The organism is Pseudarthrobacter siccitolerans (assembly GCF_001046895.1).
Lineage (GTDB): Bacteria > Actinomycetota > Actinomycetes > Actinomycetales > Micrococcaceae > Arthrobacter > Arthrobacter siccitolerans.
On sequence record NZ_CAQI01000036.1, the window covers coordinates 57,672 to 111,799 of the forward strand.

Below are 54,128 nucleotides of genomic sequence, written 5' to 3' on the forward strand. Positions count from 1 at the left end.
TGGAGACCGGTTCCACGGACGAGGTCTTCGAATCGCCCCGGCAGGATTACACGAAGGCACTGCTCAACGCCATCCCGGGCGCCAAGCTTATGCTTCCGCCGGAAGTGGCCTAGCAGTCCTCGTCCCGCTCAACGATTGAAGCCGGAGCCTGTTGGCTCCGGCTTCAATCGTTTCCATAACTGTCAATCCTGGAAGGAATCGCTGCCGCCGCCCGTGGCAAGGGCGGGTGGCTGGTCCGACGTCGGCTTCCGCTGCAGCCCCAGGTCAATGAGGCGGCGTTCCAGTAAAGCTCCCAGGGCGCGGCGGCCCTGCGGATTCATATGTACTGCGTCCGCCAGATCCTTGGCCAGGCCATGCCGGGTAAGCCAGTCGCCCACGGAAACGAAGGGCAGGTTCTGCGCGGCTGCCACCCTGCCCAGCAGGGCGTCCACCTCGGTGCGCCGGCCGCCATGGCCTTCGCCCCGGGCCAGGGTGCCGATCATGGCCAGCCGGGTTCCCGGGTAGCGGGCCTTGAGTTCGGCGATCAGGCGCTCCGCGTTGCCGGTGATCCGGGTGTCCGATGCTCCGGTTGCGGCGTCATTGCCGCCACCCTGGATAACGATAAGGGCCGGGGTTCCGGAGGGCAGGAGCCAGTCACCCCGGAGGAGGGCATCAATATAGTTGCCGGTCTTTCCGTTGGTGGACACGAAGCCGGTACCGCCCCTCCCGCAGTAGTACACCTTGTACCCGGCAGCCTCGAGGCCCTGGCGGGGCCAGCCGTCAGACGGTTCTGACTGCGAATCACCAATCAGGAGGACGGTTCTGCTGATATCTGGAACCACTGCCTCAAGCCGGCCATTGGCTGGATTGAGGACGCGCGCACCGGCAGCGGCAGGATTCGCGCCGGCAGCGCCCGGTTGTCCCGCAGCGGCCGCAGCCTGCACCTGGGGAACGGCGGAAGACTGGGGCGGCACCCCGCAGCCTGACAGGGCAAGGAGACTGGACACCGCAACGACGGCGGCGGCTCCGGACGCGGCAACGCGGGTCCGGGCCAGGGCTTTTCGCATGTGGTGTCTTTCGGGCTTGCATGGAGTGTCAGAGCAATCATGTGGCATCAATGCAGGATTAGCCAGTGATTTTGCTCACTAATTCTAGCCCGCGCCATGGCCGCATCACGGCGGGCTGCCCATCGGTCCGCTGGAAAATTTAGGCCTATTAATGCCACTGCCGCTAGAATGGAGGAAGCAGCCCTGTGCAAAGGGCCTGATCCGTCGTGCGTTCCAGTTGGAAATGTCGCGATACAACAGCTGACTTTCACCACTGAATCGAGCCATTACGCATGTCTGAAACCACCACCAACACCGCGGTAGCCACTGCATCACGCAGTGACCTCCGCAACGTCGCGATTGTGGCCCACGTTGACCACGGCAAGACCACCCTGGTCGACGCCATGCTCAAGCAGACCAACTCCTTTGCCGAGCACAACCACCTCGAAGACCGCGTGATGGACTCCGGTGACCTTGAGCGCGAAAAGGGCATCACCATCCTCGCCAAGAACACCACGGTGGCCTACAACGGTCCGTCGTCCAACGGCGAGACCATCACCATCAACGTCATTGACACCCCGGGCCACGCCGACTTCGGCGGCGAGGTGGAGCGCGGCCTGTCCATGGTTGACGGCGTCGTTCTGCTGGTGGACTCGTCTGAGGGTCCGCTGCCCCAGACCCGTTTCGTACTCCGCAAGGCCCTTGCCGCGCACCTGCCGGTCATTCTGCTGGTCAACAAGACCGACCGCCCGGACGCCCGCATTGACGAAGTGGTGCACGAGTCCATGGACCTGCTCCTGGGCCTTGCTTCCGACCTCGCGGACGAGGTTCCGGACCTGGACCTGGACAAGGTCCTCGAAGTGCCTGTCGTTTACGCGGCAGCAAAGGTTGGCCGCGCCTCCCTGGAACAGCCGGCCAACGGCTCTGCTCCTGACAATGAGGACCTTGAGCCGCTGTTCAAGACCATCATCGAGCACATCCCGGCCCCCACGTACAACCCCGAGGGTGTCCTGCAGGCGCACGTCACCAACCTGGACGCCTCACCGTTCCTGGGCCGCCTTGCACTGCTCCGCATCTACAACGGCACCCTGCGCAAGGGCCAGCAGGTTGCCTGGGCCCGTGCCAATGGTGAACTCAAGACCGTAAAGATCACTGAGCTCCTTGCCACCAAGGCCCTCGATCGCGTTCCGGCCGAGTCCGCCGGCCCGGGCGAGATTGTCGCCGTCGCAGGTATCGAGGACATCACCATTGGTGAAACCCTCACCGACGTTGAGAACCCGCAGCCGCTGCCGCTGATCACGGTGGACGATCCCGCGATCTCCATGACCATCGGTATCAACACCTCCCCGTTGGCCGGCAAGGTCAAGGGTGCCAAGGTCACCGCCCGCCAGGTCAAGGACCGCCTGGACAAGGAACTGATCGGTAACGTCTCCATCAAGGTGCTCCCCACCGAGCGTCCTGATGCCTGGGAAGTCCAGGGCCGTGGCGAGCTCGCCCTGGCCATCCTCGTGGAGCAGATGCGCCGCGAAGGCTTCGAACTGACCGTGGGCAAGCCGCAGGTTGTCACCAAGACCATCGACGGCAAGATCCACGAGCCGATGGAGCACATGACCATCGACGTTCCCGAGGAATACCTCGGTGCCGTGACGCAGCTGATGGCAGCCCGCAAGGGCCGTATGACCAACATGGCCAACCACGGAACCGGCTGGTGCCGGATGGAATTCATCGTTCCGGCCCGTGGCCTGATCGGCTTCCGCACCAAGTTCCTCACGGACACCCGTGGCGCCGGCATCGCCGCCTCCATTTCCGAGGGCTACGAGCCGTGGGCCGGACCCATCGAGTACCGCACCAACGGCTCCATGGTTGCTGACCGCGCCGGCGTTGTGACCCCGTTCGCCATGATCAACCTGCAGGAACGTGGATCCTTCTTCGTCAAGCCCACCTCCGAGGTTTATGAGGGCATGATCGTTGGCGAGAACTCCCGCGCCGACGACATGGACGTCAACATCACGAAGGAAAAGAAGCTCACCAACATGCGTGCTGCTTCCTCGGACACCTTCGAGAACCTGACGCCGCCGCGCGACCTTACCCTCGAAGAGTCCCTCGAATTCGCCCGCGAGGACGAGTGCGTCGAGGTGACCCCGGAGTCCATCCGCATCCGCAAGGTCATCCTGGACACCAACGAGCGTGCCAAGGCCAACCGCGCCCGCGCCAAGGCCTAACAAACACCCTGGTTCCGAAGAAAGCCACCGGCACACGCTGGTGGCTTTCTTCGTACCGCCGTGCGCAGTGAAACCCGCGTTCGCCCCGCAGGGGCAGTCCCTGCGTATTGGGCTGCTCGTTTCCTCCGCGCTGCCGTTTTCCACATAGCTGCTCTTCCCTGCTGCGCCGGCTTTGACGGGAAGCCACCATGCATCCATGCGAACTGTCACTCACGCACTGGCCGCTATGGGCGGAGTTGCCGGCGCCAGCTCCTTAACGCAGGCCGGTGTCTCCCGCCGGGCCATTGAAGCAGCCGTATGTGAAGGCAGCATCCGCAGGGTGGCGCGAGGCGTGTATGCACTGCCCGACGCCGACCCCTTACTCATCCACGCCGGGCGCCATCACGCGGTGCCCGGCTGTGTCACGGCGGCCTTGGCAGCGGGGTTGTGGGTGGTTAATAATCCGGAGGAGCCGCACCTGGCCGCACGCCATGGCCGGCCTGTCAGCGGTTGCGTGGTTCATCGAAGCCAGGTTCCGTTGACCGCCGTGGACATGGTGTGCCAGGCGCTCCGCTGTTTGCCACCGCTCGAGGGGCTGACCATCGCGGAATCTGCGGTTAAAACGGGCCTGGTTCAGCTTCCGGAACTGCGGGAGCGGTTTCCCTCCGCGCGGGAGAAGAGCGTGCGTGAACTTGTGGCACGAATCCGGCCCCAATCCGGATCCATCATCGAGACGATGGCCCGGTACCTGCTCGAAGATGCCGGGCTGACAGTGGAACTGCAGGTCAACATTCCCGGGATGGGCCATCTGGACCTCCTCGTTGACGGCCTGCTGGGCGTTGAGGCGGACGGCTACGCGCATCACAGCAACCGGGCAGCGTACCGGGAGGACAGGCGGCGGTGGAATGTTACCGTTGTCCGGGGCGTACCAACCCTCCGCGTGACCTTCGAAATGCTGCTCGGCGAGCCTCAGGAATTCGTAAAAATGGTGCACCTTGCCCTCGCCACGTACCGCCGTGCGCAATGAAACCCGCGTTCGGCCCGCAGGGGCAGTCCCTGCGCAGTAAGACCAGGCTTTACCGTGCGGGTCTGCGCCGCTCGGGCGCCGGGGGGACCTCCTTGGCTGCCACAACGCGCTGGAGCGGTATAACGACGTCGGCCTGCCGCGTGCGGACGGTGCACGCACCGGCGGCGCACCCCACCAGGTGTCCCAGCGCATCAGTGAGGCCGCTCTCGATGCGGTACCGCACCACCACCCGGGTTCCGGGGGCGGCGGCTGTAAGGAACCCGGCGGGCGTGGAAGGCTGACTCACCAGTTCATACTAGGGGCCCGGCTAGGTTCGCGGTAACGGGCTGGGAGATAATAGGCTCAGATGTCAAGAGTCCGGCCACTGCTGCCGGATTGCAAGAACCGGCGGGACGCCGGACCCAACGTGGAGAGGCCAGGGACGTGACGTACGTAATCGCGCAGCCGTGTGTAGATGTCAAGGACAAGGCATGTATCGAAGAATGCCCGGTCGACTGCATCTATGAGGGTGAGCGTTCGCTGTACATCCATCCGGACGAATGCGTCGACTGCGGAGCCTGCGAGCCGGTGTGCCCGGTGGAGGCCATTTACTACGAGGACGACACCCCGGACGAGTGGGCCGACTACTACAAGGCCAACGTGGAGTTCTTCGATGACCTCGGGTCACCGGGCGGCGCCGCCAAGATCGGCAACACCGGCAAGGACCACCCGATGATCGCCGCGCTGCCCCCGCAGAACCAAGACCACTGACGCAGGCAGGAACGGTGACCGCAGCAGTGAATACGTTCGGCCTTGACCTGCCCGACTACCCGTGGGAGGCCATGGCGCCGTATCTCGCGAAGGCGTCGGAGCATCCCGGGGGAGCCGTCAACCTGTCCATTGGTACTCCGGTGGATCCCACCCCGGCTTTGATCCAGGACGCCCTGAAGGCTGCCGCGGATGCCCCCGGATACCCCACGGTCCACGGCACGCCCGCCCTTCGGGAAGCGATCGCGGGCTGGTTCGAACGGCGCCGCGGGGTGGCCGGGCTGGACCCCCGGAACATTATGCCAACGGTCGGCTCGAAGGAACTCGTGGCCTGGCTGCCGCTGCTGCTCGGTCTGAAGCAAGGTGACGTCGTCGTACGCCCCCGGGTCGCCTACCCCACGTACGATATCGGCGCGACCCTCGCGGGTGTCACCTCCGTGGCAACGGACAACCTGGACGAGCTCGACGACGCCACCCGCTCCCGCGTCCGCCTCATCTGGGTCAATTCCCCCGGAAATCCCACGGGCAGTGTCCGCAGCGTTGAATCCCTGAAAGCACTTGCGGGGCAGGCCCGGGAGCTGGGGGCTGTGGTGGCATCCGACGAATGCTACGCAGAGCTGGGCTGGGGTGACTGGGACGTCCAGCGCGGCGGCCAGCCTGTCCCCAGCATCCTGGACCCGCGGGTGGCCGGAGGATCCCACCAGGGGCTCCTGGCCGTGTACTCGCTGAGCAAGCAGTCCAACGTGGCCGGCTACCGGGCAGCATTTGTAGCCGGCGACCCGGACCTGATGCCCAACCTCGTCAACAGCCGCAAACACGCGGGCATGATCGTTCCCTACCCCGTGCAGGAAGCCATGCGTGTGGCGCTGGGCGATGATGCGCATGTGGAGGCCCAGAAAGACCTGTACCGCGGCCGCCGGGAAAGGCTGGTTCCGGCGCTGCTGGACTTCGGTCTCGAGATCAAGGAATCCGACGCCGGCCTCTACCTTTGGTCGACGGCGGGGGAGAGCACCTGGGACACCGTGGCCCGGCTCGCGGAGCGGGGCATCGTGGTTGGTCCCGGCGTCTTCTACGGCGAGGCCGGCAACGGCTACGTCCGGGTTGCCCTTACGGGAAGCGACGAAAGGATCGACGCTGCCGTCGCCCGGCTGGCTTCGGCACTCTGATTGCCCGGATGCCGCACCCGGCGCAACGCCGTAACAATGGTGTGACTCCGGACACATCCGCTGCATTTTAGGGCATTTTGGAACGTCGCGGATTAGTGGCACCCGCCAAGGAGCGGTACTTTTTAAGTGACTATCAATGGTGGCTTTCTACAAGAAGGCAGCCCGGGTGTTGGAACCTGTCTCTTCAGGCTTCGTGCGCGGCTCACCTGATGTTGGATCAAGCTTTCGACAGAGGCCCAGACGCCTCATGAAGGGGACTCCATGACTGAGACCAACAATGCTGCGACTCTGCTCCACTCAGGAGGCGAGCTCAAGCTGCCGCGCATCCAGGTTGTTGAAGGGAACGAAGGCTACGACGTTTCCAAACTGCTGAAGCAGACGGGCGCAGTCACCTTTGACCCCGGCTTCATGAACACAGCAGCCACAACTTCGGCTATCACCTACATCGACGGCGATGCTGGCATCCTGCGCTACCGCGGGTACCCCATCGAACAGCTGGCACAGCACTCCAGCTTCCTTGAGGTGTCCTACCTGCTGATCTACGGCAACCTGCCCACTCCAACGGAGCTGGAAGAATTCGACCAGAAGATCCGCCGGCACACCCTGCTGCACGAGGAGCTCAAGGGCTTCTTCGGCGGCTTCCCGCGGGACGCGCACCCCATGCCAGTCTTGTCCTCGGCCGTTTCGGCGCTGTCCACGTTCTACCAGGACTCGCTGGACCCGTTCAACGCCGAGCAGGTGGAAGTTTCCACCATCCGCCTCATGGCCAAGCTTCCGGTTATCGCGGCCTACGCTCACAAAAAGTCCATCGGCCAGCCCATGCTGTACCCGGACAACTCGAACAACCTCGTCGAGAACTTCCTTCGCCTCAGCTTCGGGCTTCCGGCTGAGCAGTACGAGGTGGACCCGATCGTGGCCAAGGCACTGGACCTGCTCCTGATCCTGCATGCGGACCACGAGCAGAACTGCTCCACCTCCACCGTGCGCCTCGTGGGCTCCTCTAACGCCAACCTCTTCGCCTCCGTCTCCGCAGGCATCAACGCCCTCTTCGGCCCGGCCCACGGCGGTGCCAACGAGGCTGTGCTGAAGATGCTCCGCCAGATCCAGGCCGAGGGCACCAAGCCCGAGGACTACATGGAGAAGGTCAAGAACAAGGAAGACGGCGTCCGCCTCATGGGCTTCGGCCACCGCGTCTACAAGAACTACGATCCGCGGGCCAAGATCGTCAAGGCTACCGCCCACGAGATCCTCAGCAAGCTCGGTGGCAACGACGAACTGATGGACATCGCCCTGCGCCTGGAAGAGAAGGCGCTCAACGATGATTACTTCATCCAGCGCAAGCTCTACCCGAACGTGGACTTCTACACCGGCCTCATCTACAAGGCCATGGGCTTCCCCGAGAAGATGTTCACCGTCCTCTTTGCCATCGGCCGCCTCCCGGGCTGGATTGCCCAGTGGCGCGAGATGATCAGCGACCCGAACACCAAGATCGGCCGCCCGCGCCAGCTCTACATCGGCGAGCCGGAGCGCGAATACCCCGCCCGCTGATCCCCACCGGTTCCCAAACCTCGCGGGGCCAGGCTCCCTCGCCGGTGTGGGCCGAGGCCATTACGACGACGGCCGCCCACCTCATTGAGGTGGGCGGCCGTTTCGTTGTTAATGGCCAGGCTGGGAGTTGTAGCCGTTCGGGTTGTTTTTTTGCCAGCGCCAGTGGTCTTCGCACATCTGGTCGATGGTTTTGGTGGTGGACCAACTCAGGTCGGCGAGGGCTGAGGTGGCGTCCGCCCAGAATGCGGGCAGGTCGCCGGCGCGGCGCGCGGTGATCTCGAAGGGGATGGGCTTGCCGACGGCCTTCTCGAAGCTGCGCAACACTTCCAGGACCGACGAACCGGTGCCGGAGCCGAGGTTCCAGCGGAACACCCCGGTGCGGTCCGTGATGTGGTTCAAGGCAGCGAGGTGGCCTTCGGCCAGGTCCACCACGTGGATGTAGTCGCGCAGGCAGGTTCCGTCCGGGGTGTCGTAGTCGCCACCGAAGACCATGAGCTTTTCGCGCCGGCCCACGGCGACCTGGGCGATGAAGGGGACGAGGTTGTTGGGGATACCCTGGGGGTCTTCGCCGATCCGGCCGGAGGGGTGGGCGCCGACAGGGTTGAAGTAGCGCAGCAGGGCGATGTGCCAGCGGGGATCGGCGGCGCCGAGGTCGGAGAGGATGTCCTCGATCTGTTCCTTGGTGCGGCCGTAGGGGTTGTTGGCGCCGATTTCCATCTTCTCGACGTACGGGATGGGATTGTGTTCGCCGTAGACCGTGGCGGAGGAGCTGAACACGATGGAGCGGACGTTATGCCGGTCCATGACGCGGATCAGGTTCAGGGTGCCCACGAGGTTGTTGTAGTAGTAGTTCAATGGTTCACGGACGGACTCGCCCACGGCCTTGAGCCCGGCGAAGTGGATCACGGCGTCAACGTCGTTCTCGGCGAAGACCTTCTCGACGGCGGCCTCGTCCACGAGGTCCACGTGGTGGAACTGCGCTGTTTTGCCGGTGAGCTCTGCGACCCGGCGGAGGGACTCCTCGCTGGAGTTGACCAGGTTGTCGATGACCAGCACGTCATGGCCGGCTTCCTGCAGGGACAAAACAGTGTGGGAACCGATGTAACCGGTGCCCCCTGTAACCAGAATTTTCATGCTCCCAACGCTATCCCAACTGTTGCCGGTCCCGCCGGTACATGCCACAGTGCGGCCAGGATGACGGTGCTTTACGGGCCAACCGGCGCGCACGGCTGCGTTTGGGCACAGGCGTGCTAAATAGGAGGAGTGCCTAAAATCGTCCATGCCGCAGCCCGGCGACAGGAAGTAGTTGAAGCAGTATGGCGCATCATCGCCGTCGACGGGTTGGAAAGGGCATCGCTGCGGGAAGTGGCAGACGAAGCCGGGCTCGCCGTCGGCTCGGTGAGGCACTACTTTGCAGGGAGCGAGGAACTGCTGGCCTTCTCCTTCGCCACCGTCATTGACAGCATCGTGGGCAGGCTGGAGAAAGCGCTGCCAGGGTTGCAGGACCACCCGCCCGCAAGTGCCGGGGGACGCACCGCCGTTTTAACACTGCTGGGCGAACTCCTGCCGCTGGACGAACAACGGGCGGTTGAGGCCTGCGTCTGGATGGCCTTCCGCAATGCTGCCAGGATCAGGCCGGTCCTTGCCGCCGAGGCCGACCGCAGCCACCGCGAAGTGGCCGCGGTCATGGGTCAGGTGATCACCGCTTTGGTTCCCGGCCACGAATCGGAGGATGCGCTGGTGGTGGAGGCGGAGAGGCTTCTGGCCACCCTGGACGGGCTGTGCATGCACGCCCTGTTGCAGCCGGGATGGATGACCGCCCGGATGTGCACGGATGTCCTGGAGCGGCACCTCGACGGGTTGGCACGCTGAATTTCATTAACGTCGGCAACGCGGGGGAATAGACTGATAGCCGGGGGCGCAACACCGGATCACCAGACCCGGCAGGAGCGCGCCAGGGAAGGACCTCGGATGCAGCAAAAGACCGGTTCCGGGTGGCAGATCACCACCGACACGTCCGGACCGATGATGATCGCCCTGTATATCCGCGACGCCGCCGGACTGGACGGGGCGGGGCACCCCGCACTGTCCCACGCAGCTCCCAAGATCCGTCACGCCGACCATTCCCACCTGACCGCCGATGTTGGCGGCCTGGGCGTGCTCAAGACCGAATGGGAGGCGTGGTGGGAACAGCTGCTGAAGGCACACCCGCAGACATCGCCGGAACTTTCCCCGCCCGAGTTCGAGGCCTTTGGCAATTCGCCCGCACTGCAGCGGGTGCTTCAGGCCCACTTTGGCTCGGCTCTCACCTGGGCCCGGGAACGCAGGAGCGAGTACGCCGAGCTCGAAGCTGAACGGGCCGCCAACGGTGCGGACCAGCTCCTGGAAGACATGGTGGATGACCGGCTGATGGAGGTGGGCCGCAACGCCCGCGACTTCAAGCTGACCATCATCGAACTGCCGTTGAATGAGCAGCGGGCCTGGTACCTCGAGCCGGACAAGATCATTATGAGCCACCAGCTGATGGGCCAGCCGGAGCTGTTCCGCAGCTACGTCCAGCCTGTCGTGGAAATCCTGGTCTAGGAGGAAAGGGCCTCAGGCCCCGGTGCCGGCCGCTGATACCGTGATCCGCACCTGGCCGTCCGGGGCCGCCGATTCGTGCCAGCCGTCCCGGTCGTCGCGGTTCCAGGTCCGCCCGGCCACTTCCACCCGTGTGACATCGAGGATCTTGGCGTTGGCTACAGCCCATTGCGCCACGGACCAGGCCTGGCTCCCGTCGGTTTCCACCACCAGTGTCTGCCCTTCCACGGCAGAAACCGGGAGGCCATAAGCCTGGGCAAGCTGGTCCGAAACAGCGGCGGGGTCGCCGGCGTCACCTGCCGAGCGGAGGGTGCACTGAATGGCTTCGGGCGTCTCGCCGGTCAGCCCGGAAGCAAAAAAGCGTCCCATCTGCTCGTGCTGGGCGTAGGCGGTGGGAAATGCTGAACGCTGGACCCGCTGCGCAGCGTCGGTGATCTCCATCGACTCGTAGCCGGGGATCTTGACCAGCGCGTCGTAAAAGGCGTTGGTGGCGTAGAAGGGGTCCATGATCTGCTCTTCGGTTCCCCAGCCCTGGGAGGGGCGCTGCTGGAACAGTCCCCTCGAGTCCGGCCCGGCCTGGTCCCCGTGGTCGATGTTGCGGAGCTTGGACTCCTGCATGGCGGTGGCCAAGGCTATGGTCGCGGCCCTGGGCGGGAGCCCGCGCTGGACCGCCACGGCGGTGATCAGGGAAGCGTAGACGGCCTGGTCCGGAGCCAGTTCAGCCGTCCTGCCATTAACGACGGCGGTGCAGCGCTCGGAAACGAGGGTTTCCGAGCGCTGCACAAAAAACACCGCCGCATAGACGCCGCCGGCCACGAGTGCGAGCGTGAGCAGCAGCACCAGTAGGCGGCGCAGGCCGCGTCGTCGTGCCATGCAGGATCAGTTGGCGTGCAGGGCGTCGTTCAGTTCCACGGTCTGGCCGGCGCGGGGGAGTACCTCCACGGCGCCTGTGGTGGAGTTCCTGCGGAACAGCAGGTTGGGGACACCCGAGAGTTCGGCGGCCTTGACGATCTTGGTGGTGTCCTCGCCCACCTCGTCGTTGGGGCCCGGTACGCGCACACGGGTTCCCGCCGTGACGTAGAGGCCTGCCTCCACCACGGAATCGTCGCCGATGCTGATGCCCACGCCGGAGTTGGCGCCGAGCAGGACCCGCTCGCCGATGGTGATCTTTTCCTTGCCTCCGCCGGAGAGGGTGCCCATGATCGAGGCGCCGCCGCCCACGTCGCTGCCGTCACCGGTCACCACACCGGCGGAAATCCGGCCTTCAACCATGGAGGTGCCCAGGGTTCCGGCGTTGAAGTTCACGAAGCCCTCATGCATCACGGTGGTGCCTTCGGCAAGGTGCGCACCCAGGCGGACCCGGTCGGCGTCGGCAATCCTCACACCGGTGGGCACAACGTAGTCCACCATGCGCGGGAACTTGTCGATGCCGTAGACAGTCACGGCGCCGCGGCGGCGCAGCCGGGCGCGGGTCAGTTCGAAGCCTTCTACGGCGGCGGGGCCGAAGTTGGTCCAGACGACGTTGGGCAGCTTGCCGAAAATACCGTCCAGGTTGATGGTGTTCGGGCGGACCAGGCGGTGCGAGAGCAGGTGCAGGCGCAGGTAGGCGTCAGCCGTATCGGCGGGGGCCTCATCGAGGTTGATCTGGACAAAGACCACCTTCTGCTCGGTGCCGCGGTCCTCGTCCGTGCCGGCTTCGGCGATCCGGGTGAGTGTCTCGTCCGCGTTTTCCACTGCCCGCAGGTGTTCGGCAGCGATGCCCAGTGAGGGTGCGGGGAACCAGACGTCGAGCACGGCGGCATCACCATTGGCGACGGCAATGGTGGCCACGCCAAAGCCATAGGCGGAACGTTCTTCAGTGGGGGCAGTCCGGGTTTCGGGCACAGCGGAGGAAGCAGTCTCAGTCATTGCCCCAGTCTATCGACGGGCGGGGACCTGCTCCGAACTAGACTGGCTTCGTGACTGCCGAAACCGCTCCGGAATCTTCCACCCTTCCCCTTGACCTCCGCCAGGACGTCGCGCTCCTGACCGCCGCGATCATGGACATCAACAGTGTGTCCGGCAACGAAACGGAACTGGCCGACGCCGTCGAAGCGGCCCTGCGCACCATCCCGGAACTGAACATCGTGCGGGATGGCGACGCCATCATTGCCCGCACCGAGCTCGGCAATCCCGAGCGCGTCATCCTTGCGGGACACCTGGACACGGTCCCGCTGCCCCTGGCCGAGGGATCCCTGGGTACTGTTCCGTCCAGCTGGGAGTCCGGTGTTCCCGGGGAGGGCGTCCTGTACGGCCGCGGCGCCACCGACATGAAGGGCGGCGTCGCCGTGCAGCTCGCACTGGCAGGCACCATGTTCGACGGCGGGACCGCGCCAAAGCGCGACGTCACCTTTGTGTTCTATGACCATGAGGAGGTGGAAGCCGTCAAGAGCGGCCTGGGCCGGCTGGTCCGGAACCACGGCGGCCTGCTCGACGGCGACTTCGCCATCCTCCTCGAACCCACAGACGGCACGGTGGAGGGCGGGTGCAACGGCACCAGCAGGTTCGAAGCGACAACAGTGGGGGAGGCCGCCCACTCCGCCCGCGCCTGGATGGGCAGCAACGCCATTCACGCCGCGGCGCCGATCCTGGCCCGGCTGGCTGCGTACCAACCGCTGACCGTCAATGTGGACGGCCTCGATTACCGTGAGAGCCTGAACGCGGTCCGGATCAACGGCGGCACCGCCGGCAACGTTATTCCGGACCGCTGCGTGGTGGAGATCAACTACCGGTTTGCTCCGGACAAAACGCCGGACCAGGCCGAAGCGGTGGTGCGGGAACTCCTTGACGGTTTTGACGTTGTCCGCACTGATGCCGCGGCGGGCGCCCGTCCCGGGCTCCAGCACCCGGCCGCCGCCTCCTTTGTTGCCGCCGTGGGAGCCGAGCCCAAGCCCAAATACGGCTGGACCGACGTCGCGCGTTTCAGTGAGCTGGGAATCCCGGCGGTGAACTTCGGGCCGGGCGACGCTCTGCTGGCGCACAAAGACAACGAGCACGTGCACGCCGATGCCATCCGGAAGTGCCTGCAGGCCCTGCAGGACTGGCTGGCAGGCTGACTTCCGAGGCCTCCGAACGTCGGGAAGCCCACCGCCTTAAATAGCAATGGCCCGGACCGCTGCACCCCAAGGGGGCGCGGTCCGGGCCATTGCTGTTTGACCGGTCAGGGCACCGGGGCTTCGGCTTTCTCGGGTTCGGCCTTGGCCACCCCGCCGGCTGCCTTCTTTGAACCCCTGCGCTCGATCCAGACCGCGATCCTGGAGACGATGATGTTGATCGCGATGTAGATCGCCGCGGCCACGAAGAAGATGGGGAACAGGAACTGGGTTCCCAGGAAGTCCGCCATCACCTGCACCGCGCGCAGGAGCTCGCCGTACGCCACGATGTAGCCCAGGGAGGTGTCCTTGAGGAGCACCACCATCTGCGCCACCAGCGAGGGCATCATGCGCCGGATGGCCTGCGGCAGTTCGATCAGCATCCGGGACTTGAAACTGGTCAGGCCGATGGCCAGGCCCGCTTCGCGCTGCCCCTTGGGCAGCGACTGGATGCCGGCCCGGATGATCTCCGCGAACACTGCCGAGTTGTAGAGCACCAGGCCGGTCACGACGGCGATGAACGGCGAGGTGCCGAAGCCCAGCAGGACGAACAGCATCATCAGGACCACGGGCATGCCGCGGAGGAATTCCAGCACCACCCGCGTGGGGATGCGGATGAACGCCACATCCGAGATGCGCAGCAGGCAGAGCGCCAGTCCCAGCGGGAAGGCGATGACCGCGGCCAGCGCGGCGGCGCTGAGCGTGGCGCCCAGGCCGTTGCCCAGCAGCGTCCAGACGTCGCCGCGGGTGAAGATCTGCCACCGGCGGCCCTCAAAAATTCCCTGTTGGGCGAAGGTCATGATGATCCAGGCGAGCAGGCCCAGGATCAGCAGCGAACCGACAATTGAACCAATAAGGGAGATCCGGCGGGCCTTGGGGCCGGGAACGTCATAAAGTACCGAGCTCATCGGGCAATCGCCACCTTTCGTTCCACCGTACTGGCCAGGATGCCCAGGGGAACGGTGAGGAGCAGATAGAAGAAGGCAACGCCGAGCAGGACGGGGATGACGGCGTCACCGTTGGCGTTGGCCAGCTGCCGGCCGTAGCCGAACAGTTCAAGGACAAAGAAGGCGCCGGCCACGGAGGAGTTCTTCACCAGGGCGATGAGGATATTGATCAGCGGCGGGATCACCGTCCGCAGTGCCTGCGGAAGGATAATGAGGTTCAGGACCTGCCCGAAGTTCATGCCTATACTCCGGGCAGCCTCGGCCTGGCCAACGGGGACGCTGTTGACACCTGAGCGGACAGCTTCGGCGATGAACGCTGCGGTGTAAGTGCTGAGGGCGATGATGGCGGCTATTTCGAACTGCTCGAATTTCACTCCCAGCCGGGGGAGGACAATGGCTGCGAAGAAGAAGGCGATGGTCAGCGGAGTGTTGCGGAGAACTTCCACATAAACGGTGCTGAAGCCGCGGAGCGCTGCTACCGGGGAAACCCTGGCTGCCGCGAGCAGGGTGCCGAGCACCAGTGCGATGACGCCGGAGACTGCGGAGAGGAAAAGCGTGCGGAGAAAACCGTTCCAGTACAAGGGCAGGTTTTCAAGAATGACGTCCATTGGATCCTTTGGCTGTGGGCGTGGACGGGTTGGAAGGCCGTCGTTGCCGGGGCGTCGAAGCCGCCCCGGCAACCACTGGCGTTACTTAGTAACGGTCGATCTCGGGCAGCTCAGGGGCAGTCTTGATGACTGAACCTGCAGTTGCTTCCCAGGCCTTCTTGTAGGAACCGTCCTCCTCGAACGCCTCCAGCTGGTCGTTGATCCAGTTGCGGAACTCGGTGTCGTCCTTCTTCAGGCCGATGCCGTAGGGCTCCTTGGTGAAGGTTTCGTCCGAGGCGAGCTTGAAGGCGTCCGGTTCCTTGTCCACGAAGCCGGCGAGGATCACGTTGTCCGTGGTGACAGCTTCAACCTGCTTGTTGCGCAGCGGTTCCAGGCAGGCGGAGTACGTGGCGGCAGGCACGAGCTCCGCGCCGTACTTGTCCACGATGGTTGCAGCCGGGGTGGAACCGGTGACGGAGCAGACCTTCTTGCCCTTGACGTCCTCGGGCTTCTTGATGGCGTCGTTGTCCTTGTTCACCATCAGCGCCTGGCCGGCCTCGTAGTACGGTCCGGCGAAGCTGACCACCTGCTTGCGCTTGTCGTTGATGGTGTACGTGGCGATCACCAGGTCAACCTTGCCCTGCTCAATGAACGGTTCGCGGTTGGCGGAAACAGTCTCGGACCATTCGATCTTGTCAGCGGAGATGCCCAGCTTGGCGGCGATCAGCTTGCCGATTTCAACGTCGAAACCGACAGGCTTGCCGTCCAGGCCAACCTGGCCGAAGAGCGGCTGGTCGTACTTGGTGCCGATCTTGATAGTGCCAGCGGAAGCGAGCTTTTCCATGGTGGTGCCGGCCGCGAACGTGGGCTTTTCAGCAACGGTGGGATCGCTGGTGGTACCGGTGCCGCCGCCGCCGCAGGCGCTCAGGGACAATGCGAGGGCAGCGGTAGCCGCCACGAAGAATGACTTCCGCCGGGTCAAAAATGCCTTCATGACATTCCTTTCATTGGTGGCCGTGGGTCACGGCCTGGGTGCGAACTGGGAGTGTTTGTTCGGAGGTGCTTCAGTGGGTGAGGAGCTTGGAGAGGAAATCCTTGGCACGGTCGCTCTTGGGGTTGGTGAAGAACTCTTCGGGCGTGGCGTCCTCCACGATCTGGCCGTCCGCCATAAAGACCACGCGGTCCGCAGCCTTCCGGGCGAAGCCCATCTCGTGGGTGACCACGATCATGGTCATGCCCTCCTTGGCTAGCTGGACCATCACGTCCAGGACCTCGTTGATCATTTCGGGGTCCAGCGCCGAGGTGGGTTCGTCGAACAGCATGACCTTAGGCTTCATCGCCAAGGCGCGGGCAATGGCGACGCGCTGCTGCTGGCCGCCGGAGAGCTGGGCGGGCAGCTTCGGAGCCTGGTGCCCGACGCCCACGCGTTCGAGCAGCGCCATGGCGTCCTTGTCCGCGGTTGCCTTCGCGACACCCTTGACCTTGATGGGGCCCAGGGTGACGTTTTCGAGGATGGTTTTGTGCGCGAAGAGATTGAACGACTGGAAGACCATTCCGACGTCGGCACGGAGCTGCGCGAGTTCCTTGCCTTCCTCGGGAAGAACCTTTCCGTCGATGCTGATAGTGCCGCCTTCAATGGTTTCAAGACGGTTGATGGCGCGGCACAGGGTGGACTTACCGGAACCCGAAGGCCCGATGACCACAACAACCTCGCCCTTTCGGACCTGCAGATTGATGTCCTTCAAAACGTGCAGCTGGCCGTAATGCTTATTTACGGCGTTCAGGGAGACGAGGGCATCGCCGGGCACATGAGTAGTCATAGGAAGAATCTAGCGAACAACGGCAGGTTATGACGGGAATCACCCCAGGTTCCTGCGGATCGTGATTCAAGAGATACCTCGCACCGGCAGGTTAGCCTAGGGGAATGAGCATCAGTGCAGATCCGGCCAAAAACACCCAGCCGCGCCGAAAGGGGCCCCTTGAGCTTCGCCGTAAACAGGCGGCCGTGGAAATGTCTGACCAGCATCTGCTTGATACGAAAGGCCCCGGCCAGTTTGTCCACACGGATCCGTGGCGGGTCATGAGGATCCAAAGCGAGTTCGTGGAGGGTTTCGGGGCGCTTGCGGACCTGGGCCCGGCCGTGAGTGTTTTCGGTTCCGCACGGACAAAGCCGGGCAGCCACTATTACGAGATGGGTGTGGAGGTGGGCCGGAAGCTGGCCGAAGCGGGGGTTGCCGTCATCACCGGAGGCGGACCCGGTTCCATGGAAGCGGCTAACCGCGGCACCGTGGAAGGCAACGGCGTGTCCGTAGGGCTGGGCATCGAGCTGCCGTTTGAGCAGGGCCTGAACCAGTGGGTGGACCTGGGCATCAACTTCAGGTATTTCTTCGCACGCAAGACCATGTTCGTAAAGTACGCCCAGGGATTCATCGTCCTGCCGGGCGGCCTCGGCACGCTGGACGAGCTTTTTGAAGCCATGGTCCTGGTGCAGACCCGCAAAGTGACCTCGTTCCCCATTGTGCTGCTCGGAGTGGACTTCTGGGGTCCCATGATCGATTGGATCAAGGGGACGCTGGTGGCCGAGGGCATGGTTTCCGCCAAGGACCTGGACCTGATCCAGGTGGTGGATGACCCGGCTGAAGCAGTGAACCGGGTGCTGGGCGTGGGCATCACCCCTTCCCTGAACGGCGAGCAGCGCCCGGAGTAGCCACAGGCGCCGGGTCTGGCACGATGGGATGGTGAGTTTTTTCTTCGTCTTCCTTGCCGTGCTGCTGATCGGCGCCGTCCTGTGGGCAAGCGTTGGGGCCCGCCCCGGTAAAGGGGCCGGCCGTCCTTTGCCCGCCCTGCTGGATGCCGGCGTGGAGGAGCCCCCGGCGAACCTGCCGCCGGTCCTGCTGCCCGCCAACGCTGCACCGCAGGACGTGGACAGCGTCCGCTTTGCGCTGGGCCTGCGGGGTTACCGGATGGACCAGGTGGACCAGGTACTTGATGAGCTGCGGGACCAGCTGGCGGAGAGCCGGCAAGAGGTGGAGACGCTGAAGGCCCGGCTGGCAGTGCTCGAACAGCACGCCCGCGAGCCCGGAACAGCTGAGAACAGTACGGATGAGCCCGGAACAGCTGAGAACAGTACGGATGAGCAGCGCGCGGAGAAACCGGTCACGGTGGAGGGGCAGGCTTGAGTACTGCCACCCGCCGGGGAACAGGATTCGCGGCCTCGATCCATGCATCGGCGCTGCGCTACAGCACGGCTGTCCGGGCCTGGCCCTGGTGGCTGCAGGTCTCTGCCATCTATGTGATCGCGAGGCTGGTCAGCGCCGGCATCTTTATGGCCGCGGCCCTGCACCAGGGACCCAACCCGTGGTTTCCCCCAAAGCCTGACTACTGGAACTTCATCAACATCTGGGATGCGCGGTGGTACGCGAGGGTGATCCAGGGCGGCTATCCCACTACCCTTCCGGTGGATGCCGCCGGCAACGTGCAGGAGAATACCTGGGCGTTTTATCCCTTGTTTCCGTCCCTGGCAGGCGGACTGAGCAGCCTCACCGGGTGGCCTCCCGCCGCGTCGTTGACCATCATCGCAATGTTGTCCGGCCTGGCCGCCGCCCTGGTGGTGTACGCGTTGTTCCGGGAGAAGGCTGCCCACGGAACCGCGCTGTGGGGGGTGGCGTTCTTCGCCACGTTCCCCGTGTCCGCGGTGCTCCAGGTGCCTTATGGCGAGCCGCTGTCATTGCTGCTGCTCGCGGCGGCGCTGCTGCTTGTGATCCGCCGGCAGTACTTGTGGGCCATGCCGGTGGTGGTGCTGCTGTGCCTTTCGCGGCCGGTGGGCGTTCCCTTCGCCGCCACGCTCGGTTTCCTGCTGATTTTCCGCCTGGTGCAGCGCCTGCGCCGGAGTGGGCTGGAATCACATTCGACGCCGGACCTCGTGGCACTCACCGCGCTGACGGCAGTGGCTGGCGCGTCCGCGCTGGCTTGGCCTGCCGCCGCTTGGGCGGCCACGGGGGATATCGAGGCCTACACCAAGACCGAAACCGTCTGGCGGGGCGAGGATTTGGTGCCCTTCAAGCCCTGGTTCGATACGGGCGCGGACCTCTTCGGCCCGGTGCTGGGCATGCTGGCGCCGTTCGTTTTTGTGGCACTGTTCGCGGCGATGCTGTACCTGCCGGCGGTGGTCCGTCTCGGCGTCGAACTTCGCCTGTGGTGCGCCTGCTACATGGGGTACCTGGTTATGTTCCTCCACCCGCAGACCAGTACCTTCCGGATGCTGCTGCCGCTTTTCCCGCTGGCGCTCGGGGCCGCGCTGCTGTCCCGGTCCAAGGCTTACCGGGGCACGGTGGTGGTGATGTTCCTGCTCCTGCAGATCGTCTGGATCGTCTGGCTGTGGGCGTGGGCGCAGCTTCCCGGCGGGGGCGATTATCCGCCGTAGGAATTTGGACTTTCCTGCAGGTCAGGGTGCAAATTGCGCCCCGCCGAAAATGTCCATCGATTAGCTACGCGCGGGTAATTCCGGGATAATGATAGGTAAGCAAGGACAATAAGCATTCAGAATACGCGCGGCCCTGGCGGTGTCCATCCACTCCGTCATGGCAGCTTGATCTACATGCGGACACAGCCCGCCCGGGCTGATCAGTCCTGGGACTAAATGGAGGGGAATTCCTCATGGCGGCTATGAAACCACGCACCGGCGACGGCCCAATGGAAGTCACCAAGGAGGGCCGCAGCCTGATCATGCGCGTCCCGCTCGAAGGCGGCGGGCGTCTGGTGGTCGAACTGAATGCTGCCGAAGCGGCCAACCTTCGGGAATGCCTGGTCGGCGTCACTGAATAATCGTGCGGGACAGGGTCCGCAGCTCGAAAAGGCTGCGGATCCTGTCTTATTTTTTGACCGCCACCAGCAGGCCGTCGCCGGTGGGAAGCATGGCTGAAGCCAGCCGCTCGTCGTCGCGGATGCTCTTGCCCACCTGGCGCAGGACCACCGTGGTGGCCTCGCGGCCGGCGGGATTGGCTACCTTGTCCTTGTCCAGGGCGTCGTTGATGACCAGCAGCCCTGCGGGCTTCAGGAGCCGGACGGCCTGCTCCACGTAGCCGGGAAGTCCGGGCTTGTCCGCATCAATAAAAACAAGGTCGTAGGCGCCGTCTGTGAGCCGCGGCAGGACGTCGCCGGCGCGGCCGGAGATGGTGCGGGTCCGGTTGGCCGGGCTGCCTGCCTCGGAGAAAGCTTCGCGGGCGGCTTTAAGGTGTTCAACGTCCACATCGATGGTGGTGAGGACCGCCTGCGGACCGAGGCCCCGCAGCAGGCAGACGCCCGACACCCCGGCTCCGGTTCCGATCTCGACGGCGGTCTGGGCCTTGGAGGCCGCTGCCAGTACGGTGAGGACGGCTCCCACACCTGGCCCGATGGGGGTTACGCCGAGTTCGAAGGAGCGCTCCCGGGCCCGAAGCATGACCTCATCCTCAGCGGGCAGATCTTCTGCATAGGACCAGCTGATGGACTTGTCGGCGCTCATGGATATTCGCTTTCTGGGCGGCAGGGGGGAGTATCCTCTACAGCCTACTGTGTCCGGTGCCGGCAACCGGGAAGGCGGGCTGTTGCGCCTACGGCTGAAGTTTTCCGACAGTCAGGAAATTCCCAGCGAAGTTTGAAATGATTATTATCCGCTCATCCATAGGGTGGTCGGCGCCGAATCAGAGATGTCAACAGTATCCGGGCGTTAGCATTCCACGAGGGGAGTGGACGATGTCATCATCAGTTGTGGCACCTGTCCCTGCAGTACATCATGCCGAGGCCGAGTGGGTCCGTCCCACTTGGGAAGAAGTGGTGACCAACCACTCCGCGAAGGTGTACCGGCTGGCCTACCGCCTGACCGGCAACAAGTTCGACGCCGAAGACCTCACCCAGGAGGTGTTCGTCCGCGTCTTCCGGTCGCTGGAAAACTTCAAGCCCGGAACGCTGGACGGCTGGCTGCACCGCATCACCACCAACCTCTTCCTGGACCAGGCGCGCCGGAAAACCCGTATCCGCTTTGACGCCCTTGCCGAGGATGCCGAGTCGAGGATCCCCGGGCGCGAACCCGGCCCGGAACAGAGCTTTGAACTGAACAACCTCGACCTTGACGTCCAAGCGGCGCTTGAGGAACTGCCGCCGGACTTCCGTGCCGCCGTGGTTCTGTGCGACCTTGAAGGATTGTCCTACGACGAAGTGGCCGAGGCGCTGGGCGTCAAACTCGGTACGGTCCGCTCGCGGATCCACCGCGGCCGGACCATGCTCCGCGAGAAACTGGCCCACCGCGACCCGCGCCCGCAGCAGTCCCGGCCCAAGCTGTCGCTGCCGCGCATCGCCGGGATCCTCTGAACGGCGCATGAGGGCCCAGTTTCCGCTCGGCCGCGGGCATCAGCGCACGGCCAGCCATCTTGCATCATGCCGCGACTGCGCCACCGCCCTGCGCCGGGAGCGCCAGTACCTGGAGCGGCTGCGGGAGGCCCCCATCCCGCCGGCCAGCGATGACCTGACCGCCCGCCTCCTGGCCAGGACCCAGGAGCTTGCGGCCCGTCCACCGCTCCCCGCTCCCCACCGGCAGGCCCCCCGGGCAGCGGTCCGCATCCTGGCGATGTCCGCCGGCGGCACCGTTGCAGCGGCAAGTGTCCTCGCCGCCGGTGCGTTCGCCGTAGCCGGCGACCCAGCCCAGGCGGACGCCTCTGCACCGGCTGCCAGCCTTGCCCAGGTTTCCGCGCAGACACCGGCCGACGGCAGGACACTGAGCGCCGAGCGGCTGTCCGCGCTGCGGACCGATGGCTGGGTATGCCCGGAACTTGAAGCAATGGGGTTCCACGTGGAGTCTGCCAAGGCCATACTGCTCGACGGCGGGCCCGCCGTCGAGCTGAAGCTGTCCGACGGGACGTATTACGCCACCATCACAGAACGCCATACTGCCGGGCCGGAAGCGGACCTCGAAGTTGATCGGGGCGGAGAGCGGCTGCAGGTCCTCGCGGCCTCGCCCTGGTCGGCCACCTACCGCGCGCCGGGCCGGACTTTCACCTACGAGTCCAACCTGCCCGCAGACCGGGCGGACGATGCCATGCCCATTCTCGAGCGCCTCAGCGAGCACGCTGCGGAAGGGGTTTCCGCCGAAGCCGTGGAGGAGCCGCCGGCGCAGGGCGGGGAGCCGGTGGGTACCCGGCTGCAGCGCGGACTGAACAAGATCGTGGCCCTTTTTTTCCCGTAATGCAGGCAGTTTCCGCCGCCAACGGACGGGAATCGTCACTGGCAGCCCGGAGAGGGTAATCTTCCTAAAGTGTTTGGAATCAACGGCCCGGAGTTCTTTCTTCTGCTGATCATTGGCGTCCTCGTGATCGGTCCCCAGCGGCTGCCCGAATACACGCAGAAACTGGCTAACCTGGTCAAGGAAGTCCGCCGGATGGCCTCCGGTGCGCGCGAACAGATCAAGGAAGAAGTGGGGATCGACATCGACGATGTCGACTGGAAGAAGTACGATCCCCGCCAGTACGATCCCCGGCGCATCATCAAGGAAGCGCTGCTCGACGACGACACCAAGCCCGTCAGCGCCGGTGCGCCTGCAGCCGTGGCTGCTGTCGCCGGCGCGGCTGCCGTCGCCGCCACGGATACTGCTGCTCCGCAGCGGCCCGCGCGGGTGGTGCAGTCGCTCCCGCCGGGCGAGGCCGCGCCATACGACACGGAAGCCACGTAGGCCTCGAGTCCACAAACTGGAAGGCAGGGTCAGCGCGGCTGCAGCCCCAGCTTCATTCCCGCCAAACCCCGCGGCCTGCTGGCGAGCCGGCCGGCAATCCCTGAAAGCGCCTCGGCAGCGGGCGTGCCTGCCTGGCCCAGGACGATCGGCATTCCGGTATCGCCGCCCTCCCGCAGCTTGATATCGAGCGGAATCTGCCCGAGCAGCGGAACGTCTTCGCCCACTGTCGCCGTAAGCCTCTCCGCAAGCACCGTCCCGCCGCCGCTTCCGAACAAATCCATCCGGCCGCCGTCGGGCATGTCCAGGTACGACATGTTCTCGATGACACCGGCAACTTTCTGACCCGTCTGCGTGGCGATGGCTCCGGCCCGTTCGGCGACGTCCGCCGCGGCTGCCTGCGGCGTGGTGACCACCAGGATCTCGGCCTTGGGCAGCAGCTGGGCGACGGAGATGGCGATGTCGCCGGTGCCGGGCGGCAGGTCCAGGAACAGGGCGTCCAGGTCGCCGAAGTACACGTCGGTCAGGAACTGCTCCAGGGCGCGGTGCAGCATGGGCCCGCGCCAGGCCACCGGCTGGTTGCCGCTGACGAACATCCCGATGGAGATGACCTTCACCCCGTAGGCGACGGGCGGAAGGATCATGTCGTCCACCCGGGTGGGGGCCTGGGTGATCCCCATCAGCGCCGGAACCGAGAAACCATACACGTCTGCGTCAACGATGCCTACCCGCAGCCCCTGCGCCGCCAGGGCGCAGGCCAGGTTGACGGTCACGGAGGACTTTCCTACGCCGCCCTTGCCGCTGGCCACGGCGTAGACCTTAGTCAGCGAGTCCGGCTGGTTGAACGGAATGCCGCGCTGGCCTCCGGCGCCGCGGAGCAGCTCCTTGAGGGCGTCGCGCTGATCCTGGCTCATCACCTTCAGGGCAACGTCGACGGCGGTCACTCCGGGGACTGCCAGCAGCGCCTTGGTGGCGTCCGCGGTGATGGTGTCCCGCAGGGGGCAGCCGGCGATGGTGAGCAGGACCGCGAGGGTGACCCGGCCGTCGTCGGACATCTCCACGGACTCCACCATGCCCAGTTCAGTGATGGGGCGGCGCAGTTCAGGATCGATGACGGTAGCCAGGGCGGCGTTGACCGCCTCACGGGAGGGGCTGGCGGGAGATGCGCTCAATTAACGTTCCTGGGTTGAATGGCCGGGCTTGACCCGGGGAATCTGCTGGGTGCGCGGGTTCCTCTGCCGGTCGCGCTGCTCCTTGAGTTTTTCCCTGACCTTGTCCCGCGGTGACTCGTGCTGCGCCTGGCCGGTTGAATCATGGGTGCGGAGCTCTTCCTGGGCTTCCAGCATGTCTTCCAGGAGGGAACGCAGTTCCGCGCGGACGTAGTCCCGGGTTGCCACCTCGCGCAGGGCAATGCGCAGCGACGCCAGCTCCCGCGTCAGGTACTCGGTATCGGACAGGTTGCGTTCAGCGCGCTGGCGGTCCTGCTGCAGCGAGACACGGTCGCGGTCGTCCTGGCGGTTTTGCGCGAGCAGCAGCAACGGCGCCGCGTAGGACGCCTGCAGGGACAGCATCAGGGTCAGCAGGGTGAAGCCGAGGTCGCGTGAGTCGAACTGCCATTCCAGCGGAGCCCAGGTGTTCCAGGCAAGCCAGATCACAACAAACACCGTCATATAGACCAGAAACTGCGGCGTACCCATAAACCGGGCAAAGCCTTCAGTGGCGTGGCCAAACGCGTCCGGGTCCGGGGAGAACTTGGGCAGGATCCGCTGGCGGCCGCTCAACGGCGTATCGAGGCTGCCCATGGACGCCGCCTTGGAGGAGGGACGCTGGGCCGGGTTCTTGGGAGCGCCGTTGTCAGCCAATACGGCCACCGAGCCTTCTTATCGGGGCTTCGCCGTCATGGGCGCGCCAGTCATCAGGCAACAGATGATCCAGAACGTCATCGACAGTCACCGCCCCCACAAGCCGGCCGGCGTCGTTGACCACCGGAAGGGAGTTCAGGTTGTAGGTGGCCAGGGTCCGGGCCACTTCGCTGATGTGGGCCTGGTCGGACAGCGGCTCCAGGTTCTTGTCCACCAGGTTGCCCAGCGACTCGAACGGCGGGAAGCGGAGGAGCTGCTGGATGTGGACCACACCCAGGAACCGGCCGGTGGGCGTCTCCAGCGGCGGCCGGGCGATAAAGATCGAGGAGGCCAGGGCGGGGGAGAGTTCCTCGCGCCGTACGTGCGCCAGGGCCTCGGCAACCGTGGCTTCGGGCGGCAGGATTACCGGCACGGGCGTCATCAGGCCGCCGGCGGTGTCCTCGTCATATTCCAGGAGGCGGCGGACGTCCTCTGCGCCCTCGGGCTCCATCAGCTGGAGCAGCTCTTCGGCCTGGGCCGAGGGGAGCTCGCCAAGGAGGTCGGCGGCGTCGTCGGGGTCCATCTCCTCCAGCACGTCCGCGGCACGCTGGACGTCCAGGGCGGAGAGGATCTCCACCTGGTCATCTTCGGGAAGTTCCTGCAGGACGTCGGCCAGCCGTTCGTCCTGGAGCTCGCTGGCCACCTCGAAACGCCGTTTGTCGCTCATCTCCTGGAGCGCTTCGGCGAAGTCGGCGGGCTTGAGGTCCTCGTGGTTGGCCACGAACTGCGTGGCGGCCTGCGGCTCGGTGCGGGGGCCCTGGAGGGCGTCCGACCAGTCGATGATCAGGGTTTCGTTGCGGCGCAGCCGGCTCAGCGGCGAGAGGGAATGGCCCCGCCGGACAAAAAGCTTGCTGACGAACCAGTCGTGGGAACGGGTCTGGTCCATCGCGATGTCCTCGATGGTGGCGTCGCCGCTGCCGTCCCGGAGCGTGACGCGGCGGTCGAACATTTCGGCCACCACCAGCGTTTCGGCGCCGCGCTGTTCGAAGCGGCGCAGGTTGACCAGGCCGGTGCAGATGATCTGCGTCTGGTCGATGGAGGTAATCCGGGTCATGGGCACGAAGACGCGTTTCTTCCCCGGCACTTCCACCACGATGCCCACCACGTGCGGGGCTCCCTGGGTGCCGCGGGAGAGCACAACAACATCGCGCAGCCGGCCCAGCCGGTCGCCCAGGGGGTCGAAGACGTCGAGTCCCAGCAGGCGCGCCACGAAGACGCGGGTAGGTGTTGTGCTCACTCCTACAGGCTACCGAGTCTGCTCTCTTTTAGCTGAATTTACAGGCAGCACACATGCTGATGGGCAAGAATGGGACTATGGCAAACATTTTTGGTGCTCCGAAGGCCGGCGGGCCCAACGGCATGGACGAAGCCAGGGCCGTTCCCACCGGCGACACCGTCGGCTCCTACACCTCGTACCTCGACGCCCAGAAGGCGGTGGACTACCTCGCGGACCAGCAGTTCCCCGTGCAGATGGTCTCCATTGTGGGCAACGAACTGAAGATGGTGGAGCGGGTTACGGGGCGCCTGAGCTACCCGCGGGTGGCACTGTCCGGCGCGCTGAGCGGTATGTGGTTTGGCCTGTTCGTCGGCGTGATGCTCTCCTTCTTCGCACCGTCGCCGGGATACTTCTCCATCCTGACGTCCGTGCTGATGGGCGCTGCCTTCTTTATGCTCTTTGGCATCGTCACCTATGCCATGCAGCGGGGAAAGCGGGACTTCACCTCCACCAGCCAGGTGGTCGCCACCAGCTATGACGTCGTCGTTTCGCCCGAGGCCGCGCACGAGGCCCGACGGCTCCTGCAGCAGCTGCCCATGACGCGCTCGGACGCTGCCGCCGGCAGCGGGCCCTACACGCAGCGGGATTACCACAACCAGCCCTACCAGCAGCCGGGCCAGGGCCCTGCCCGCCCCAATGGCTGGAATGATCCGTACGGCCAGTCTCCGGCCAGTTCCGCGCCGGAGAACGCGGCTTACGGTGCGCCCGCCGTACAGCAGCACGACGGCGGCGCGGAGCCGGCTTCCCCGGCACCTACGAAGGCGGTCCGCTACCCCGACCTGCCCGACGGCAGGCCCCAGTACGGCATCCGGCTTCCGCAGAACGGTCCCGACGAACAGGCTCAGGCCGCACCGCAGCAGCCTGACGGCCAGCGGCTGCACGGCCAGCACCTCGCGGGCCAGCCCGACGGCGGGCAGCCCGCAGGCCAGCGGCCCGTCGATGAGCAGCGGCCGCCCGTGGATGACCAACGCCCGTCGGGCGATCCGCGGCAGTAGCCGTTCCCGCAGCGACAAAGCGGGCCGCCGGATGATCTCCGGCGGCCCGCTTTTGTTTTCTGCTGCTCCTGGTGTTGCCCGTTCCTAGTGTGCCGGATCGGCTTCGCGGTAGATGCCGGCCATCCAGTTCTCCACGTCCTCGACCTTGCGCGGCAGGGCAGCGCTGAGGTTGACCGGGCCCTCGGCCGTCATCAGGATGTCGTCCTCAATCCGCACACCGATGCCGCGGTACTCCGCGGGGATGGCGAGGTCCTCTTCCTTGAAGTACAGGCCGGGTTCAATGGTGAACACCATGCCCTCGGTGAGGACGCCGTCCAGGTAGAGCTCCCGCCTGGCCTGAGCGCAGTCGTGGACGTCCAGGCCGAGGTGGTGGCTGGTGCCGTGCGGCATCCAGCGGCGGTGCTGCTGGCCCTCCGGGCTGATGGCCTCCTCCACGCTGACGGGCAGCAGGCCCCACTCCGCGAGGCGCTCTGCAAGCACGGTGGTGGCGGCCGTGTGGATGTCGCGGAACCGGGTTCCAGGCCGTGCGGCGGCGAACCCGGCGTCAGCGGCGTCCAGGACTGCTTCATAGACTTTGCGCTGGATATCGCTGAAAACGCCGGTGGCAGGCAGGGTGCGGGTGATGTCGGCGGTGTACAGGGAGTCGGCTTCCACGCCGGCGTCCACCAGAATCAGCTCGCCGGCATTGATCCTGCCGGTGTTGCGGGTCCAGTGCAGGACGGTGGCGTTGTTGCCGGCGGCGGCGATGGTGTCGTAGCCCAGTTCGTTGCCGATTTCGCGGGCACGGGCGAAGAAGGCACCCTCTACTACCCTTTCGCCGCGGTGGTGCGTGAGCGCGCGGGGAAGCGCCTTCACCACCTCTTCGAAACCTTCCACGGTGGCGGCCACGGCGAGTTCCATCTGCTCGATTTCCCAGGCGTCCTTGATGAGGCGCAGTTCGGACAGGGCTTCGCTGAGCTTTTCGTCCAGGGCATCAAGGACGCCGAGGTCCAGGTTGTCCGGGTCCTTGGCGGTGTTGTACCGGGCGGTGTCCACCAGGGCGTCGATGTTCTCGTCCACCTTGCGGACCAGGCGGATGGAGATCCCGCCGATCTCGGGGGCGCCCACATCCTTGGTGATGGCGTTCTCGAGCTGGTCGATGTGGGCCGTGGGCAGGCCCAGGCGGGCCTCGAATTCGGCCAGCGTGGGCCGTGCCCCGATCCAGAACTCGCCGGACCTCGAATCCGCATAGAACTGTTCGGTGTCACGCCCGGCCAAGGGGCGGAAGTAGAGCGTGGCACGGTGGTTCGCGCCGTCGTCGCCCTTTCCTTCCTCAACGGGCTCGAGGATCAGGACGGCGTCCGGCTCATGGTCAAGGCCAAGGCCGGTGAGGTGCGCGAAGCCGGAGTGGGGGCGGAAGCGGTAGTCGCAGTCGTTGGAGCGGACCTTCAAGGGACCTGCCGGGATGACCAGGCGTTCGCCTTTGAACTGCCCGGAGATGGCCTTGCGCCGGGTCGCGGCGTAGCCGGCCACGGCGTCGAGCGCCGGCAGTTCCTGGCTGGACGGCGCCCAGTTGCTGGCCATAAAGGCTTTGAAAGCGTCGGAACTGGGCCGCTGGGAGCGGTTGTTGACGCGCTCGTCCAGGGGCTGGGAAGCAGAATCGGGGGTGTTATCGGCATCGTTCACGGCACCATCGTCTCACCAGCATGAAGGCTTGTGCGAATACCTGCATGAACACGGGAGCCGGCGTCAACTAGGCTGGACAGGTGAGGATTGACCTGCATGCCCACTCCAATGTTTCCGACGGCACGGAAAAACCGGCCGACGTGATGGCATCCGCTGCCCGCGCCGGACTGGACGTGGTGGCGCTGACCGACCACGATTCCACCGCCGGCTGGGCAGAGGCGTCAGCTGCTGCCGTGCAGCACGGTGTTGCCTTGGTGCCCGGCATGGAAGTGTCCTGCCGGACGGAGCAGGGGATCAGCGTGCATCTCCTGAGCTACCTGCATGATCCCGAACACGCCGGGCTGCTGGAGGAAATCACCAAGGCCAAGGATGCCCGGCTGACCCGTGCCGAGCGGATGGTCACCCTGCTCGCCGAGGACTACCCGCTCACGTGGGATGACGTCATCCACCACGTGGCACCGGGCGCCACCCTGGGCCGTCCGCACATCGCCGACGCCTTGGTGGCCGCCGGCGTGGTGGAGGACCGCTCGGAGGCGTTCGCCTCCATCCTCACCTCCCGGTCCCGGTACTTCATCCAGCATTACGCGCCGGACCCTGCCACCGCCGTCGAACTGGTCCGCGCCGCCGGCGGGGTCCCCGTGTTCGCCCACCCGGTGGCCTCGTCGCGGGGCCGGATTGTGGGCGAGCGTGTGTACCAGGAGATGATCGACGCCGGGCTGGCCGGCCTGGAGATCAACCACCGCGACAACCCGGAGGAAGGCCGCGGGTTCCTCCGCCGGCTCGCCGCCAAGCATGACCTCCTTATCACCGGCTCCTCGGACTACCACGGGACGGGCAAACCGAACCTGCTCGGCGAGAACGTCACCGCCCCTGAAGTCCTGGCCCGGATCGAGGAACTCGGAACCGGAACCGCCGTCGTCCGTCCCTGACCCGCCCCTCCCAGCTACTTGGGTGGGAAGGCCGTGAACTCGGCGTGGGCACCCAGGCGCTTGGCCATGATGTCGATCGCAGGCTGGTTCTGGTCGACGCACACAAACTTCCGGCCCAGCTTCGCGGAGACGGCGCCCAAGGTTCCCGAGCCTGCGAAGAAGTCCAGGCACCAGTCTCCGGGCCTGCTTGAGGCTGCCACCACGCGGCGGACCAGGCCCTCCGGCTTCTGCGTGGGGTAGCCGGTTTTTTCCTTGCCGGTGGGCGAGACAATGGTGTGCCACCAGACGTCCGTGGGCAGCTTTCCCAGTTCCCGTTTGGCGGGGGTGACCAGTCCGGGCGCCATGTAGGGTTCCCGGTCCACCTCGGCGCTGTCGAAGTGGTACTTCGCCGGGTTCTTGACGTAGACCAGGATGTTGTCGTGCTTGGTGGGCCAGCGGTTTTTGGCCCGGGCACCGTAGTCGTAGGCCCAGATGATCTCGTTCAAAAAGCACTCGCGGCCAAAGATCGCATCCAGCATCACCTTGGCATAGTGCACCTCGCGGTAGTCCAGGTGCAGATACAGTGTGCCGTCCTCCGCCAGCAGGCGCCACGCCTCAACAAGGCGCGGCTCAAGGAAGGACCAGTAATCGCTGAATGCGTCGTCGTAGCGGTGCAGCGCGCCCTTGATGGTGTCATAGGAGCGCCCTTTGAAGCCCAGTCGGTCTCCGGTGCCGTCCGCGTTGGCCACCATGGTGGTCTGCTGGCGCTGCTGGGGCCGGCCGGTGTTGAACGGCGGGTCCACATAAATCAGTGTGAAGGCGCCGTCCGGCAGCGAGGGGAGGAACTCCGCGTTGTCCGCGTGAACCACCAGGCTGCTGCCGTCCGGCGCCCAGACAGTGTCAGTCATGAAGGGGTTTAGGCCTCGGTGCTGCCAGGCTGTGCGGCCTTCTCGCCGGCCACTACCTCGCCATTGCGGCGGCGGGTCCGCGTGCGCGGGCGCCGCGTACGCGAGGGCTGTTCCGTTTCGGTCGCGGCCGGGGTCTCACCGGCAGCGGCAGGACTTTCGGTTGCGTCGGCAGTACGACGGCGGCGCTCACCGGAGCGGCCGGTATCACCTCCGGTGCGTCCGCCTTCGCGGTTTCCGCCGCGGCCTTCACGGCCGCGGTTGTCCCGGTCACGGCCGTCGCGCTCGCGGGTGCGTCCGCCGCTGCGGCTGTTTTTCTTGCCGGTCTCGCCCAGGTCTTCGAGGACCTCGGCGTCAACGCCGGCAAGGGTCCGTTTGTCACGCGGCAGGCGGCCCTTGGTGCCTACGGGAATATCGAGTTCCTCGAAGAGGTGCGGCGAGGAGGAGTAAGTTTCCACGGGCTCCGGCACACTCAGGCCCAGGGCCTTGTTGATCAAGCCCCAGCGGGGCATGTCGTCCCAGTCAACGAAGGTGACCGCGGTGCCCTTGTTGCCCGCACGGCCGGTGCGGCCCACGCGGTGCAGGTAGATCTTCTCGTCTTCGACGCACTGGTAGTTGATGACGTGGGTGACGTCGTCGACGTCGATGCCGCGGGCGGCGACGTCGGTGGCCACGAGGACATCAACCTTGTTGTTGCGGAAGGCGCGCAGCGCCTGCTCGCGGGCGCCCTGGCCCAGGTCGCCGTGGATGGCGGCGGCGGCGAATCCGCGGTCCACCAGTTCCTCGGCCACCTTGGCGGCGGTGCGCTTGGTCTTGGTGAAGATGATGGTGCGTCCGCGGCCCCTGGCCTGGAGGATGCGGGCCACCACCTCGATCTTGTCCATGCTGTGGGCGCGGTAGATCAACTGGCGGATGTCGCGCTTGGTCAGGCCTTCATCCTCGGGGTCAGCGGCGCGGATGTGCGTGGGCTGCGTCATGTAGCGGCGGGCCATGGCGATGACGGGGCCGGGCATGGTGGCGGAAAACAGCAGGGTCTGGCGGACCGCCGGCGTCGCGGCGATGAGGGTTTCGACGTCCGGGAGGAAGCCAAGATCCAGCATTTCGTCCGCTTCGTCCAGGATGACGATCTTGACGTTCTTCAGGCTCAGGTGCTTCTGCTTGTAGAGGTCGATGAGCCGGCCCGGGGTGCCCACCACAACCTCCACGCCCTGCTTCAGGGCTTCCACCTGGGGCTCATAGGCGCGGCCGCCGTAGATGGTGGCGATGCGTGCGTTGCGCTTCCGTGACGCGGTCTGCAGGTCGTTGGCCACCTGGACCGCGAGTTCGCGGGTGGGAACGATCACCAGGGCCTGCGGCGCACCGGGAACGGCGAGCTTTTCGTAGCCGGGATCGTCCTGGCCCACCACCCGCTGGAGTGCGGGGATGCCGAAACCGAGGGTCTTGCCGGTACCGGTCTTGGCCTGGCCGATGATGTCATGGCCGGACAGGGCCACCGGCAGCGTCATGGCCTGGATGGGGAAGGGGTGCGTGATCCCGGCGTCGGCCAGGGATTCGACGATGTCGGCGCGCACGTTGTAGTCCGCGAAGGATTTTTCCGCGATCTCGTGCGGCTTCTCGTCCGAGATGATGGTCTCTTCCGGCTCGATGGTTTCGGTGCCGGACTCGTCGGTCAGAAGCTGGTGGGTATGCAATTCACTCACTGGGGAGTTTCCTTATTCATTTGGGCAATGGCGCTGCCTGCTCAACGGGCCTGCCGTAAGGCTGTTCCGGAGCACGCTCGGGCGCACAAGCAATTCCAGTGGAAGCCGATCGCGGGCTATCTAAATGCTGGCACTGGTGACCAGCGGGTAAATCTCAAGATCGCGTAGGGGCGGGCTTGTTGGTTTCAAATCAAGGAAATCAACGACCGGGCATCCATTTCTACTCCTTCAGTCTAGCCGCAGGGAGCTGAAATACCGGCTTTGGGCCTTCAATGCCGCCCCGGCGCTGCTATTGCGCCAGCTCGAAATGGACTTCCCGCGTCGCGATATCGGAGGAGACCAGGCGCACCCGGACCTTGGTTCCGGGCTCCAGTTCGCCGGCGCAGCGGGCTGTCACCGCCGGGTCCGCGATCTGGATGGACCCCGAACCGCCGTTCCCGTTGCCATTGCCGTTCCCATTCTTGCCATTGTCCTTTTGCGGCTTGGACCCGGAAATGACGATTGCGTCGAACTCCTGGCCCACGTGGTTGACCAGCAGGGCCGCCTCCACGGTGTCCAGGGCCATTTTCTCCATCCGTGACGCGAGCTGGTCGGACCCGGCCATGATCTCGGGCAACGTTGGCAGGGCTTCGCGCGCCCAGGCGGGAACCTTGCCGCCGTTGCTCAATGCCTCGCAGATCACCAGGACAAAGCGGTCCACCAGGCGGCGCAAGGGGGCAGTGGTGTGCGCATAGGCGGCGCCGATGGCGGACTGGATGGCATCTTCGGGCACGGATCCGTCAAAGGCCGTGTAGGAGGCGCCGCGGAACAGCATCCCGGCGGAGTGCATGATGGCCAGCTGGCGGGGATCGGTGGGGTCCAGGCTCCGCAGGTACTCGCCGTAGCTGACTTCGCCGTCCCAGGGCTTACCCAAGGCTTCGGTCTGCAGCCGGAAATGGTTCAGGGAGCGTTCATCGGGCGAAGGCATGGTGCGCAGGATGCCTACCTTCCCCGTCAGCATGAGGCGGGCCGCTGCCATCCCGGTCATCAGCGAGATCTGCGCGTTCCAGTCCTCCACTGGAAGCTGGGGAGCGGCGGCGATCCGGTAGCTGCCGTCGGGCAGCTGGACGATCTCCTGGTCGGGCATGTTCAGGCTGGCGCCGCCGCGGGCCCGCTCCAGTTCCACGCGCTTGAGCCCCACCTCTTTGAGGAGCCGCAGCACCGGCGGGGCCGTCCCGGCGTCGAGTTCGGCCTGCGTGCCCTTATAGCTGAGCTTGGCCCGGCTGCGGATACGCGCCCGCCTGACGGCGACGGAGGTCACCTCTGCTGCGCTGTCCAGGCGGAAATCCCAGACAAACGCGGAGCAATCCTGGTCCGGAAGGAGGCTGCCGGCCTGTTCACTGATGATTTCCGGATGCAGCGGGATCCGCCCGTCCGGTGCGTAGAACGTCTGCCCGCGGCGGCGTGTTTCAGCATCCAGCGGTCCGCCCGGGCTGACAAATGCGGGCACGTCGGCGATGGCGTAGAGCACGTGGTACCCGTCGCCGTCGCGCTCGATAAACAGAGCCTGGTCCAGATCGGTGGAGGACGCGGGATCAATGGTGACGAACTCGACGGCGGTCAGGTCGTAGGCAGGCAGCTGCAGGGATTCCACGGCTGCTTTGGCATCAGCCACAGCGTCGTCCGGGTAGGCCCCGGGCAGCTCCAGTTCGGTCCGCAGCGCACTGAGCGCCGCCTCGAGCGCGTTGTTGTGCTCGTGGACGTTGGGAGCCAGCCGATGGTGTGACACGAAAATCAGCCTAACTCGAATTCCGGCGATAATGCAGGCACCCGGGCCGGGAAGGGTGCAGGGTAAATAGCACGGTAACGAGCGTCAGCGGGCCGGACCGCCAGAGGCCGGGGCAGCCTCAGGAACCCGGCGCATCCAAGGCCGCGAGGAGCGATGCGGCGGCGGCCGCAGGATCGGCGGCCTCCGTGATGGCCCGGACCACCACAATGCGCCGGGCGCCTGCCTCCACCACCTGCTCCACATTGCTGTGGTCGATGCCGCCAATGGCAAACCAGGGGACACCGCCGTCGGCCTGTCCGTCCTGCCCGGCAGCGCCCGCAGCCGCGGCGGCGTACTCCACCAGCTCGAGTCCGACGGCGGCCCGCCCCGGCTTGGTGGGTGTTGCCCACACCGGGCCCACGCAGAAGTAGTCCAGCCCTGCGGGCCCTGCGGCTGCAGCGAGGGCGGCGTCCACCTGCTCCGGTGCGTGGCTGGACAGTCCGATGGCTGCGTTGCCGTTCAGCAGGGTGCGCGCGGCGGCCAGGGGGAGGTCCTTCTGGCCGATATGGAACACCGGCGCGCCGGACAGCACTGCGATGTCAGCCCTGTCATTGACGGCCCACAGCCGGCCGTGGCGCTCGGCAGTTTCCTTCAGCACGGCCAGGAGTTCCAGCTCCTCCGCGGCCTCGATGGTCTTGTCCCGGAGCTGGATGATGTCCACGCCCCCGGCAAATGCGGCATCCACGAACTGCCCGAAATCGCCGCGGTCCTTGCGGGCATCCGTGCAGAGGTAGAGGCGCGCTGAGCTGAGGCCGTTGCTGATTTTGGTGGTGCTGAGGACATCGGTGCCGGCGGCAGGAGTGTGGGACACATTCATGGGGGCAAGCCTAGTTCCTCTACACTTGCCTCGTACTGCGGGAGCCCGCGGCAGCTGTCACAAAGCGCCGGGCTGAGAGGGCGTCAGAGCCGACCGCTTGACCTGATCCGGCTAGTACCGGCGTAGGGAAGGAGACACATGGGCGCACCGTCGATCCAGGGCCCACCGGAAAAACCGTCCATACCTTCGGACATCATTCGGGCTGACGTGGCCGTGATCGGCGGCGGAGTCATCGGCCACGGCATCGCCTGGGAGGCGCAACGCTCGGGGCGCACCGTGGCGCTCATCGACGACGCCCCGGGTGCCGGCGCCAGCTGGGCCGCCGCCGGAATGCTCGCCCCCGTCAGCGAACTGCACTACCAGGAAAAAGAGCTCCTCGAGCTGATGCTGGACGCCTCGGCCCGCTGGCCCGCTTTTGTGGCCGGCCTCCGCACAGCATCGGGTGCTGATCCTGGATACATCACGACGCCGACCCTCGCCGTAGGTGCCGACGCCGCAGACCGCCGGGCGCTGATGGACCTGCGCGCGGTGCAGCAGGCCAACGGACTCACCGTGGAACCGCTCACCGTCCGTGAAGCCCGCCGGCGGGAGCCGCTGCTCAGCCCGGCCATCGCCTGTGCGCTGGACACCCCGGCCGACCACCAGGTGGATCCGCGGTTGCTGGTGGACTGCCTGCGGCGCGCGCTCGCCGGCTACGGCGTGGACGGAACCAGGGACGAAGGTGCCCGCAGCGGGACCCGACAGGATGGGGCAGCAGTAGCCGGCGCCGTCGACGGTTACGCGGTGCCGGACAAAGCGGCATCGCTGCTGTGGCAGGACGGCGCTGTTGCCGGCGTGCGGTTGGCCGGCGGGGGAACCGTCCTGGCCGGTGAGACCGTAGTGGCGAACGGGCTGCACGCGGCGGAACTGGGGTTCCTCCCGGAGGGTCTGCACCTTCCGCTGCGGCCTGTCTATGGGGACATCCTGCGGCTCGCCGTGCCCCGGCATCTGCAACCGCTGGTGACTTCCACCGTCCGCGGACTGGTGCGCGGGGTCCCGGTGTATATCGTTCCCCGCCGGGACGGGACGGTGGTGATCGGGGCAACCCAGCGCGAAGATGCGCCCTCTACCCCCGGCGCCGTTTCCGCCGGTGGCGTCTACCAGCTGCTCCGCGACGCACAGGTGCTGCTTCCCGCCGTCGCCGAACTCGAGCTGCTCGAATGCACCGCCCGGGCCCGTCCCGGAACACCGGACAATGCGCCGCTGCTGGGCCGGGTTCCCGCAACGGACGGCGGTGGCCGGTCCGGCGGACACCTTCCCGGGCTCATCATCGCCACCGGGTTCTTCCGGCACGGCGTCCTGCTGGCACCGGCAGCCGCCGCCATCTGCCGGGATCTCCTGGACGGCTACGAAGATCCCCGCTGGGCGCCCTTCAGCCCCGCCCGCTTCAACCGGACTCCTGCCCCAGCGGCAACCACCCCCTACCCAACCGGCCGCCTGAGCCACCAACCGCCCACAAAGGAAACAGTATGAACATCACCTTGAACGGAACGCCGCACCCCGTGCCGGATGGTGCTTCCATCACGCTGCTCGTCAGCCAGGTCACAGGACGGCCCCTCGGGGCTGACGGCCAGGCCACCGATGGGCAGAAGCTCGGCGTGGCCGTGGCACACAACGCGCAGGTAGTGCCGCGGAGCCAGTGGTTTGCCACCGCGCTCGCGGACGGCGACGAGGTTGAACTCGTCACGGCTGTGCAGGGAGGCTGACCCATGAGCGAAACCATCACCGCTGCGTCCTCCTCCGCGCTCCAGGACCCGCTGGTCATCGACGGCGTGGAACTGTCCTCCCGGCTGATCATGGGAACCGGCGGCGCGCCCAGCCTTGACGGCCTCGGCGCAGCACTCCTCGCTTCCGGCACCAGTCTGACCACCGTGGCCATGCGCCGCTACTCGACGGCGGAAACAGGCTCGCTGTTCCAGCTGCTGGTGGACCATGGCATCCGGGTGCTGCCCAACACCGCCGGCTGCTTCACTGCCCGGGACGCCGTGCTGACGGCAGAACTGGCCCGTGAGGCGCTGGAAACGGACTGGGTGAAGCTGGAAGTCATTGCCGACGAACAGACCCTCCTGCCGGACGCCGTCGAACTGGTGGACGCCACCGAGCAGCTCGTCAACAGGGGCTTCAAGGTGTTCGCCTACACCAACGACGATCCTGTCCTGGCCCTCCGGCTCGAAAACCTCGGGGCCACGGCGGTGATGCCGCTCGGATCACCCATCGGCACCGGCCTGGGCATCCTGAATCCGCACAACATTGAACTGATTGTGTCCCGGGCCTCGGTTCCGGTGGTGCTGGACGCAGGTATCGGGACCGCCTCGGACGCAGCCCTCGCCATGGAGCTGGGCTGCGATGCCGTCCTGCTGGCCACTGCGGTGACCCGGGCCCAGAATCCTGCGGTGATGGGGGAGGCCTTCAAACACGCGGTGATCGCCGGTAGGCTGGCGAAGACGGCCGGCAGGATACCGCGCCGCGAACATGCACTGGCGTCGTCGGCCATGGAAGGCCGGGCCGAGTTCCTGTAGCTTCTCCGGCGCACGGCGGCACCGGGGCATGCGCACCGCAACAGAGGAGCAGCCATGTCCAGCAAGGACGTTCTTTCCCCCGAACGGCTCGAGGACGCCCTGGCCGTCCTGCCCCACTGGCGCTACCGCGAGGGGGCCCTGGTGACGGTGTACAAGATGCCGACGTCGGCTGCCGCGCTGGAACTGATTGCCGCCGTCGGGCGCCTTGCCGAGGAACAGAACCACCACCCGGACCTGGACTGGCGGTACAACAGGGTGTTCCTCCGCTACACGTCCCATGACGCCGGGGGAGAGGTCACCGCCCGCGACGTGGGGGCGGCAGAGGCAGTCAGTGAGGCCGCCGCCGCAGTCCATGCCGTTGCCGAGCCGGCCAAACACCCCGCCGCCCTTTAACCGGACGTGACCACTGCCCCCGAAGGGTAGTGGTCACGTCCGGATGGTTCTCCGGGCTAGAGCTTCAAAGCCGCGGTGAGCCGTTCCAGATCCCGCTTGGCACGGGTGCGGCCCAGGTAGATGACTACTGCCACCGCCGCCGCGGAGCCGAGGACCATGGGCAGGATCCACGGCATCCAGGTCAGCCCCGGACGGTACCCGAAACCTGCGGCCATCAGGATGATCCAGCTCAACGCTCCCACACCCACCGCGACGCCGGCCGGCACGCCAACCCCGTACTTGGTATGGCGTTTGTCGTTCGCCCAGACGATGAAACCTGCGGCTGCTGTCACCAGCACCACTATGGTCAACGAAAGCATCGGCCCTCCTCGGAACGCCCGTCCTGATAGAAGGCGGGGGCTAGAACTGGCCGAACCCTACGCGGCGGACTTCTTCAGCGCCGATTTCCACGTAGGCCAGAGCCTTGCCGGGAACAATGATCAGGCGTCCCTTGTCATCCTTCAGGCGCAGGTCACCGCCGTTGCTGATGGCATCCTCGACGACCTTGGCCACGGAGTCTGCGTCCTCGTTCGACTCCAGCACAATTTCGCGGCCAACGTTCTGAACGCCGATCTTTACTTCCACAGGGGGCCTCCCAGCCAGTTAACGTTTCTCGGGTTATGTCTTATTTGTAGTCTAGGACTCTTTGGGGAAGCGAGAGATTCCGCGCCAAGCTAAACGGTAAATGAGGTCGCTGGCCACATCGAGGTCCAGGTTGCCGTCCGTTTCGAGCCAGTACCGTGCGCTCACCTGGGCCATGCCGGCAAGTCCGCGGCCCAACAGTTCGGCCTCCAGGTGCGGAAGTTTGGTGTCCTCGGCGATGACTCGTGCGATGGCGTCCGCAAACGTCCGGTTGAAAGTCTCCAGCCGTGAGCTGACATCGGGATCATTGATGAGGTCTGACTCGAAGACCAGCCGGTGTGCCTGGTCATCGTTGGCGATGAACTGGAAATAGGCACGCATAACAGCCTGCACGCGCTCATCGTTGTCCGTGGTGGAGTTCAGCGCCCCCAGCATCAGTTCGGTGAGGGAGGCCAGGTGGCTTTCCAGCAGGGCCAGGTACAGCTCCCGCTTGGAGGGGAAGTGCTGGTAAAGGACAGGCTTGCTGACGTGGGCGGTCTCTGCGATCTCGTCCATGGCCGCGCCGTGGTACCCGTTGGCCACAAAAACTTCCTGCGCCGCGGAAAGGAGTTGTGCCCGTCTCTCGTCCCTGGGAAGCCGGGCGGACCGTTGCCCGGCGGGGCGCGGGGCGGTTTGCGGTTCGGCTGCGGACGGGCGGCCGGCCCGTGCTTCATGGACCACAGTTGTCCTTCTTTCGCTTGCAGTTACCCCCACTCTACTTCGGGGTAATATGACCCGGCGGTATCCCGGGGCATACATTGAAGTATGGCTTCGACATCCACCGCAAATGTTTCAGCAGTTTCACTGGCTCCGCTGGTTGAACCGGCAGGTGAGCTCACTGCCGCAGAAGTGGAACGCTACTCGCGCCACCTCATCATTCCCGAGATCGGGGCGGTGGGGCAGAGGCGGCTCAAAAACGCCAAAGTGCTGGTCATCGGCGCCGGCGGGCTGGGTTCACCGGCGCTGCTGTACCTCGCCGCTGCGGGCGTGGGAACGCTGGGCATCATCGACGACGACGCCGTTGACCTCAGCAACCTGCAGCGCCAGGTCATCCATGGCGTCGCGGATGTGGGCCGGCCGAAGATCGAGTCAGCACGCGACGCCATTGCCGCGCTCAACCCCTTGGTGGACGTCCGGCTGCACAACGTCCGGCTGGATGCGTCCAACGCCCTGGAGCTGTTCGCCGGCTATGACCTCATCCTGGACGGCGCGGACAACTTCGCCACCCGCTATCTTGTGAACGACTCCGCTGCCATCCTGGGCAAACCCTACGTCTGGGGTTCCATCTTCCGGTTCGACGGCCAGGTGAGCGTCTTCTGGGAGAAGCATGGCCCTACGTACCGCGACCTCTACCCTGAGGCGCCGCCCGCCGGTTCTGTGCCTTCCTGCGGTGAGGGCGGCGTGTTCGGCATGCTCTGCGCCGCCGTGGGATCGCTGATGGTGACCGAGGCAGTCAAGCTGATCACCGGCGTCGGACGTTCATTGCTGGGCCGCGTGGCGCTGTTTGACGCCTTGGGGGGAAGCTGGCGGGAGATCCGTGTTTCGAAGGACCCTGCGGCGGCGCCCATCACGGAACTCACGGACTACGAGGCGTTCTGCGGCATTACCCCCGAGGCACCCTCGGACACCGAACACACCGTCACGCCAACCCAGCTGGCCACCATGCTCGCGTCCCGGAAGGCCGGGTTGAAGGACTTTGAGCTGGTGGATGTCCGGGAATCCGGGGAGTACGACATCGTCCGGATTGACGGGGCCAGGCTGATTCCGCAGGGGCGGATCCTGGCAGGCGAGGCGTGGAGTGAACTTCCGCAGGACAAGGAGATTGTGTTCCTCTGCAAGGCGGGCACCCGTTCATCGAACGTGCTGGCCGCGGCGCAGCGGGCAGGCTACCAGCGGGTCAGCCATCTCGACGGCGGGATCCTCGCCTGGGTGCGCGACGTCGAACCCAACAAGCCCGTCTACTAACCCGAACCAGCAACGCTCTCTCACTTAACGTGCTTTTTCGAAGGACGCTCTCTCACTTTCCTGAAGAAAGCGAGAGAGCGTTAGGGGAAAAGCCGCATTAAGTGAGAGAGCGTTGCCGAAAAGGGCGCGTTGAGTGAGGGAGGGTTGCCCCGGGGGCGCTCAGGCCGATTCGCGGTCGCTGTGGTCCACCGGGCACTCGGCCTGGGGGACAGCGCGTGCTGCCGGCTGCTCCACGGTGATGCCGTAGAGGGCCTCCAGGGCCGCCACATACTCGTCCTGCTGACCGTTGGCCGCCAGTTCGCGGGCGCGGACTGTGGGGACGTGCAGCAGTTGCTTGACCATGCGGCGCAGGGCGAACTCCACTTCTTCGGCGGCGGCGGTGCAGCCGTGCCGGGCGCGGACCTTTTCCATCTCGGCGTCCAGCACGCTCATGGTGTGCCGGCGCAGGGCAACAATCGCCGAGTCCACGGACCGGGCCTCCCGCTCCTGTTCGAAGGCCTTGGCGGCGCCGCTGACGATGCCGCTTGCCTGGGCCAGGGATTCGGCCTGTTCCTGCGGTGCGGCGAGGCGCACGGACTCCAGGGTCAGCAGTTCGACGCCGTCAAGCTCACCGACGCCGGGGTCAAAGTCATGGGTGAGCGCCAGGTCGATAGCGATCAGCGGCTGGGGCGAGTCCGCGCGGACCAGGGCCAGTTCGTCGGCCTCCACCCGCGTGTCCGAACCGCTGCAGCCGATCATCACGTCCGCGGCAGCCACTGCCGGCCGGAGAGACTCGGCGTCCAGGGCGGTGCCGCCGCGGGTTGCCACGAAGCCTTCGGCACGGCCGGAGGAGGAGAAAACGGAGATGTCGGTGCAGCCCCGTTCACGCAGCAGCGCCATGGTGGCGCCGGCGTAGGCACCGGTCCCGAAGACCACCACCTTTTTGGTGGTCCAGTCCGGGTTTTCGGAAAGATCGGTGGCGAGGTCGAGGGCCACCGAGACGATGGACAGGCCCCTGGATCCGAGGGCAGTCTGTGCGCCCACATCCTTGGCCGTCTTGGATGCAGCCTGGAACAGCCGGACGAGGCCCGAGCTGGCGGTGCCTTCGTGCTGCGCGGTGATGAGGGCGCGGCGCACCTGGCCTGCGATTTCACGTTCGCCGACCACGGCGGAGTCCAGCCCGGCGCTGACGGCAAACAGGTGCTGGGTGACTTCCGGGCCCGTGCGGGTGCTGAAGGAGCGGGAGACGAGCGGTTCGCTCAGTCCGCTGGCTTCGCTGATCTGGGCGACGAGGGCGGCGCGGGCGGCCTCAACATCGTCCGGATGGGGGGCCTCGCCGTAGATTTCGTAGCGGTTGCAGGTGGCAAGGACAACCGCACCCGTCACTGCCGGCGATCCGGAGAGGGCGGATGTGGCGATCTCCGAAGCACCGTTGCTCAACTGAGCAACGGTCTCAAGATCGATGTCGGCGTGTGTTGCCACCAATGAAAAAAGAACCACAGCAGGTCAATCATAGCTTTTTCGTTCCGCGGTAGAACAACTGTCCGGCCCGGGAGCGGCAGCGGGGGGCTGTGATTCCTGACACGGCGCGCCTAGCGGGCCTCAGCATGACAGCCTGTCGTTATCTTTTACTGCCGTTTTTGGGCACAATCGAAGGCATGACTTCCAGCCCTGCCATGTCCGCTGCCGGCGCCCTCGCCGCAGACCACCCGCTCGTGGACGGCCGCACCGCTGACTCGCCGCTGATCACGGCCTACCGGGGCGGCAAGCCGTCCCGGCGCCCTGTCTGGTTTATGCGGCAGGCAGGCCGCTCCCTTCCCGAATACCTGAAGGTCCGCGAAGGCGTCGCGATGCTGGACTCCTGCCTCCGGCCGGAACTCGCGTCGGAAATCACGCTCCAGCCGGTCCGCCGCCATGACGTCGACGCCGGCATCTTCTTCTCGGACATCGTGATTCCGCTGAAGCTGGCCGGTGTTGGCGTGGACATCGTGCCCGGCGTCGGACCGGTCCTGGACAAGCCGGTGCGGACAGCGGCCGACGTTGCCGCACTCCCGCAGCTGACATGGGAGGCTCTGGAACCCATCCGCGAGGCGGTGCGTCTCACGGTGGCCGAACTCGGCAAGACACCCCTGATCGGCTTTGCCGGAGCGCCCTTCACACTGGCGGCCTACATGGTGGAAGGCAAGCCCTCCCGGGACCACCTCGGCCCGCGGACCATGATGCACGCGGACCCCGAGACCTGGACCGCGCTGGCCAACTGGGCCGCTGACGCCTCCGGAATGTTCCTCCGCGCGCAGCTCGAGGCGGGTGCCTCCGCCGGTCAGCTTTTTGATTCCTGGGCGGGCTCCCTGGGCCTGGCCGACTACACCAAATTCGTGGCCCCTGCCTCCGCGCGCGCCCTTGACCATGTGCGGCACCTTGGCGCGCCGCTGATCCACTTCGGCACCGGCACCTCCGAGCTCCTGGTGGCCATGCGCGACGTGGGCGTGGACGTGGTGGGGGTTGACTACCGCCTTCCGCTGGATGAAGCCAACCGGCGGCTCGGCGGATCCGTCCCGCTGCAGGGCAATATCGACCCCGCCCTGCTGTCCGCCCCGTGGGAGATCCTCGAGGCCCACGTCCGTGCTGTCATCAAGGCCGGCTCAGCGGCACCGGGCCACGTCCTGAACCTCGGCCACGGCGTCCCCCCGGAAACTGACCCCGCCGTCCTGACCCGGGTTGTAGAGCTCATCCACTCCATCTCCCCGGAGTAAAGCGTGGACGCCAACTCCGCCGTGGCTCTGGACGCCCTGGTGCTGGGAGGGGGGATCTCAGGGCTGTTGTCCGCCCGGGAACTTGCCGCTGCCGGACACCGGGTAACCGTCCTGGAAGCGGGGCATGAGTGGGGTGGCTGCGTGGGAAGCCACGTGGTGGCCGGCCTCACCCTTGACAGCGGAGCCGAGTCATTCGCCACCCGGTCCGACGCCGTCGCCGCCCTTGCCGACGAGCTGGGCCTGTCCGGGAAGATTGTCCAGCCCAGGCCCGGCGGCGCCTGGGTGCAGCTTCCGGACGGTCCGCGCGAACTTCCCAAAACCGGCGTCCTGGGCATCCCGGCCAACCCCTGGGATCCCGAAGTCCGCCGCTCCCTGGGGCTGGTTGGCTCCCTGCGGGCGTCGCTGGACAGGATCCTGCCCGCCTCCATCGGCGCCGCCGCGGACGTTGTCAGCGTGGCCGCGCTGGTCAAAGCAAGGATGGGCGGCCGCGTCCTTGAGCGGCTGGTGGCGCCGGTAGTAGGAGGCGTCCATTCCGCTGACCCGGCCCTGCTCGACGTCGACATGGTGGCACCGGGACTCCGCGACGGACTCCGCAGGCACGGCTCGCTGGCCGCCGCCGTAGCTGCCCAGCGGCGCAACAGCGCCGGACCCGCCAAGGCAGGCTCCGCCGTTGCCGGCCTCGAAAGCGGCATGCACACGCTGGTTAGCGCGTTGGTCAGTGACCTCCGCGCCCGGGGAGTCACGCTCCTGCCCGGTACGCGCGCGGTTTCGGTGGCCAGGACCTCTGAAGGATGGCGCGTGGGCGCCGCCGGAAAAACGTACGACGCCGGCCTGCTGGCAGTTGCGGTGGACGGTCCGGCCGCCGTCGGACTGCTGGAAGCAGCGGTCCCCGCGATCGCCGGCAAGAAGCCTGCTGCGGGGCCGGACGTGCAGCTTGTCACCCTGGTCCTGGACAAACCTGACCTTGACCGCCGCCCCCGTGGCACGGGCATCCTCGTGGCGCCGCAAACTCCCGGCGTCAGGGCCAAGGCCCTCACCCATGCGACCGGCAAATGGGACTGGCTCGCGGAAGCCGCGGGTCCCGGCCGGCACGTCCTTCGGCTCTCCTACGGGCGCGTCGACGGTAGGGGCAGTGCGCCAGCCGCCCTTGATACAGATGACGAACTCCTCGCCGCGTCACTGGCCGATGCCTCGGCACTGCTGGGCGTCGCCATCAGCCGGCAGGACGTTGTGGACTGGGACGTTGTCCGGTGGCCGGGATCCCTCCCGTTTGCCGCCGTGGGACACCGTGCCCGCGTGGCTGCCATCAGGGAAGCCTGCAGCGCGGCCGGCGGCCTCGCCGTGGTGGGCGGGTGGGTGGCCGGCAACGGACTCGCCGCAGTGGTGTCCGACACACTGAAGCAAATCCGCAAGCTCAGCGCCTGAACGTTGTTACTGGTCAGCCCGGCGATTCCCGTGAACGGACCTCCTCCGGGCCGGCTCTGAGGGCTTCCGCCGGCTTTCATTTCGCCTCGCCCCATGGTTAGGGTCGATGACTATGGTCCAACACAAGTCCGAGCTTTCAATGTCCCGGACTGGTATCCATGGGGGAATCCGGCGCGGCGCTGCAGCCGCGGCAATCGGAGCGGTACTGGTTCTATCAACAGGCGCGTCGGCGTCCCAAGCCGAGGAAGGAACACCGGATCCCGGAGATTCCGCGGCCCCGGCCGTGGACACCAAGTCACTGCCCTTGGTGGCCTCACTGACCGGTCAACATGGGCGCGAGGATGCACCCGGCCAGAACCGCGATAAGAACCCCAAGGCCGGCGGTAACGGCAAACCCGGTGCCCGCCCTGCGGTCAGCGCTTCCGCTTCCGCCTCTGCGGTTCCTTCAGCCCTCCTGCCGGCCATCACTGCCACGCAGTCGCCCGCATCCGGGCCGGCAACCGCCACGCCTTCGCCGGTTCCGACGGCCGATGCGCCAGCCAGCACGCCGACGGCAACCCGGCCTGCCACCTCTCCTGCGGGCTCCGGCCCGGCATCGCCCGGAACGTCTCCGGCTCCTGCGTCCTCCGGCCCGGCCCAGGCTTCCGCCCCGGCGTCATCCGCCGCGTTGAGCCCGGCGGGTGGAACCCCGGCTGGAACGCCGGTTCAAACCCCGGCCGCTGGAAATCCGACTTCCGGTGCCCCTGCCGTTCAGATGCCAGGCGCACAGGAAACGCCAGCCCGTGCGGCTGCGCAGAACGGCCAGGTCGGATCCAATGCCGCGCAGCTTCCAGGCGGGCAGGAAACTTCCGGAACTGAGACCTCGGCAGGAACTGCACCCGGTGCGGCAGCCCCGGGGAACGCCGCGTATCTGCCGCTTTATGCAGTGCCGCAGGCCAACTCGGAATGGGCCCCTTCCTACAGTGCAGGGGCGCTGGGCAATAGCGTGCGGAGCAGCGCAGAGCTGAAGGCGCAGCCGGAGCCGAAGAGCGCCCTGGTGTGGCTAGGCTCGGGGCTGGTGGGAGTCGCCGGAGCCGCGGGACTGGTCTTTTTCCGGCTGCGGAACCCCTAGGTCCGGCCGCGGTCCCCTCAAACAGGGAACGCTGCTGTGACTTTAAGCACTTCTACACGTTGTAGAACTCGCTGGTTTCGACTTGGCGGGTACGAAGGGGCAAACTTGTAACCATGAGCCACACTTCTGCCGAATCTGTCACTAAAACCGAAGAATCAGCCGAGCAGTTCTTTACCCTCTGGACGGTCTTCAAGCGCTCCGAAACCCTGATCCGCAGCGCTGACGCTGCCACCGACTTCGAAGCGCTGCTGGAACGGCTGGCCCAGGGCGGCGTGACGCACCGCGGCAGCTACGACGTATCCGCAATGCGCGCAGACGCCGATGTGATGGTGTGGCTCCATGGCCCGAAGCCCGAGGCCCTCCAGCAGGCAATCCGGGACATCCGCCGCAGCACGCTCTTCGCCGGAACCGAGATCGTCTGGTCCGCCATGGGCGTGCACCGCGAAGCCGAGTTCGCCAAGAACCACACACCCGCCTATTCCCGGGGCGTCGCACCGGCGGAATGGCTCTGCGTCTACCCGTTCGTCCGCTCGTACGAGTGGTACATCCTGCCCGAGGCCGAGCGCGGCAAGATGCTCCGCGACCACGGGCTGCTCGGCCGCGACTTCCCGCAGGTCATCTCCAACACCGTTTCCTCCTTCGCTCTGGGCGACTGGGAATGGATCCTGGGCCTGGAAGCGCCTGAGCTCGTGGACCTGGTGGACCTCATGCGCCACCTGCGCGCCACCGAGGCACGCAACCACGTCCGGGAGGAAATCCCGTTCTACACCGGCCGCCGCATCTCCGCCGCCGAGGTTGCCGAGGTGCTCGCATGAGCCCGCTCGAAGCCCGGGACCCGGCCGAAGTTACTGCCGTGAACCCCGTCACCGAGGCAGGACGGATGGCGCCGAAGAACTACGACGCCGTTTTGCTCGCCTCCTTCGGGGGGCCCGAAGGCCAGGAGGACGTCATCCCGTTCCTCCGCAACGTCACCCGCGGCCGGGGCATCCCGGACGAGCGGCTTGAGGAAGTGTCACACCACTACCGGGCCAATGGCGGCATCAGCCCCATCAACCAGCAGAACCGTGAACTCAAGGCTGCCCTCGAGGCTGAACTGTCCGCCCGCGGCATCGAGCTGCCCGTGCTGTGGGGCAACCGCAACTGGGCCCCCTACATCCCGCAGACGCTGCAGGACGCTTACGACGCCGGCCACCGCCGCCTCCTGATGGTCACCACGAGTGCCTACTCCTGTTACTCCAGCTGCCGCCAGTACCGCGAGGACATCGGCATGGCACTGACCGAAACCGGCCTGGACGGCAGGCTCGAGGTGGACAAGGTGCGCCAGTACTTCGACCATCCCGGTTTTGTGGAACCCTTCATCGAAGGCACCGCCGCCGGCCTGGCTTCCGTCCGCGAACAGCTCGCCGCTGCCGGCACCCCCGACGCGCCGGTGCAGATCCTGTTTGCCACCCACTCCATCCCCACCCGGGACGCCGACGCGGCAGGCCGGTCAGAGGGTGAACCCCGCGAATTCGAAGAGGGTTCGGCCTACGTTGCCCAGCACCTGGCCACCGGTGCCGCAGTGATGCAGCGCGTCGAAGAGGAAACCGGCCTGACCGCCCCCTGGTCCCTGGTGTACCAGTCCCGGTCCGGTGCCCCGCACGTGCCGTGGCTGGAGCCGGACATCAACGACGCCATCGAGGAACTCGCCGGCCAGGGCATCAAGGGCATTGTTATTGTGCCGCTCGGGTTCGTCAGCGACCACATGGAAGTCGTCTGGGACCTGGACACTGAAGCGCTGGAAACCTGCGCCAACCTTGGCCTTGCTGCCACCCGGGTGCCCACCCCCGGCACGCACCGCAAGTTCGTCAACGGCCTCGTGGACCTGATTTCCGAGCGGACCGTGGCCAACAACATCAGCGATCGTCCCGCCGTGACCGCCCTTGGTCCCTGGTACGACGTGTGCCGGCCGGGATGCTGCGCGAACTTCCGCGGGGAAAAGCCGACCATCGCCGGAGCGGACACCACCGTAGGCACGGGCCACGATCCCTACCCTGGCGAAGCAGCTGCCGGCCAGGCCGCGGCCGCGTCAAATGCTGCCGGGGGAGCGCCGCAGCAGTGACGGTCCGCATCGGAACCCGCGCCAGCAAGCTCGCGCTCACCCAGACGCAGCAGACAGCGGACCAGCTCGCCGCCGTCGGAGGCTTCCCCGTGGAGCTTGTCCACATCAGGACCGACGGCGACGTCCTCACCGGTTCCTTGTCGCAGATGGGCGGCACGGGCGTTTTCGTCGCCGCCCTGCGCGATGCGCTGCTGCGCAGCGAGTGCGACGTGGCGATCCATTCCCTGAAGGACCTGCCCACCGGCGCCGCAGTGGGGCTCAGCCTGGCGGCCACCCCGAAGCGGGTGGACGTCCGCGATGTCCTGTGTGCCCGTGACGGGCTCAAGCTCGCCGATCTCCCGTCCGGAGCTACTGTTGGGACCGGTTCACCCCGCCGGGCAGCACAGCTCCGCGCCGCCCGCCCCGACCTGGACATCAAGGACATCCGCGGCAACGTTGACACCCGGCTGGGCAGGGTACCCGGGCTGCCGGGCAACGCCACGGACCAAGTGGTTCCGGGCAAATCCTGCGACCTCGACGCCGTAGTCCTGGCCGCGGCCGGGCTGGAAAGGATCGGCCGGCTGGACGCCGTCAGCGAATTCCTCGAAACGGACGTGATGCTTCCCGCCGCAGGGCAGGGCTCGCTGGCCATCGAATGCCGCACCGCTGACGCTCCGCCGCGCCCCGGCTCCACCGAAGGGTCCAAGGAGGTCCTGGCCCAGGCACTGGCCGCCCTTGATGACCTGGACACCCGCCTGGCTGTCACTGCCGAACGTGCCTTGCTGGCCCGCCTCGAGGCAGGCTGCGCCGCCCCGGTCGGCGCGTACGCCTACCGCAAGGGCAGCACGCTCCACCTCGAAGCCGTGGTGTGCGCCGTGGACGGCACCGCGTCGGTCAGGGACAAGCGGGCAACCGACGGCCTGACGGACGTGGGGGCCACCCTGCTGGGCATCGAACTCGCCGAGGTCCTCCTGTCCGCCGGTGCCGCCGGCATCGCAGACCTGCAGGCTTCCTGAGTCAGCCATGGGACTGCTTTCACGCCACCGGAACCCCGTTCACGGGGGTCGCTGAGCATGCCTGGCAGCAAGCCGCTTGACGGGGTCCGGGTCCTGATCACCCGGAGCCCGGAACGTTCGCTGCCCCTGGTGGCGGCGCTCCACGAGGCGGGCGCGCAGGCGGTGCTGCTGCCCCTGATCGACTTTGAGCGCGCCGCAGACCAGCATTCGCTGGACGTGGCCTGCGATGCCATGGGCGCCGGTGCCTTCGACTGGCTGGTAGTCACCAGCGCCACCACAGTACATGTCCTGCTGGCCAAGGCTGCTGAACGTGGCCTCAGCTTGCGGCGGTGGATCCCCGCCGGCACCCGGATCGCTGCCGTGGGACCGGCCTCCCGCCGGCTCCTGGAAACCGCAGGCCTGCCGGTGGAACTGACGCCCCGGGACGAACAGTCGGCAGCTGGACTCCTGGAGGTATGGCCGGCCCGGGCCGGGAAGGTCCTGCTGCCCCAGGCGGACATCGCGCCGGCGCGCCTCGCCGAAGGGCTGAAGGCGGCAGGCTGCCTCGTCACGGCTGTCACCGCCTACCGGACCGTCGAGTATCCGGCGGCAGCGGAGCGCAGGCTCGCCATCCCAGCGGAGGACGCGGGACCTGGCCAGGTGCCGCCGTCGTACTCCCTGCTGGCGCCGGAAGCAGCGGCAGCGGACATCGCCGCCGGACTCATCCACGCGGTGGTGGCTGCCTCGCCCAGCGCGGTGCGGCGGATCCATGCGCTCTCGCCGCTGCACGGGTGCCGGCTGGTGGCGATCGGACGGTCGACGGCGGAGCAGGCCGCCGCGCTCGGCCTTCCCGTGGCTGCCATCGCCGCAGAGCCAACGCCGCAAGGCCTGGTGGCCGCGGTGGAAACGGCGCTCGCCGCGGGTTGACGGGCCGAGGCATGCCGCAGGGTGCGGACAACCGCCAGCGGGTACACACACATTCCTCAGACAACGTGAAGGACGTCGAACATGACATTTCCGAGCCAACGCCCCCGCCGCCTCCGCACGACTCCGGCCATGCGCCGGCTGACCGCTGAAACGCGGCTGGCGCCGGCCGAGCTGATCCTTCCCGCCTTCATCCGTGAGGGCCTGGCCGAGCCCAACCCGATCACGTCGATGCCGGGCGTTGTGCAGCACACCACTGACACGCTGAAAAGGGCCGCGGGGGAAGCCGTTGAGCTCGGCCTGGGCGGAATTATGCTGTTCGGCATCCCCGAGACCCGCGACGCGGAGGGGACCGCATCCCTTGATCCTGAGGGTGTCCTGAACAAGGCCATCCGGGATGTCCGGGCGGAGGTTGGTGATGACCTGGTGATCATGAGCGACGTGTGCCTGGACGAGTTCACGGACCACGGCCACTGCGGGGTGCTCGACGCCGACGGTTACGTGGACAACGACCGCACCGTTGAGATTTACGCCCGGATGGCTGTGGCACAGGCCGACGCCGGCGCCCACATGTTGGGCCCCTCCGGAATGATGGACGGCCAGGTGGCCGCCATCCGCTCGGCGCTGGACCAGGCCGGGCACACCAACACCTCGGTTGTTGCCTACGCCGCCAAGTACGCGTCAGCCTTCTACGGTCCGTTCCGGGAAGCGGTGGACTCGCAGCTCAAGGGCGACCGGCGGACCTACCAGATGGACGCCGGCAACCGGACCGAAGCCCTCCGGGAGGTGGAACTGGACCTTGCCGAGGGAGCGGACGTGGTGATGGTGAAGCCGGCCATGAGCTACCTGGACATCGTTGCCGATGTAGCCGCCATGAGCCCGGTCCCGGTGGCCGCCTACCAGATCTCGGGGGAGTACGCGATGATCGAGGCGGCCGCCGCCAACGGCTGGATCGACCGCCGTGCCGCCATCACGGAATCGGTGCTGGGCATCCGGCGCGCGGGGGCCCACATGGTCCTGACCTACTGGGCAGCTGAACTGGCCGGCTGGCTGAAGGAGTCCTGATGACTGAAGTCCCGGCCAGCCCCACGGCGCCCGTGGGCCCGCAACGGATCCTCCTGGGGTTGAACACATTCGGCGATGTTGGCGAGAACCCGGACGGCAGCCCGCAGCCGCATGCCCGCGTGCTGCGCCAGCTGCTGGAACAGGCGGAACTGGCGGACGCCGTCGGACTTCACGCTTTTGGGGTGGGGGAGCACCACCGCAAGGATTATGCGGTGTCCGCGCCCGAGGTCTTCCTGGCTGCGGCCGCAGCCCGGACCACCCGGATCCGCCTCGGTTCGGCCGTCACGGTCCTGAGCTCCGATGATCCCATCCGGGTGTTCCAGCGCTTCTCCACGGTAGACGCCCTCTCCAACGGGCGGGCCGAGGTGATGCTGGGGCGTGGCTCCTTCATCGAGTCCTTCCCGCTGTTCGGACTGGACCTGGCCGACTACGAGCTCCTGTTCGAAGAGAAGCTCGAACTGTTCGACAAGGTGCGGGCGCAGAAGCCGGTGCACTGGGAAGGCCGCACCAGGCCCGCCCTCGCCGGCCTGAGCGTGTACCCGCCCCTGGAACATCACCTGCTGCCCACCTGGATCGGCGTGGGCGGAACCCCCGAATCCGTGCTCCGCAGCGCGCAGTACGGCTATCCGGTCATTTTCGCGATCATCGGCGGCCAGCCGCGCAGCTTCCGCCCCCTGGCGGACCTGTACCGGGAAGCCATGGCGAAGTACGGCCACCCGATGCAGCAGGTCGCCACGCACTCGCCGGGCCACGTGGCCGACACCGACGAACAGGCCCGCGAGGAACTCTTCCCGCACTGGCTGAAGCTGCGGAACAAGCTCGGAGCCGAACGCGGCTGGGGACCTGCCGGACGGGGCGAGTTCGAAGCCCTGTGCGCTCCCGAGGGGGCCCTCTATGTCGGGTCGCCGGAAACCGTGGCGCAAAAAATTGTCCAGCTCAAGCAGAACCTCGGCGTGGACCGCTTCGACTTCAAGTACAGTAACGGCCCGCTGCCGCACTCGGCAATGATGCGCTCCATCGAGCTGATGGGTACTGCCGTGGCGCCCCGGGTTGCGGAACTGCTCGGCAACTGAGCTGCCGGCTAACTGAGAGAATAGGAACCATGACTTCCAGCAATCCTCGCAACGAGGCACTCTTCGACCGCGCCCGCCAGCTGATGCCGGGCGGGGTGAACTCGCCGGTCCGCGCCTTCGGGTCCGTGGGCGGCACGCCGCGCTTTATGGTTTCAGCCAAGGGCCCGTACCTGACGGACGCCGACGGCAAGGAATACGTGGACCTGGTCTGCTCCTGGGGCCCGGCGCTGCTCGGCCACGCACACCCCGCCGTGCTGGACGCCGTCCACGCCGCTGTGGACCGCGGCCTCTCCTTCGGCGCATCCACGCCCGATGAGGCGAACCTGGCAGAAATCGTCAAGGAACGCGTGCCCGCGGTGGAACGCCTCCGGATGGTCTCCACCGGCACCGAAGCCACCATGACCGCTGTCCGGCTGGCCCGCGGCTTCACCGGCCGCAACCTCATCATCAAGTTCGCCGGCTGCTACCACGGCCACCTGGACGGCCTGCTCGCTGCTGCCGGCTCGGGCGTGGCAACGCTCGCCCTGCCGGGCTCCGCGGGGGTCACCGAAGCCACCGCGGCCGAAACCCTGGTACTGCCGTACAACGACCTCGCCGCCGTCAAGGAAGCGTTCGCCACCCACGGCTCCAACATCGCCGCTGTCATCACCGAAGCGGCGCCGGCCAACATGGGTGTGGTCACCCCGGAGGAAGGCTTCAACCTCGGCCTGTCCCGCATCACCCGGGAGCACGGCGCGCTGCTGATTGTGGACGAGGTCCTCACCGGCTTCCGCACCGGCTACTCCGGCTACTGGGGCCTGACCGGCGGCGCAGCCGATGCGGCCGAGCCGTGGACGCCGGACCTGCTCACCTTCGGCAAGGTCATCGGCGGAGGAATGCCGACGGCGGCCCTCGGCGGGCGTGCCGACGTCATGGACTACCTCGCCCCTACCGGCCCCGTGTACCAGGCAGGCACCCTGTCCGGAAACCCGGTGGCCATGGCCGCCGGCGTGGCCACGCTGACCCATGCCACCCGGGACGTCTACTCCTTCATCGATGTCCGCTCGCTGGAACTGTCCTCGGCGCTGTCCACTGCCTTGGACGCGGCCGGGGTGGACCACTCCATCCAGTTCGCCGGGAACCTTTTCTCGGTGGCTTTCGGCACCTCCGCCCGCGGCGTCCGCAACTACGCCGACGCCCAGGCACAGGAAGCCTTCCGGTACGCGCCGTTCTTCCACTCCATGCTCGAATCCGGTGTCTACCTGCCGCCGTCCGTCTTCGAAGCCTGGTTCCTGTCCGCCGCGCACGATGACGCCGCCATGAACCGGATCTTCGACGCTCTGCCCGCCGCGGCGAAGGCTGCCGCAGCCGCACAGGGCTAAGCTCCGCCGGCGGGACCGCCGTCGTCCCTCTCTCTGCGAGATGGCACTAACGGCAATCCCGGAGCCTGGAACTGCCGTGATATGCCATCTCGGCGCGGACAAAAGGAAATCCCCGGTTGCAGTGCGCAACCGGGGATTTCCTTTGATGCTTCAGGAGTTACAGGACGTCCGAGAGGAAGCCCTTCAGGCGCGCGGTTTCCGGGGCGCTGAAGATCTTCTCGGGCGGACCCGACTCCACCACCACGCCGGCATCCATAAACGTCACCGTGTCCGACACGTTGCGGGAGAAGCCCATTTCGTGGGTTACCACCACCATGGTCATTCCGCCCTTTGCGAGGTCGGTCATCAGCGCCAGGACGCCCTTGACCAGTTCGGGGTCCAGCGCGGAGGTGGCCTCGTCAAAGAACATCACTTCCGGCTTCATGGCCAGTGCACGGGCAATCGCAACGCGCTGCTGCTGGCCGCCGGAGAGGTTGGCGGGGCGGGCATCGGCCTTGTGCTTCAGGCCCACCAGGTCCAGCTGCTCCAGTGCCTCGGCACGGGCCTGGTCCTTGGGCAGGTTCCGCAGCTTGCGCAACGCCAGGGACACGTTCTCCACCACTGTTTTATGCGGGAACAGGTTGAACTGCTGGAACACCATGCCGATCCGCTGCCGGAGCTCGTCCGGGTTGTCCTTCAGGACCGAGCGGCCATCCAGCAGGATGTCGCCCTGATCCGGTTCAATCAGCCGGTTCATCACCCGAAGGAGTGTGGACTTGCCGGAACCGGACGGACCGATCACCGAGGCGGTGGTGCCCTTCTCCACGTGCAGGTCAATGCCGCGAAGAACGTGGTTATGGCCGAACGAGAGGTGCAGGTTCTTGCCGGTCAGGGTTCCGGAAGCGAATTCCGTCATGCCTGTGCCCCCTTGCCGATAGGTGCTGCCAGCTCATCCGGTTCCTTCTTCTCCGGCTTGCCGGTACGCAGCCGGTGGTCGATGAAGTTCACGAAGTGGGTGAGCGGGACGGTCAGGATCAGGTACAGCACACCGGCCGCCACCAGCGGTGAAAGGTTTCCCGTGTTGGCCATGGCGTCGTTTCCGATCCGGAAGATTTCCCGGTCGGAGGCGGCCAGGCCCAGCATAAACACCAGCGAGGAATCCTTCAGCAGCGAGA

At 66.4% G+C, this 54,128-nt stretch carries 57 protein-coding genes and 1 riboswitch (2 of these 58 cut by a window edge); of the genes, 33 read left to right on the forward strand and 24 right to left on the reverse strand.

Annotation, left to right across the window (positions count from 1 at the left end; all coding sequences use genetic code 11):
- Positions 1–113: the final stretch of a dipeptide ABC transporter ATP-binding protein gene (locus ARTSIC4J27_RS06675; protein ID WP_050054433.1), read on the forward strand. It extends 1,594 nt beyond the left edge of the window; only the last 113 of its 1,707 coding nucleotides appear in the window; its start codon lies beyond the left edge, outside the window; the stop codon is at positions 111–113.
- Positions 114–182: 69 nt separating this feature from the next.
- Here ARTSIC4J27_RS06675 and ARTSIC4J27_RS06680 read toward each other — a convergent pair whose 3' ends face one another.
- On the reverse strand, positions 183–1,046 hold the full coding sequence (locus ARTSIC4J27_RS06680; protein ID WP_050054434.1) for an SGNH/GDSL hydrolase family protein: 864 nt from the start codon (positions 1,044–1,046) through the stop codon (positions 183–185).
- A gap of 272 nt (positions 1,047–1,318) precedes the next feature.
- On the opposite strand from ARTSIC4J27_RS06680, the gene typA reads away from it, so the two are divergent.
- Positions 1,319–3,247, forward strand: a complete 1,929-nt coding sequence (gene typA, locus ARTSIC4J27_RS06685) for a translational GTPase TypA (protein WP_050054435.1) — start codon at positions 1,319–1,321, stop codon at positions 3,245–3,247.
- Positions 3,248–3,443: 196 nt separating this feature from the next.
- On the forward strand, positions 3,444–4,253 hold the full coding sequence (locus ARTSIC4J27_RS22455) for a type IV toxin-antitoxin system AbiEi family antitoxin domain-containing protein (RefSeq protein WP_152683798.1): 810 nt from the start codon (positions 3,444–3,446) through the stop codon (positions 4,251–4,253).
- A gap of 49 nt (positions 4,254–4,302) precedes the next feature.
- Here the strand turns inward: ARTSIC4J27_RS22455 and ARTSIC4J27_RS06695 are convergent, their stop codons facing one another.
- Positions 4,303–4,539, reverse strand: coding sequence for a putative acetyltransferase (locus ARTSIC4J27_RS06695; protein WP_050054437.1), 237 nt, complete (start codon positions 4,537–4,539; stop codon positions 4,303–4,305).
- 137 nt (positions 4,540–4,676) lie between these two features.
- Between ARTSIC4J27_RS06695 and fdxA the strand changes: the two genes are divergently transcribed.
- The 3 genes from fdxA (at position 4,677) to ARTSIC4J27_RS06710 (ending at position 7,714) form a co-directional block, all read left to right on the forward strand.
- Positions 4,677–5,003, forward strand: a complete 327-nt coding sequence (fdxA, locus tag ARTSIC4J27_RS06700; RefSeq protein ID WP_009356972.1) for a ferredoxin — start codon at positions 4,677–4,679, stop codon at positions 5,001–5,003.
- 14 nt (positions 5,004–5,017) lie between these two features.
- Entirely contained in the window at positions 5,018–6,166 is a 1,149-nt protein-coding gene (dapC, locus tag ARTSIC4J27_RS06705) for a succinyldiaminopimelate transaminase (RefSeq protein WP_050054438.1), read from the forward strand.
- 261 nt (positions 6,167–6,427) lie between these two features.
- Positions 6,428–7,714, forward strand: a complete 1,287-nt coding sequence (locus ARTSIC4J27_RS06710; RefSeq protein WP_050054439.1) for a citrate synthase — start codon at positions 6,428–6,430, stop codon at positions 7,712–7,714.
- Between the two features lie 108 nt (positions 7,715–7,822).
- On the opposite strand, the gene galE is transcribed toward ARTSIC4J27_RS06710, so the two are convergent.
- On the reverse strand, positions 7,823–8,848 hold the full coding sequence (gene galE, locus ARTSIC4J27_RS06715; protein ID WP_050054440.1) for a UDP-glucose 4-epimerase GalE: 1,026 nt from the start codon (positions 8,846–8,848) through the stop codon (positions 7,823–7,825).
- A 129-nt stretch (positions 8,849–8,977) separates the two neighbouring features.
- Here galE and ARTSIC4J27_RS06720 point away from each other — a divergent pair, with 129 nt between their 5' ends.
- Together ARTSIC4J27_RS06720 and ARTSIC4J27_RS06725 are read left to right on the forward strand one after the other, a co-directional pair.
- Positions 8,978–9,586: a TetR/AcrR family transcriptional regulator gene (locus ARTSIC4J27_RS06720; RefSeq protein WP_050054441.1), complete on the forward strand. Its 609-nt coding sequence runs from the start codon at positions 8,978–8,980 to the stop codon at positions 9,584–9,586.
- Between the two features lie 99 nt (positions 9,587–9,685).
- Positions 9,686–10,297, forward strand: a complete 612-nt coding sequence (locus ARTSIC4J27_RS06725) for a hypothetical protein (protein ID WP_050054442.1) — start codon at positions 9,686–9,688, stop codon at positions 10,295–10,297.
- Between the two features lie 12 nt (positions 10,298–10,309).
- Here the strand turns inward: ARTSIC4J27_RS06725 and ARTSIC4J27_RS06730 are convergent, their stop codons facing one another.
- Together ARTSIC4J27_RS06730 and dapD are read right to left on the reverse strand one after the other, a co-directional pair.
- A complete protein-coding gene (locus tag ARTSIC4J27_RS06730) occupies positions 10,310–11,167 on the reverse strand; it encodes a hypothetical protein (protein ID WP_050054443.1) in 858 nt (285 codons plus the stop codon).
- A 6-nt stretch (positions 11,168–11,173) separates the two neighbouring features.
- Positions 11,174–12,202: a 2,3,4,5-tetrahydropyridine-2,6-dicarboxylate N-succinyltransferase gene (gene dapD, locus ARTSIC4J27_RS06735; RefSeq protein ID WP_050054444.1), complete on the reverse strand. Its 1,029-nt coding sequence runs from the start codon at positions 12,200–12,202 to the stop codon at positions 11,174–11,176.
- Between the two features lie 50 nt (positions 12,203–12,252).
- On the opposite strand from dapD, the gene dapE reads away from it, so the two are divergent.
- Positions 12,253–13,389: a succinyl-diaminopimelate desuccinylase gene (gene dapE, locus ARTSIC4J27_RS06740; protein WP_050054445.1), complete on the forward strand. Its 1,137-nt coding sequence runs from the start codon at positions 12,253–12,255 to the stop codon at positions 13,387–13,389.
- 104 nt (positions 13,390–13,493) lie between these two features.
- Here dapE and ARTSIC4J27_RS06745 read toward each other — a convergent pair whose 3' ends face one another.
- The 4 genes from ARTSIC4J27_RS06745 to ARTSIC4J27_RS06760 form a co-directional block, all read right to left on the reverse strand.
- The gene (locus tag ARTSIC4J27_RS06745) at positions 13,494–14,333 is read right to left on the reverse strand and encodes an amino acid ABC transporter permease (RefSeq protein ID WP_050054446.1); all 840 of its coding nucleotides are present in this window, start codon (positions 14,331–14,333) and stop codon (positions 13,494–13,496) included.
- The gene (locus ARTSIC4J27_RS06750) at positions 14,330–14,980 is read right to left on the reverse strand and encodes an amino acid ABC transporter permease (protein WP_050054447.1); all 651 of its coding nucleotides are present in this window, start codon (positions 14,978–14,980) and stop codon (positions 14,330–14,332) included. Before ARTSIC4J27_RS06750 ends, ARTSIC4J27_RS06745 begins: the two co-directional genes overlap by 4 nt.
- Before the next feature lie 85 nt (positions 14,981–15,065).
- Entirely contained in the window at positions 15,066–15,953 is an 888-nt protein-coding gene (locus tag ARTSIC4J27_RS06755; protein WP_050054448.1) for a glutamate ABC transporter substrate-binding protein, read from the reverse strand.
- Between the two features lie 70 nt (positions 15,954–16,023).
- Complete coding sequence (locus ARTSIC4J27_RS06760) at positions 16,024–16,779, reverse strand: amino acid ABC transporter ATP-binding protein (protein WP_050054449.1); 756 nt, start codon at positions 16,777–16,779, stop codon at positions 16,024–16,026.
- 104 nt (positions 16,780–16,883) lie between these two features.
- On the opposite strand from ARTSIC4J27_RS06760, the gene ARTSIC4J27_RS06765 reads away from it, so the two are divergent.
- The 4 genes from ARTSIC4J27_RS06765 (at position 16,884) to ARTSIC4J27_RS22080 (ending at position 19,783) form a co-directional block, all read left to right on the forward strand.
- Positions 16,884–17,666, forward strand: a complete 783-nt coding sequence (locus tag ARTSIC4J27_RS06765; protein WP_050054450.1) for an LOG family protein — start codon at positions 16,884–16,886, stop codon at positions 17,664–17,666.
- A gap of 31 nt (positions 17,667–17,697) precedes the next feature.
- Entirely contained in the window at positions 17,698–18,138 is a 441-nt protein-coding gene (locus tag ARTSIC4J27_RS06770) for a DivIVA domain-containing protein (RefSeq protein WP_050054498.1), read from the forward strand.
- Positions 18,135–19,382 (forward strand): hypothetical protein, encoded by a 1,248-nt coding sequence (locus tag ARTSIC4J27_RS06775; protein ID WP_050054451.1) that lies wholly within the window; start codon positions 18,135–18,137, stop codon positions 19,380–19,382. Before ARTSIC4J27_RS06770 ends, ARTSIC4J27_RS06775 begins: the two co-directional genes overlap by 4 nt.
- A 233-nt stretch (positions 19,383–19,615) precedes the next feature.
- Entirely contained in the window at positions 19,616–19,783 is a 168-nt protein-coding gene (locus tag ARTSIC4J27_RS22080) for a DUF3117 domain-containing protein (protein WP_083435355.1), read from the forward strand.
- Positions 19,784–19,829: 46 nt separating this feature from the next.
- Here ARTSIC4J27_RS22080 and ARTSIC4J27_RS06780 read toward each other — a convergent pair whose 3' ends face one another.
- Positions 19,830–20,462 carry an O-methyltransferase gene (locus ARTSIC4J27_RS06780; RefSeq protein WP_050054452.1) on the reverse strand — a complete coding sequence of 211 codons (633 nt, stop codon included), beginning with the start codon at positions 20,460–20,462 and terminating at the stop codon, positions 19,830–19,832.
- 230 nt (positions 20,463–20,692) lie between these two features.
- Here ARTSIC4J27_RS06780 and sigE point away from each other — a divergent pair, with 230 nt between their 5' ends.
- The 3 genes from sigE (at position 20,693) to ARTSIC4J27_RS06795 (ending at position 22,661) form a co-directional block, all read left to right on the forward strand.
- Entirely contained in the window at positions 20,693–21,307 is a 615-nt protein-coding gene (gene sigE, locus ARTSIC4J27_RS06785; RefSeq protein ID WP_050054453.1) for an RNA polymerase sigma factor SigE, read from the forward strand.
- A gap of 7 nt (positions 21,308–21,314) precedes the next feature.
- Entirely contained in the window at positions 21,315–22,178 is an 864-nt protein-coding gene (locus tag ARTSIC4J27_RS06790) for an anti-sigma factor (RefSeq protein ID WP_050054454.1), read from the forward strand.
- 69 nt (positions 22,179–22,247) lie between these two features.
- Complete coding sequence (locus tag ARTSIC4J27_RS06795) at positions 22,248–22,661, forward strand: Sec-independent protein translocase family protein (RefSeq protein WP_050054455.1); 414 nt, start codon at positions 22,248–22,250, stop codon at positions 22,659–22,661.
- A 29-nt stretch (positions 22,662–22,690) separates the two neighbouring features.
- Here ARTSIC4J27_RS06795 and ARTSIC4J27_RS06800 read toward each other — a convergent pair whose 3' ends face one another.
- Genes ARTSIC4J27_RS06800 through ARTSIC4J27_RS06810 form a run of 3 tightly spaced genes read right to left on the reverse strand, consistent with a single transcriptional unit; the run spans position 22,691 to position 25,796 of the window.
- Complete coding sequence (locus tag ARTSIC4J27_RS06800) at positions 22,691–23,830, reverse strand: Mrp/NBP35 family ATP-binding protein (protein ID WP_050054456.1); 1,140 nt, start codon at positions 23,828–23,830, stop codon at positions 22,691–22,693.
- The gene (locus tag ARTSIC4J27_RS06805; RefSeq protein ID WP_050054457.1) at positions 23,831–24,529 is read right to left on the reverse strand and encodes a DUF1003 domain-containing protein; all 699 of its coding nucleotides are present in this window, start codon (positions 24,527–24,529) and stop codon (positions 23,831–23,833) included.
- Positions 24,513–25,796: a magnesium transporter MgtE N-terminal domain-containing protein gene (locus ARTSIC4J27_RS06810; protein ID WP_050054458.1), complete on the reverse strand. Its 1,284-nt coding sequence runs from the start codon at positions 25,794–25,796 to the stop codon at positions 24,513–24,515. The genes ARTSIC4J27_RS06805 and ARTSIC4J27_RS06810 overlap by 17 nt, the downstream gene beginning before the upstream one ends.
- Before the next feature lie 77 nt (positions 25,797–25,873).
- Between ARTSIC4J27_RS06810 and ARTSIC4J27_RS06815 the strand changes: the two genes are divergently transcribed.
- The gene (locus ARTSIC4J27_RS06815; protein WP_050054499.1) at positions 25,874–26,830 is read left to right on the forward strand and encodes a general stress protein; all 957 of its coding nucleotides are present in this window, start codon (positions 25,874–25,876) and stop codon (positions 26,828–26,830) included.
- Between the two features lie 84 nt (positions 26,831–26,914).
- Here the strand turns inward: ARTSIC4J27_RS06815 and ARTSIC4J27_RS06820 are convergent, their stop codons facing one another.
- A complete protein-coding gene (locus tag ARTSIC4J27_RS06820; protein ID WP_050054459.1) occupies positions 26,915–28,495 on the reverse strand; it encodes an aminopeptidase P family protein in 1,581 nt (526 codons plus the stop codon).
- 80 nt (positions 28,496–28,575) lie between these two features.
- Between ARTSIC4J27_RS06820 and ARTSIC4J27_RS06825 the strand changes: the two genes are divergently transcribed.
- Positions 28,576–29,424 carry a PHP domain-containing protein gene (locus ARTSIC4J27_RS06825; RefSeq protein WP_050054460.1) on the forward strand — a complete coding sequence of 283 codons (849 nt, stop codon included), beginning with the start codon at positions 28,576–28,578 and terminating at the stop codon, positions 29,422–29,424.
- 14 nt (positions 29,425–29,438) lie between these two features.
- Here the strand turns inward: ARTSIC4J27_RS06825 and ARTSIC4J27_RS06830 are convergent, their stop codons facing one another.
- The 4 genes from ARTSIC4J27_RS06830 to thiE all read right to left on the reverse strand — a co-directional run bounded on the left by ARTSIC4J27_RS06830 (position 29,439) and on the right by thiE (position 34,632).
- Entirely contained in the window at positions 29,439–30,311 is an 873-nt protein-coding gene (locus ARTSIC4J27_RS06830) for a DNA-methyltransferase (RefSeq protein WP_050054461.1), read from the reverse strand.
- An 8-nt stretch (positions 30,312–30,319) separates the two neighbouring features.
- Entirely contained in the window at positions 30,320–32,008 is a 1,689-nt protein-coding gene (locus tag ARTSIC4J27_RS06835) for a DEAD/DEAH box helicase (protein ID WP_050054462.1), read from the reverse strand.
- 289 nt (positions 32,009–32,297) lie between these two features.
- Positions 32,298–33,776 carry an RNB domain-containing ribonuclease gene (locus ARTSIC4J27_RS06840; RefSeq protein WP_050054463.1) on the reverse strand — a complete coding sequence of 493 codons (1,479 nt, stop codon included), beginning with the start codon at positions 33,774–33,776 and terminating at the stop codon, positions 32,298–32,300.
- Between the two features lie 118 nt (positions 33,777–33,894).
- The gene (thiE, locus tag ARTSIC4J27_RS06845) at positions 33,895–34,632 is read right to left on the reverse strand and encodes a thiamine phosphate synthase (protein WP_050054464.1); all 738 of its coding nucleotides are present in this window, start codon (positions 34,630–34,632) and stop codon (positions 33,895–33,897) included.
- A 27-nt stretch (positions 34,633–34,659) separates the two neighbouring features.
- Positions 34,660–34,778: riboswitch (TPP riboswitch) on the forward strand.
- Between thiE and ARTSIC4J27_RS06850 the strand changes: the two genes are divergently transcribed.
- The 4 genes from ARTSIC4J27_RS06850 to ARTSIC4J27_RS06865 all read left to right on the forward strand — a co-directional run bounded on the left by ARTSIC4J27_RS06850 (position 34,771) and on the right by ARTSIC4J27_RS06865 (position 37,583).
- The gene (locus ARTSIC4J27_RS06850) at positions 34,771–36,144 is read left to right on the forward strand and encodes an FAD-dependent oxidoreductase (RefSeq protein WP_050054465.1); all 1,374 of its coding nucleotides are present in this window, start codon (positions 34,771–34,773) and stop codon (positions 36,142–36,144) included. It overlaps the preceding riboswitch by 8 nt.
- Positions 36,141–36,377 (forward strand): sulfur carrier protein ThiS, encoded by a 237-nt coding sequence (gene thiS, locus ARTSIC4J27_RS06855; RefSeq protein WP_050054466.1) that lies wholly within the window; start codon positions 36,141–36,143, stop codon positions 36,375–36,377. The genes ARTSIC4J27_RS06850 and thiS overlap by 4 nt, the downstream gene beginning before the upstream one ends.
- Positions 36,378–36,380: 3 nt before the next feature.
- Positions 36,381–37,190 carry a thiazole synthase gene (locus tag ARTSIC4J27_RS06860; protein ID WP_050054467.1) on the forward strand — a complete coding sequence of 270 codons (810 nt, stop codon included), beginning with the start codon at positions 36,381–36,383 and terminating at the stop codon, positions 37,188–37,190.
- A gap of 54 nt (positions 37,191–37,244) precedes the next feature.
- On the forward strand, positions 37,245–37,583 hold the full coding sequence (locus ARTSIC4J27_RS06865) for a 4a-hydroxytetrahydrobiopterin dehydratase (RefSeq protein WP_050054468.1): 339 nt from the start codon (positions 37,245–37,247) through the stop codon (positions 37,581–37,583).
- 56 nt (positions 37,584–37,639) lie between these two features.
- Here the strand turns inward: ARTSIC4J27_RS06865 and ARTSIC4J27_RS06870 are convergent, their stop codons facing one another.
- The 3 genes from ARTSIC4J27_RS06870 to ARTSIC4J27_RS06880 are packed head-to-tail and all read right to left on the reverse strand — an operon-like array spanning position 37,640 to position 38,924.
- Positions 37,640–37,942, reverse strand: coding sequence for a hypothetical protein (locus ARTSIC4J27_RS06870; RefSeq protein ID WP_050054469.1), 303 nt, complete (start codon positions 37,940–37,942; stop codon positions 37,640–37,642).
- A gap of 40 nt (positions 37,943–37,982) precedes the next feature.
- Complete coding sequence (locus ARTSIC4J27_RS06875; RefSeq protein ID WP_050054470.1) at positions 37,983–38,207, reverse strand: DUF3107 domain-containing protein; 225 nt, start codon at positions 38,205–38,207, stop codon at positions 37,983–37,985.
- Positions 38,208–38,258: 51 nt separating this feature from the next.
- A complete protein-coding gene (locus ARTSIC4J27_RS06880) occupies positions 38,259–38,924 on the reverse strand; it encodes a TetR/AcrR family transcriptional regulator (protein ID WP_050054471.1) in 666 nt (221 codons plus the stop codon).
- 84 nt (positions 38,925–39,008) lie between these two features.
- On the opposite strand from ARTSIC4J27_RS06880, the gene moeB reads away from it, so the two are divergent.
- Positions 39,009–40,208: a molybdopterin-synthase adenylyltransferase MoeB gene (gene moeB, locus ARTSIC4J27_RS06885; protein ID WP_050054472.1), complete on the forward strand. Its 1,200-nt coding sequence runs from the start codon at positions 39,009–39,011 to the stop codon at positions 40,206–40,208.
- A 159-nt stretch (positions 40,209–40,367) separates the two neighbouring features.
- Here the strand turns inward: moeB and ARTSIC4J27_RS06890 are convergent, their stop codons facing one another.
- Positions 40,368–41,687 carry a glutamyl-tRNA reductase gene (locus ARTSIC4J27_RS06890; protein ID WP_050054473.1) on the reverse strand — a complete coding sequence of 440 codons (1,320 nt, stop codon included), beginning with the start codon at positions 41,685–41,687 and terminating at the stop codon, positions 40,368–40,370.
- Positions 41,688–41,845: 158 nt separating this feature from the next.
- Between ARTSIC4J27_RS06890 and hemE the strand changes: the two genes are divergently transcribed.
- From hemE to hemL, 10 genes are all read left to right on the forward strand, one after another.
- Entirely contained in the window at positions 41,846–42,940 is a 1,095-nt protein-coding gene (gene hemE / locus ARTSIC4J27_RS06895; RefSeq protein ID WP_050054474.1) for a uroporphyrinogen decarboxylase, read from the forward strand.
- Between the two features lie 3 nt (positions 42,941–42,943).
- Positions 42,944–44,365 carry a protoporphyrinogen oxidase gene (gene hemG / locus ARTSIC4J27_RS06900; RefSeq protein WP_050054475.1) on the forward strand — a complete coding sequence of 474 codons (1,422 nt, stop codon included), beginning with the start codon at positions 42,944–42,946 and terminating at the stop codon, positions 44,363–44,365.
- A 106-nt stretch (positions 44,366–44,471) separates the two neighbouring features.
- Positions 44,472–45,476, forward strand: coding sequence for a hypothetical protein (locus tag ARTSIC4J27_RS06905; RefSeq protein ID WP_152683799.1), 1,005 nt, complete (start codon positions 44,472–44,474; stop codon positions 45,474–45,476).
- A gap of 113 nt (positions 45,477–45,589) precedes the next feature.
- The gene (gene hemQ / locus ARTSIC4J27_RS06910; RefSeq protein WP_050054477.1) at positions 45,590–46,291 is read left to right on the forward strand and encodes a hydrogen peroxide-dependent heme synthase; all 702 of its coding nucleotides are present in this window, start codon (positions 45,590–45,592) and stop codon (positions 46,289–46,291) included.
- Complete coding sequence (locus ARTSIC4J27_RS06915) at positions 46,288–47,577, forward strand: ferrochelatase (protein ID WP_050054478.1); 1,290 nt, start codon at positions 46,288–46,290, stop codon at positions 47,575–47,577. The genes hemQ and ARTSIC4J27_RS06915 overlap by 4 nt, the downstream gene beginning before the upstream one ends.
- Positions 47,574–48,572 (forward strand): hydroxymethylbilane synthase, encoded by a 999-nt coding sequence (gene hemC / locus ARTSIC4J27_RS06920; protein ID WP_050054479.1) that lies wholly within the window; start codon positions 47,574–47,576, stop codon positions 48,570–48,572. The genes ARTSIC4J27_RS06915 and hemC overlap by 4 nt, the downstream gene beginning before the upstream one ends.
- A 57-nt stretch (positions 48,573–48,629) precedes the next feature.
- Positions 48,630–49,478 (forward strand): uroporphyrinogen-III synthase, encoded by an 849-nt coding sequence (locus ARTSIC4J27_RS06925; protein WP_050054480.1) that lies wholly within the window; start codon positions 48,630–48,632, stop codon positions 49,476–49,478.
- An 81-nt stretch (positions 49,479–49,559) separates the two neighbouring features.
- The gene (gene hemB, locus ARTSIC4J27_RS06930; RefSeq protein ID WP_050054481.1) at positions 49,560–50,540 is read left to right on the forward strand and encodes a porphobilinogen synthase; all 981 of its coding nucleotides are present in this window, start codon (positions 49,560–49,562) and stop codon (positions 50,538–50,540) included.
- Positions 50,540–51,613 (forward strand): LLM class flavin-dependent oxidoreductase, encoded by a 1,074-nt coding sequence (locus ARTSIC4J27_RS06935; protein WP_050054482.1) that lies wholly within the window; start codon positions 50,540–50,542, stop codon positions 51,611–51,613. The genes hemB and ARTSIC4J27_RS06935 overlap by 1 nt, the downstream gene beginning before the upstream one ends.
- A 29-nt stretch (positions 51,614–51,642) precedes the next feature.
- Positions 51,643–52,974: a glutamate-1-semialdehyde 2,1-aminomutase gene (hemL, locus tag ARTSIC4J27_RS06940; RefSeq protein ID WP_050054483.1), complete on the forward strand. Its 1,332-nt coding sequence runs from the start codon at positions 51,643–51,645 to the stop codon at positions 52,972–52,974.
- A 157-nt stretch (positions 52,975–53,131) separates the two neighbouring features.
- Here hemL and ARTSIC4J27_RS06945 read toward each other — a convergent pair whose 3' ends face one another.
- The gene (locus tag ARTSIC4J27_RS06945; RefSeq protein ID WP_050054484.1) at positions 53,132–53,869 is read right to left on the reverse strand and encodes an amino acid ABC transporter ATP-binding protein; all 738 of its coding nucleotides are present in this window, start codon (positions 53,867–53,869) and stop codon (positions 53,132–53,134) included.
- Positions 53,866–54,128: the 3' portion of an amino acid ABC transporter permease gene (locus tag ARTSIC4J27_RS06950; protein WP_050054485.1), read on the reverse strand. It continues 502 nt past the right edge of the window; 263 of the gene's 765 nt are visible here — the last part of the coding sequence; the start codon falls outside the window, past its right edge; the stop codon is at positions 53,866–53,868. Before ARTSIC4J27_RS06950 ends, ARTSIC4J27_RS06945 begins: the two co-directional genes overlap by 4 nt.

Bases quoted from the DNA above. Each gene is read 5' to 3' on its own strand.
- ARTSIC4J27_RS06710 (WP_050054439.1), top strand. From the start codon at position 6,428: ATGACTGAGACCAACAATGCTGCGACTCTGCTCCACTCAGGAGGCGAG.
- ARTSIC4J27_RS06925 (WP_050054480.1), top strand. From the start codon at position 48,630: ATGCCTGGCAGCAAGCCGCTTGACGGGGTCCGGGTCCTGATCACCCGG.
- ARTSIC4J27_RS06750 (WP_050054447.1), bottom strand. From the start codon at position 14,980: ATGGACGTCATTCTTGAAAACCTGCCCTTGTACTGGAACGGTTTTCTC.
- ARTSIC4J27_RS22455 (WP_152683798.1), top strand. From the start codon at position 3,444: ATGCGAACTGTCACTCACGCACTGGCCGCTATGGGCGGAGTTGCCGGC.
- hemB (WP_050054481.1), top strand. From the start codon at position 49,560: ATGACATTTCCGAGCCAACGCCCCCGCCGCCTCCGCACGACTCCGGCC.
- hemQ (WP_050054477.1), top strand. From the start codon at position 45,590: ATGAGCCACACTTCTGCCGAATCTGTCACTAAAACCGAAGAATCAGCC.
- ARTSIC4J27_RS06790 (WP_050054454.1), top strand. From the start codon at position 21,315: ATGAGGGCCCAGTTTCCGCTCGGCCGCGGGCATCAGCGCACGGCCAGC.
- ARTSIC4J27_RS06780 (WP_050054452.1), bottom strand. From the start codon at position 20,462: ATGAGCGCCGACAAGTCCATCAGCTGGTCCTATGCAGAAGATCTGCCC.
- ARTSIC4J27_RS06870 (WP_050054469.1), bottom strand. From the start codon at position 37,942: ATGCTTTCGTTGACCATAGTGGTGCTGGTGACAGCAGCCGCAGGTTTC.
- ARTSIC4J27_RS06730 (WP_050054443.1), bottom strand. From the start codon at position 11,167: ATGGCACGACGACGCGGCCTGCGCCGCCTACTGGTGCTGCTGCTCACG.
- ARTSIC4J27_RS06725 (WP_050054442.1), top strand. From the start codon at position 9,686: ATGCAGCAAAAGACCGGTTCCGGGTGGCAGATCACCACCGACACGTCC.
- sigE (WP_050054453.1), top strand. From the start codon at position 20,693: ATGTCATCATCAGTTGTGGCACCTGTCCCTGCAGTACATCATGCCGAG.
- ARTSIC4J27_RS06830 (WP_050054461.1), bottom strand. From the start codon at position 30,311: ATGACTGACACTGTCTGGGCGCCGGACGGCAGCAGCCTGGTGGTTCAC.
- ARTSIC4J27_RS06755 (WP_050054448.1), bottom strand. From the start codon at position 15,953: ATGAAGGCATTTTTGACCCGGCGGAAGTCATTCTTCGTGGCGGCTACC.
- hemL (WP_050054483.1), top strand. From the start codon at position 51,643: ATGACTTCCAGCAATCCTCGCAACGAGGCACTCTTCGACCGCGCCCGC.
- ARTSIC4J27_RS06905 (WP_152683799.1), top strand. From the start codon at position 44,472: ATGACTATGGTCCAACACAAGTCCGAGCTTTCAATGTCCCGGACTGGT.
- galE (WP_050054440.1), bottom strand. From the start codon at position 8,848: ATGAAAATTCTGGTTACAGGGGGCACCGGTTACATCGGTTCCCACACT.
- ARTSIC4J27_RS06815 (WP_050054499.1), top strand. From the start codon at position 25,874: ATGGCAAACATTTTTGGTGCTCCGAAGGCCGGCGGGCCCAACGGCATG.
- ARTSIC4J27_RS06915 (WP_050054478.1), top strand. From the start codon at position 46,288: ATGAGCCCGCTCGAAGCCCGGGACCCGGCCGAAGTTACTGCCGTGAAC.
- ARTSIC4J27_RS06680 (WP_050054434.1), bottom strand. From the start codon at position 1,046: ATGCGAAAAGCCCTGGCCCGGACCCGCGTTGCCGCGTCCGGAGCCGCC.
- ARTSIC4J27_RS06935 (WP_050054482.1), top strand. From the start codon at position 50,540: ATGACTGAAGTCCCGGCCAGCCCCACGGCGCCCGTGGGCCCGCAACGG.
- ARTSIC4J27_RS22080 (WP_083435355.1), top strand. From the start codon at position 19,616: ATGGCGGCTATGAAACCACGCACCGGCGACGGCCCAATGGAAGTCACC.
- ARTSIC4J27_RS06850 (WP_050054465.1), top strand. From the start codon at position 34,771: ATGGGCGCACCGTCGATCCAGGGCCCACCGGAAAAACCGTCCATACCT.
- hemE (WP_050054474.1), top strand. From the start codon at position 41,846: ATGACTTCCAGCCCTGCCATGTCCGCTGCCGGCGCCCTCGCCGCAGAC.
- moeB (WP_050054472.1), top strand. From the start codon at position 39,009: ATGGCTTCGACATCCACCGCAAATGTTTCAGCAGTTTCACTGGCTCCG.
- ARTSIC4J27_RS06945 (WP_050054484.1), bottom strand. From the start codon at position 53,869: ATGACGGAATTCGCTTCCGGAACCCTGACCGGCAAGAACCTGCACCTC.
- thiE (WP_050054464.1), bottom strand. From the start codon at position 34,632: ATGAATGTGTCCCACACTCCTGCCGCCGGCACCGATGTCCTCAGCACC.
- dapD (WP_050054444.1), bottom strand. From the start codon at position 12,202: ATGACTGAGACTGCTTCCTCCGCTGTGCCCGAAACCCGGACTGCCCCC.
- ARTSIC4J27_RS06745 (WP_050054446.1), bottom strand. From the start codon at position 14,333: ATGAGCTCGGTACTTTATGACGTTCCCGGCCCCAAGGCCCGCCGGATC.
- ARTSIC4J27_RS06860 (WP_050054467.1), top strand. From the start codon at position 36,381: ATGAGCGAAACCATCACCGCTGCGTCCTCCTCCGCGCTCCAGGACCCG.
- ARTSIC4J27_RS06765 (WP_050054450.1), top strand. From the start codon at position 16,884: ATGAGCATCAGTGCAGATCCGGCCAAAAACACCCAGCCGCGCCGAAAG.
- ARTSIC4J27_RS06865 (WP_050054468.1), top strand. From the start codon at position 37,245: ATGTCCAGCAAGGACGTTCTTTCCCCCGAACGGCTCGAGGACGCCCTG.
- ARTSIC4J27_RS06760 (WP_050054449.1), bottom strand. From the start codon at position 16,779: ATGACTACTCATGTGCCCGGCGATGCCCTCGTCTCCCTGAACGCCGTA.
- typA (WP_050054435.1), top strand. From the start codon at position 1,319: ATGTCTGAAACCACCACCAACACCGCGGTAGCCACTGCATCACGCAGT.
- thiS (WP_050054466.1), top strand. From the start codon at position 36,141: ATGAACATCACCTTGAACGGAACGCCGCACCCCGTGCCGGATGGTGCT.